Annotated in this window: 45 protein-coding genes (1 of these 45 running past the window's edge); 25 read left to right on the forward strand and 20 right to left on the reverse strand. The window is 71.3% G+C overall.

Going from position 1 to position 57,671, the window contains the following annotated elements; translation table 11 throughout:
• Nucleotides 1-920 (reverse strand): IS1595 family transposase (locus QZ749_RS04870; RefSeq protein ID WP_296943917.1); only part of this gene is annotated, 920 nt, incomplete at its 3' end.
• A 385-nt stretch (nucleotides 921-1,305) separates the two neighbouring features.
• On the opposite strand from QZ749_RS04870, the gene QZ749_RS04875 reads away from it, so the two are divergent.
• Nucleotides 1,306-3,411, forward strand: coding sequence for a TonB-dependent siderophore receptor (locus QZ749_RS04875; protein ID WP_296943920.1), 2,106 nt, complete (start codon nucleotides 1,306-1,308; stop codon nucleotides 3,409-3,411).
• A 413-nt stretch (nucleotides 3,412-3,824) separates the two neighbouring features.
• Nucleotides 3,825-4,925 carry a hypothetical protein gene (locus QZ749_RS04880; RefSeq protein WP_296943923.1) on the forward strand — a complete coding sequence of 367 codons (1,101 nt, stop codon included), beginning with the start codon at nucleotides 3,825-3,827 and terminating at the stop codon, nucleotides 4,923-4,925.
• Nucleotides 4,926-4,978: 53 nt separating this feature from the next.
• On the opposite strand, the gene QZ749_RS04885 is transcribed toward QZ749_RS04880, so the two are convergent.
• A complete protein-coding gene (locus tag QZ749_RS04885; RefSeq protein WP_296943925.1) occupies nucleotides 4,979-5,674 on the reverse strand; it encodes a trimeric intracellular cation channel family protein in 696 nt (231 codons plus the stop codon).
• A 105-nt stretch (nucleotides 5,675-5,779) separates the two neighbouring features.
• Between QZ749_RS04885 and QZ749_RS04890 the strand changes: the two genes are divergently transcribed.
• Nucleotides 5,780-7,111 (forward strand): VWA domain-containing protein, encoded by a 1,332-nt coding sequence (locus tag QZ749_RS04890; RefSeq protein WP_296943927.1) that lies wholly within the window; start codon nucleotides 5,780-5,782, stop codon nucleotides 7,109-7,111.
• Nucleotides 7,112-7,151: 40 nt separating this feature from the next.
• Here QZ749_RS04890 and QZ749_RS04895 read toward each other — a convergent pair whose 3' ends face one another.
• Nucleotides 7,152-8,714, reverse strand: a complete 1,563-nt coding sequence (locus tag QZ749_RS04895; protein ID WP_296943929.1) for a hypothetical protein — start codon at nucleotides 8,712-8,714, stop codon at nucleotides 7,152-7,154.
• 389 nt (nucleotides 8,715-9,103) lie between these two features.
• Complete coding sequence (locus QZ749_RS04900; RefSeq protein ID WP_296943931.1) at nucleotides 9,104-10,699, reverse strand: sensor domain-containing diguanylate cyclase; 1,596 nt, start codon at nucleotides 10,697-10,699, stop codon at nucleotides 9,104-9,106.
• A 198-nt stretch (nucleotides 10,700-10,897) separates the two neighbouring features.
• On the opposite strand from QZ749_RS04900, the gene QZ749_RS04905 reads away from it, so the two are divergent.
• From QZ749_RS04905 to QZ749_RS04935, 7 genes are all read left to right on the forward strand, one after another.
• Nucleotides 10,898-12,127, forward strand: coding sequence for a TerD family protein (locus tag QZ749_RS04905; RefSeq protein WP_296943934.1), 1,230 nt, complete (start codon nucleotides 10,898-10,900; stop codon nucleotides 12,125-12,127).
• 164 nt (nucleotides 12,128-12,291) lie between these two features.
• The gene (locus tag QZ749_RS04910) at nucleotides 12,292-13,869 is read left to right on the forward strand and encodes an AAA family ATPase (RefSeq protein ID WP_296943936.1); all 1,578 of its coding nucleotides are present in this window, start codon (nucleotides 12,292-12,294) and stop codon (nucleotides 13,867-13,869) included.
• A 2-nt stretch (nucleotides 13,870-13,871) separates the two neighbouring features.
• On the forward strand, nucleotides 13,872-14,873 hold the full coding sequence (locus tag QZ749_RS04915; RefSeq protein WP_296943938.1) for a hypothetical protein: 1,002 nt from the start codon (nucleotides 13,872-13,874) through the stop codon (nucleotides 14,871-14,873).
• Entirely contained in the window at nucleotides 14,866-16,683 is a 1,818-nt protein-coding gene (locus QZ749_RS04920) for a VWA domain-containing protein (protein ID WP_296943940.1), read from the forward strand. Before QZ749_RS04915 ends, QZ749_RS04920 begins: the two co-directional genes overlap by 8 nt.
• Nucleotides 16,680-17,264: a hypothetical protein gene (locus tag QZ749_RS04925; protein WP_296943942.1), complete on the forward strand. Its 585-nt coding sequence runs from the start codon at nucleotides 16,680-16,682 to the stop codon at nucleotides 17,262-17,264. Before QZ749_RS04920 ends, QZ749_RS04925 begins: the two co-directional genes overlap by 4 nt.
• Before the next feature lie 30 nt (nucleotides 17,265-17,294).
• Entirely contained in the window at nucleotides 17,295-18,683 is a 1,389-nt protein-coding gene (locus QZ749_RS04930) for a capsule biosynthesis protein CapK (RefSeq protein WP_296943944.1), read from the forward strand.
• Nucleotides 18,676-19,734, forward strand: coding sequence for an AAA family ATPase (locus QZ749_RS04935; protein WP_296943946.1), 1,059 nt, complete (start codon nucleotides 18,676-18,678; stop codon nucleotides 19,732-19,734). The genes QZ749_RS04930 and QZ749_RS04935 overlap by 8 nt, the downstream gene beginning before the upstream one ends.
• Before the next feature lie 195 nt (nucleotides 19,735-19,929).
• On the opposite strand, the gene QZ749_RS04940 is transcribed toward QZ749_RS04935, so the two are convergent.
• On the reverse strand, nucleotides 19,930-20,892 hold the full coding sequence (locus QZ749_RS04940) for a hypothetical protein (RefSeq protein ID WP_296943949.1): 963 nt from the start codon (nucleotides 20,890-20,892) through the stop codon (nucleotides 19,930-19,932).
• A gap of 444 nt (nucleotides 20,893-21,336) precedes the next feature.
• Between QZ749_RS04940 and QZ749_RS04945 the strand changes: the two genes are divergently transcribed.
• Entirely contained in the window at nucleotides 21,337-21,894 is a 558-nt protein-coding gene (locus QZ749_RS04945; protein WP_296943951.1) for a glutathione peroxidase, read from the forward strand.
• Nucleotides 21,895-21,912: 18 nt separating this feature from the next.
• On the opposite strand, the gene QZ749_RS04950 is transcribed toward QZ749_RS04945, so the two are convergent.
• From QZ749_RS04950 to tssK, 3 genes are all read right to left on the reverse strand, one after another.
• Nucleotides 21,913-23,172, reverse strand: a complete 1,260-nt coding sequence (locus QZ749_RS04950) for a nitrite reductase (protein WP_296943953.1) — start codon at nucleotides 23,170-23,172, stop codon at nucleotides 21,913-21,915.
• Between the two features lie 262 nt (nucleotides 23,173-23,434).
• The gene (icmH, locus tag QZ749_RS04955) at nucleotides 23,435-24,199 is read right to left on the reverse strand and encodes a type IVB secretion system protein IcmH/DotU (RefSeq protein ID WP_296943956.1); all 765 of its coding nucleotides are present in this window, start codon (nucleotides 24,197-24,199) and stop codon (nucleotides 23,435-23,437) included.
• 99 nt (nucleotides 24,200-24,298) lie between these two features.
• On the reverse strand, nucleotides 24,299-25,642 hold the full coding sequence (tssK, locus tag QZ749_RS04960; protein WP_296943959.1) for a type VI secretion system baseplate subunit TssK: 1,344 nt from the start codon (nucleotides 25,640-25,642) through the stop codon (nucleotides 24,299-24,301).
• A gap of 313 nt (nucleotides 25,643-25,955) precedes the next feature.
• On the opposite strand from tssK, the gene QZ749_RS04965 reads away from it, so the two are divergent.
• The 10 genes from QZ749_RS04965 to QZ749_RS05010 all read left to right on the forward strand — a co-directional run bounded on the left by QZ749_RS04965 (nucleotide 25,956) and on the right by QZ749_RS05010 (nucleotide 37,445).
• Complete coding sequence (locus QZ749_RS04965) at nucleotides 25,956-26,561, forward strand: hypothetical protein (RefSeq protein ID WP_296943961.1); 606 nt, start codon at nucleotides 25,956-25,958, stop codon at nucleotides 26,559-26,561.
• Between the two features lie 33 nt (nucleotides 26,562-26,594).
• Nucleotides 26,595-27,098 (forward strand): type VI secretion system contractile sheath small subunit, encoded by a 504-nt coding sequence (tssB, locus tag QZ749_RS04970; protein ID WP_296943963.1) that lies wholly within the window; start codon nucleotides 26,595-26,597, stop codon nucleotides 27,096-27,098.
• A 2-nt stretch (nucleotides 27,099-27,100) separates the two neighbouring features.
• Nucleotides 27,101-28,606: a type VI secretion system contractile sheath large subunit gene (gene tssC, locus QZ749_RS04975; RefSeq protein WP_296943965.1), complete on the forward strand. Its 1,506-nt coding sequence runs from the start codon at nucleotides 27,101-27,103 to the stop codon at nucleotides 28,604-28,606.
• A gap of 43 nt (nucleotides 28,607-28,649) precedes the next feature.
• Complete coding sequence (locus QZ749_RS04980) at nucleotides 28,650-29,144, forward strand: type VI secretion system tube protein Hcp (RefSeq protein WP_296943967.1); 495 nt, start codon at nucleotides 28,650-28,652, stop codon at nucleotides 29,142-29,144.
• A gap of 39 nt (nucleotides 29,145-29,183) precedes the next feature.
• Nucleotides 29,184-29,693 carry a type VI secretion system baseplate subunit TssE gene (gene tssE, locus QZ749_RS04985; RefSeq protein WP_373896781.1) on the forward strand — a complete coding sequence of 170 codons (510 nt, stop codon included), beginning with the start codon at nucleotides 29,184-29,186 and terminating at the stop codon, nucleotides 29,691-29,693.
• A gap of 1 nt (nucleotide 29,694) precedes the next feature.
• Nucleotides 29,695-31,539 (forward strand): type VI secretion system baseplate subunit TssF, encoded by a 1,845-nt coding sequence (gene tssF / locus QZ749_RS04990; RefSeq protein ID WP_296943970.1) that lies wholly within the window; start codon nucleotides 29,695-29,697, stop codon nucleotides 31,537-31,539.
• Complete coding sequence (gene tssG, locus QZ749_RS04995; protein ID WP_296943973.1) at nucleotides 31,503-32,585, forward strand: type VI secretion system baseplate subunit TssG; 1,083 nt, start codon at nucleotides 31,503-31,505, stop codon at nucleotides 32,583-32,585. Before tssF ends, tssG begins: the two co-directional genes overlap by 37 nt.
• A 33-nt stretch (nucleotides 32,586-32,618) precedes the next feature.
• Nucleotides 32,619-35,279 carry a type VI secretion system ATPase TssH gene (tssH, locus tag QZ749_RS05000; protein ID WP_296943976.1) on the forward strand — a complete coding sequence of 887 codons (2,661 nt, stop codon included), beginning with the start codon at nucleotides 32,619-32,621 and terminating at the stop codon, nucleotides 35,277-35,279.
• A 34-nt stretch (nucleotides 35,280-35,313) separates the two neighbouring features.
• Complete coding sequence (locus QZ749_RS05005; RefSeq protein WP_296943978.1) at nucleotides 35,314-36,270, forward strand: hypothetical protein; 957 nt, start codon at nucleotides 35,314-35,316, stop codon at nucleotides 36,268-36,270.
• Between the two features lie 104 nt (nucleotides 36,271-36,374).
• Nucleotides 36,375-37,445 carry a glycoside hydrolase family 43 protein gene (locus tag QZ749_RS05010; protein ID WP_296943981.1) on the forward strand — a complete coding sequence of 357 codons (1,071 nt, stop codon included), beginning with the start codon at nucleotides 36,375-36,377 and terminating at the stop codon, nucleotides 37,443-37,445.
• Nucleotides 37,446-37,455: 10 nt separating this feature from the next.
• Here the strand turns inward: QZ749_RS05010 and tssA are convergent, their stop codons facing one another.
• Genes tssA through QZ749_RS05040 form a run of 6 tightly spaced genes read right to left on the reverse strand, consistent with a single transcriptional unit; the run spans nucleotide 37,456 to nucleotide 45,426 of the window.
• Complete coding sequence (gene tssA / locus QZ749_RS05015; protein ID WP_296943983.1) at nucleotides 37,456-38,496, reverse strand: type VI secretion system protein TssA; 1,041 nt, start codon at nucleotides 38,494-38,496, stop codon at nucleotides 37,456-37,458.
• A gap of 15 nt (nucleotides 38,497-38,511) precedes the next feature.
• Nucleotides 38,512-39,333: an OmpA family protein gene (locus tag QZ749_RS05020; protein WP_296943985.1), complete on the reverse strand. Its 822-nt coding sequence runs from the start codon at nucleotides 39,331-39,333 to the stop codon at nucleotides 38,512-38,514.
• Nucleotides 39,334-39,337: 4 nt separating this feature from the next.
• A complete protein-coding gene (gene tagF / locus QZ749_RS05025) occupies nucleotides 39,338-40,324 on the reverse strand; it encodes a type VI secretion system-associated protein TagF (protein WP_296943987.1) in 987 nt (328 codons plus the stop codon).
• Nucleotides 40,321-44,217, reverse strand: a complete 3,897-nt coding sequence (tssM, locus tag QZ749_RS05030) for a type VI secretion system membrane subunit TssM (protein ID WP_296943990.1) — start codon at nucleotides 44,215-44,217, stop codon at nucleotides 40,321-40,323. Before tssM ends, tagF begins: the two co-directional genes overlap by 4 nt.
• Nucleotides 44,218-44,231: 14 nt before the next feature.
• The gene (locus tag QZ749_RS05035; RefSeq protein ID WP_296943993.1) at nucleotides 44,232-44,576 is read right to left on the reverse strand and encodes a hypothetical protein; all 345 of its coding nucleotides are present in this window, start codon (nucleotides 44,574-44,576) and stop codon (nucleotides 44,232-44,234) included.
• A 10-nt stretch (nucleotides 44,577-44,586) separates the two neighbouring features.
• On the reverse strand, nucleotides 44,587-45,426 hold the full coding sequence (locus QZ749_RS05040; RefSeq protein WP_296943996.1) for a M15 family metallopeptidase: 840 nt from the start codon (nucleotides 45,424-45,426) through the stop codon (nucleotides 44,587-44,589).
• Between the two features lie 203 nt (nucleotides 45,427-45,629).
• Between QZ749_RS05040 and QZ749_RS05045 the strand changes: the two genes are divergently transcribed.
• Nucleotides 45,630-46,490: a hypothetical protein gene (locus QZ749_RS05045; RefSeq protein ID WP_296943999.1), complete on the forward strand. Its 861-nt coding sequence runs from the start codon at nucleotides 45,630-45,632 to the stop codon at nucleotides 46,488-46,490.
• Between the two features lie 4 nt (nucleotides 46,491-46,494).
• Here the strand turns inward: QZ749_RS05045 and QZ749_RS05050 are convergent, their stop codons facing one another.
• From QZ749_RS05050 to QZ749_RS05065, 4 genes are read right to left on the reverse strand one after another with little or no spacing between them, the layout of a single operon-like run.
• Nucleotides 46,495-47,001 carry an alpha/beta fold hydrolase gene (locus QZ749_RS05050; protein ID WP_296944002.1) on the reverse strand — a complete coding sequence of 169 codons (507 nt, stop codon included), beginning with the start codon at nucleotides 46,999-47,001 and terminating at the stop codon, nucleotides 46,495-46,497.
• A gap of 28 nt (nucleotides 47,002-47,029) precedes the next feature.
• A complete protein-coding gene (locus QZ749_RS05055) occupies nucleotides 47,030-48,265 on the reverse strand; it encodes a hypothetical protein (protein WP_296944005.1) in 1,236 nt (411 codons plus the stop codon).
• Complete coding sequence (locus tag QZ749_RS05060; RefSeq protein WP_296944008.1) at nucleotides 48,262-49,119, reverse strand: Sir2 family NAD-dependent protein deacetylase; 858 nt, start codon at nucleotides 49,117-49,119, stop codon at nucleotides 48,262-48,264. Before QZ749_RS05060 ends, QZ749_RS05055 begins: the two co-directional genes overlap by 4 nt.
• A complete protein-coding gene (locus QZ749_RS05065) occupies nucleotides 49,116-49,499 on the reverse strand; it encodes a DNA translocase FtsK (RefSeq protein WP_296944011.1) in 384 nt (127 codons plus the stop codon). The genes QZ749_RS05060 and QZ749_RS05065 overlap by 4 nt, the downstream gene beginning before the upstream one ends.
• Before the next feature lie 238 nt (nucleotides 49,500-49,737).
• Here QZ749_RS05065 and QZ749_RS05070 point away from each other — a divergent pair, with 238 nt between their 5' ends.
• Nucleotides 49,738-50,736: a YafY family protein gene (locus QZ749_RS05070; protein WP_296944013.1), complete on the forward strand. Its 999-nt coding sequence runs from the start codon at nucleotides 49,738-49,740 to the stop codon at nucleotides 50,734-50,736.
• Between the two features lie 55 nt (nucleotides 50,737-50,791).
• Here the strand turns inward: QZ749_RS05070 and QZ749_RS05075 are convergent, their stop codons facing one another.
• Entirely contained in the window at nucleotides 50,792-52,432 is a 1,641-nt protein-coding gene (locus QZ749_RS05075; protein ID WP_296944016.1) for a nuclease-related domain-containing DEAD/DEAH box helicase, read from the reverse strand.
• A 160-nt stretch (nucleotides 52,433-52,592) separates the two neighbouring features.
• On the opposite strand from QZ749_RS05075, the gene QZ749_RS05080 reads away from it, so the two are divergent.
• Entirely contained in the window at nucleotides 52,593-55,205 is a 2,613-nt protein-coding gene (locus QZ749_RS05080; RefSeq protein WP_296944020.1) for a sulfite reductase flavoprotein subunit alpha, read from the forward strand.
• A gap of 13 nt (nucleotides 55,206-55,218) precedes the next feature.
• Here the strand turns inward: QZ749_RS05080 and QZ749_RS05085 are convergent, their stop codons facing one another.
• Nucleotides 55,219-55,434, reverse strand: coding sequence for a hypothetical protein (locus tag QZ749_RS05085; protein ID WP_296944022.1), 216 nt, complete (start codon nucleotides 55,432-55,434; stop codon nucleotides 55,219-55,221).
• Between the two features lie 197 nt (nucleotides 55,435-55,631).
• On the opposite strand from QZ749_RS05085, the gene QZ749_RS05090 reads away from it, so the two are divergent.
• On the forward strand, nucleotides 55,632-57,671 hold the 5' portion of the coding sequence (locus QZ749_RS05090; RefSeq protein WP_296944025.1) for an EAL domain-containing protein. Its footprint extends 444 nt past the window's final position; only the first 2,040 of its 2,484 coding nucleotides appear in the window; its start codon is at nucleotides 55,632-55,634; its stop codon lies beyond the right edge, outside the window.

Here is a 57,671-nt window from a genome sequence, read left to right on the forward strand (position 1 = left end):
GCCGGCGTCGTCAGCCGTTTGTCGTCCAGCACCCGCTGCCAGCCCGAGTAGTCGATCAGGTAGCGGCTGGCCACGCCGCGAAAGCGCAGCAGCCAGGTCTTGAAGCGGCTGTGCCAGCCGTTCACGTTCTGCAGGTGGATCCCGCCGCGTGTTTGGATGCCCGCCCGCAAGTTGACCGCTTCATGGGTGATGCCCGCCCTGGCGGCAAAGGTCTTGTAGGCTTGCGCCGCATCGCTGACCAGCAGGACGTCGGGCGCCAGCACGGGCCGCAGGCAACGTTCCAGCTGCGCCGCCGTCACCGGCCCGCGCCCGGTATGGAAATCGAGCGTCTGTCCGCTACGATCGCGCGCTACCAACAGGCAGTCGTGTTCACGATTGACGCCACGACGGCGCGCGACGCCGCCACGCTTGCGCGCCGGACGGTCCAGCGTGCGCGATCCCTTTTGCGATTCGAGCAGGTAGGTCTCGTCCGCCTCGACGATGGTCGACAGCGTCGGCACACGTTCGTGCATGGCCCCCGGGATGAAGCGGTGGCGCCAGCGAAAGCTGGTGGTGCGGTGCACGCCGGTGACGGCCGCGGCGTCGCGCACGGTACGCGATTCCAGCACGCACTGCAGGTACGCGAGCCATTTTTCCTTGAGACGCAGGCGTGCCAGCGGCGTGCCGGTGAGCGCGTTGTAGCTGCGCCCGCAGCGGCAGCAGCGATAGCGCTGCAAGCCGCTGGCGCTGCCGCAGCGGTGGACGCGCGTGGCGTGGCAACGGGGACAGGGTGGCCGGCCGGCGGCCTGTTCGATGAGGGCGATGCATTCGCCGGGATCCGCGATGGAGGCGATCCAGCTGCGCAGGCGTGCAAGATCCCGCGTGCACAGCGGTAACGCTTCGAGTGCGGCAAGCACGTCGTCGAACGCCAGAGCCTGCATTGCTGCCTCTCCATGAGTTACCTCGACAACGGGTAAGACAGCCGGGACCAGATCCGGTTCGCAGAATTAACGCGAACAGCGCCAAAAAAAACCGCCTCTTCCTGGCGGAGAGAGGCGGAGGGGAGAAGTATTCCTCGAAGGCTGGACCGCGTCCCGCACTGCCCCCACAGCGTGCGCGACACCGTCCAGCCCCGGGCGACGACGTCGCCTTGGAATGGAAACCACTGTAGCAGGATCTTTGGCGAATGTAAACGAGAATGATTATCATTCATCGATGATGGCGGCGCGGCGCGCCCCGGTACGCATTCCTACCTATTGCGAATGATTCTCATTTTCGATAGGATGCCGGGTTTGTTCATCCACATCGACCGAAGGCCCACCGCCCATGCATTCCGTTGCCGTCCTGCGCCCATCCCTGCTTGCCCTCGCGTTGTGCCAGGTCTTTGCCGCCACTGCCACCGCCCAGGAGGCCGACGAGCAGGCCATGCAGGCAGTGCGCATCACGGCGGCCAGGGCGCAGGGCTTCGTGCCGAACACCGTGGAGGCGGGCAGCTTCCGCGGCGCGGACGTCATGGACGTGCCGTCCACCGTCAACGTCGTGACCCGCGAGGTGCTCGACCTGCAGGCGGCGGGCGGGCTGTACGACGCGCTGCGCAACACGGCCGGCGTGACGCGCCAGCAGAACGGCGGCGACACCTGGGACCAGATCGTCATCCGCGGCATCGCCGTCGAGAACCGCACCAACTACCGGCTCAACGGTTCGCTGCCCATCATGAACTTTTCCCAGGTGCCGATGGAGGACAAGGAGCGCGTCGAGGTGCTCAAGGGCGCCACCGCCCTGTACTACGGCTTCACGTCGCCGGCCGGCGTGGTCAACTTCGTGACCAAGCGCGCCGGCAGCGCGCCGGTGACGACGCTGGGGCTGAGCGTGGACGACAACGGCTCGGCGGTGGCGATGGCCGACGTCGCGCGCCGCTTCGGCGCGCGCCGCGAGTTCGGCGTCCGGGTCAATGCGGCCGGCGGCACGCTGGGTTCGTTCATCGACCGGGTCGGCAACGGCAACCGCGGCTTCGCCTCTGCGGCGCTGGACTGGCGCCTCGGCCCGCGCCTGCGCCTGCGCGCCGACCTCGAATACGACCGGCGCCGCGTGACCGAGGAAGCCGGCATCGCGCTGCCGCCCGCCGTCGCCGGCACGATCGCGTTGCCGCGCGCGGTCGATCCGCGCCGCCTGGTGGGGCCCGACTGGGCCATCTTCGCGGCCCAGACGAGGAACGCCCAGGTGCGCGCCGACGTCGCCCTGGCCGACACCTGGGCATTGACGGTCGAGGCCGGGCACGCCGAGACCGCGCGCGACCGCCGCCTCCCGATCTTCCGCTTCGACAGCGCGGCCAGCGTGGCGACGGGGGCCGGCCGCATCGCCGGCAACCTCCAGCACAGTGTCGTCGACTCGAACATGGTGCGCGCCGAGCTGTCCGGCACGTTCGCGACCGGGGCGCTGGCGCACGACGTCACCATCGGCGCGACCGGCACCGACAAGGGCCAGGATCCGATCTACCAGTCCAACTACACGATCCCGGCGCAGAACCTGTACGACCCGGTGCCGATCGCCAGGGTCACCTTCGGCGCCGTCCCGACGACGCCGACCACCGCCGCGCTGGACAGCCGCGACAAGGGCCTGTACGTGCTCGACCGCATCGGCTGGGGCCGGTGGCAACTGATCGGTGGCGCGCGCCGCGTGCAGTACCGCAGCGACCAGGGCGATAACCACTACGATGCCGGCAAGACGGCGCCGATGGCGGCACTGGTCTGGCGCCCGCGCGCCGACGTGTCGCTGTACGCCTCGTCGGCGCAGGGCCTGGAGGAGGGCGAGACGGCGCCGACGGGCAGCGCCAACCAGGGCACCCGGATGGCGCCGGGCGTCAGCCGCCAGAAGGAACTGGGTGCCCGCTGGCGCATGCCGGATGGCCTGCTGCTGCAGGCGGCGCTGTTCGACATCGCGCGCCCCGGCTATTACACCAACGCCGCCAACGTGTTCACCGCCGACGGCCAGCAGCGCTACCGCGGCCTGGAGCTGGCGGCCCAGGGCCGGCTGGCGCGGCAATGGTCGTGGCAGGGATCGGCGCAGGTCATCGACCCGTCGTTCCGCCGCATCGGGCCGCAGTACGACGGCAAGCTGCCGGAAAACGCGTCGCGCCGCACCGCCAGCACCTTCCTGTCCTACGACGTCGACGCGCTGGCCGGGCTGTCGGTGAACGCCGGCGCCTATTTCACGGGCCGCCGTCCGGTGAACGACCTGAACCAGGCCTTCCTGGGCGGGAACACGCTGTTCAGCGCCGGCGCCCGCTACGTCGGCGACGTACTGGGCAAGCGCACGACGTGGCAGCTGAACGTCGACAACGCGGGCGACAAGCGCTACTGGGCCGGCGCCGGCACGCGGCTGGCGGCCGGGCTGCCGCGCGTCGTCAAGCTGACGATGAAGGTGGACCTGTAAGGGCGGGGCTGTCCGGCTGGATGGGACGGAGCGCGATGCCGTCGTTCCGGCATGACGACGGCCGGGCTGCGGCGCCACGGTTGGGCTGTTCGCGTTGGGGAATCAGGACGCGGTCCGGCCGCTTGCCGTACTGGACCGCTGCCCGCCGCAGCAGTGCCGGCGTCGCCAACCGCCTGTCGTCGACCGCCTGGTGTCGACCGCCTGTCGTCCGCCTCGACGCTGGCCGGCATCGTTGCCTGCCCATGCGTTGCCTCGGCAACGGGCAAGACCGCCAGGACCGGCGCCGGTTCGCCCAATGAACGCGAACAGCGCCATGCGGGTCGCGCCGGAGAGATCCTGGCGCTGGATCAAATTGCATCATGGCAACAGGCCTATCCTGAGCCGGTCACTACCGACCGATCAGGAGGCTTGAAATGCTGCACGAGAAACTTGTCCCGTCCCCGGCACGCGCACTGGCGCTGGCCGCCGCCATCGCGTTGCCGGCCGCCACGCAGGCCGCGCCGGGCTATCCCTACCGGGTCACGGAACTGCTGCCGTTCGCGCCCGGGCAGGGGTCGGGCGTGGCGTCGCTGATCAATAACCGCGGGCTGGTCTGCGGCAGCATGGCAGGGCCCGTCCAGAGCTTCTGCTGGTATCGCGGCACGCTGACACCGTTGCTGCCGCTGCCCGGCGACGAGACCGCCGTGGCGCTCGGCCTGAATGACCTGAACCAGGTGGTGGGGCGCTCCTACGGCCTCGACAAGCCCGACCACGCGGTCATCTTCGTCGGCGGGCAGGCGCGCCCGCTGGCCGTGGCGAGCCACCCGAATTCGGCGGCGGCGGACATCAACAACCTGGGCCAGGTCGTCGGCGCCCTGTCCGACGTCCCCGGCGACTGGTACGCGTTCGCGTCCAGCCACGGCACGGTGCGCCAGCTGGGCGAACTGGGCGGACCGCGCCACCTCGGCGGCGCCAGCGCCATCAACGACCTGGGCCAGATCGTCGGCGCCGTGTCCGCGCCGAACACGTCGCCCCTCGCCGCCGACACCGTTGCCTTCCTGTACCAGCACGGCGTGATGCGCGCGCTGCCGACGCCCGCCGGCTACCGCAGTTCCGCCGCGCGCATCAACCTGCTCGGCCAGGCCGTCGGCGTGATCCAGCAGATCGGCGGCGGCGACGTGTCGACGTGGCGCGCCGTGCTGTGGCAGAACGGCGCGAGGCGTACGCTGGTCGACGTGCCGTCCGAGGCGCGCGGCCTGAACAACCTGGGCCAGGTGGTCGGCGCCACCTACGAGCAGGAAGGCGGCTTCCTGTACACGCCGGGGCAGGGCGCGCGCAACCTCAATACGCTGATCGACCCGGCGTCGGGCTACCGCATCGTCTACCCGCAGGACATCAACGACCTGTCCCAGATCGTCGGCTATGCCTGCAAGGCGGCCCTGTGCGGGCCGGTCCTGCTCAGTCCCTGGTACCTGCCGGTGGCCACCGGCGGCGCGGCGGGCGATGCCGGCGTTATGCGCGAGGGCGAGCGCTAGGAAACGGCCGCCACGGGATCGCTGGCGACGGCGCCGCGGCCGCGGGGGACGCCTCAGTCGCGCCCGCGCCGCTCCGCCGCTTCCACGTCCGCGGCCGCCTGGGCCGAGGCGCGCGCGACCGGCAGGTGCCAGTCCCAGCGCACCGCCGCCATGCGCAGCCCGAAGCACAGGATGGCGCCGGCGACGGCGCAGGCGGTGCTGGGCAAGTGCAGCGCATCGCCCGCCACCACGACGGACGCGCCGGCCAGGGCGGCCACCGCGTACACGTCCGCGCGCAGCACGGCCGGGATCTCGGACAGCAGCACGTCGCGCGCGACGCCGCCGCCGATGCCCGTCAGCATGCCCAGCAGCGCCGCCATCACCGGTTCCAGCCCGAACACCAGCGCCTTCTGGGCGCCGGCCACGCAGAACAGCGCCAGGCCCGCCGCATCGAACAGCAGCACCGGGCTGCGCAGACGCTTGATCAGTGGATAGCGGAAGAACATCAGGGCGCCGGCCAGCAGCGAGACGGCCAGGTAGCGCCAGTCGCGGATGGCGGCCGGCGGCGTCGCCCCGATCAGCAGGTCGCGCACGATCCCGCCCGAGTTGGCGGCGACGAAGGACAACACCAGGATGCCGAACAGGTCGAGGCGGCGGCGCACGCCGGCGACCGCGCCGCTGAGCGCGAACACGAAGGTGCCGAGCAGGTCGAGCGTCAGCACGAGGGTCTTGAGGGCGGCCTGGACGTCGAGGGCGGGAACGGCGAACATCGGTGCGAAGCGTCATGGGATGGAATGGGCCGCGCAGTGTACCGCAAACGCGGCGCCGGGGCTGCTAGAATGCCCCGCACTGGCCATGACACGAGGAGACCCTGCATGAAGCGACTCGCGAGAGGGGAGCGCCTGGCGCTCGCGGCGGCGGTGCCGGATGGCCTGCTGCGCATCGACGTGGCGGCGGACGGCCTGCCGGTGGATGTCGCCTGCTTCGGGCTGGACGAACACGGCAGGCTCGTCGACGATGCCTACATGACCTTCTTCAACCAGGGCGCCACGCCGTGCGGCGGCGTGCGCCTGGAGGGCGACGGCACGTTCGCGTTCGCGCTGGACCGCCTGCCGGCGCGGGTGGCGCGCGTCGTCGTCACGGCCAGCGTCGACGCACACCGCGGCGGCACGATGGCGCAGCTGCGCGCCGGCGCCCTGCGACTGCGCGGACGGGACGGCGAGTTCGCCCGCTTCGACGTCACCGGCGCCGATTTCGCGCGCGAGCAGGCGGTGATGCTGGGCGAGGTCTACCGCAAGGACGGGCAGTGGCGCTTCATGGCCGTGGGCCAGGGGTTCGATGGCGGGCTGCCGGCGCTGGTGCGGCACTTCGGCGCCGAGGTGGCGTCCGCCGCGACGTCCGCATCCGCGTCTGCATCCGCTGCCCCCGCGGCGGCGCCCGCCGTCAACCTGGAAAAGCGCGTCGCGCGCGAGGCGCCGGCGCTGGTCAGCCTGGTGAAGTCGGCCGGCGTGTCGCTGGCCAAGGTGGGCCTGGACGGACACCGGGCCAGGGTCTGCCTGGTGCTGGACATTTCCGGCTCGATGCGCGCCCTGTACCGCGACGGGCTGGTGCAGCGCTTCGCCGAGCGCATCCTGGCGCTGGGCTGCCGTTTCGACGACGACGGCGAGATCGACGTGTTCCTGTTCGGGCGCGACGTCCACCGCGACGAGCCGATGGGACTGGGCAACTGGTCGGGCTACGTCGGCCAGGTGATCGACCGCCACCCGCTCGAGGGCGACACCCGCTACGGCGCGGCGATGCAGGCGGTGCGCCGCCACTACTTCCCCGACGCCGGCGGCGGCGAGCGCCGGCAGCCCCTGGCGGCCGCGCTGCCGGTCTACGTGATGTTCGTGACCGACGGCGGCACCTCGGACAAGCCGCTGACCGAGCGCCAGCTGCGTTGGTCCAGCCGCGAGCCGGTGTTCTGGCAGTTCATGGGCATCGGCAAGGGCAAGAAGTCGAAGAGCCGGCTGCTGGCGAACTTCGCCGACTCGGACTTCCCCTTCCTCGAAAAGCTCGACGAGCTCGATGGCCGCCTGGTCGACAATGCCGGCTTCTTTTCCGTGAGCAGCCCGGACGAGCACGGAGACGACGCGCTGTACGACCTGCTGATGGAAGAGTACCCGGGCTGGCTGCGCGAAGCGCGCCGGCACGGCTTGCTGCACTGAGGCGTGCCGGGGCGGCGCTCGCGGCCCCGACGGTCCCGCTTCAGCCGGGCAGGCCGCGGGCGGCCTGCATCTCCTGCACGAACGTCAGTTCGATGAACTCGTCCGGCCGCGCCACCGCGACGTCGACCGAGACTTTCATCACGCCGTCGAGGACGTCCATGCCCGTCATGGTCGCGCCGATACCCACGCGGACGCGCCAGGCGTCGGCCGCCCGCGCGCCGGCCAGCACGCCGGCCGCCCACTGCGCGGCCAGGAAGCGCCCGATCGTGTCCCGGACGTGCGCCCAGGTGTGCGCATCGTTGGCCCGTAAGGCACAGGTGCCCAGGAAGGCAGCGATGGAACGCTCCAGCATGATCGTGGTGCGCAGCACGCTGATGTAGCGCCAGTCCTGGCTATTGGCGTCCAGCGTGCGCGCGCCCCAGACCAGTACGCCGTGGCCGGGGAAGGTGCGGATCGCGTTGACGGCGAGGCCGTCCAGCGGCGCGTTCAGCGTGGCCTGGGCGGCGTCGTCGATGCGCACGGCCGGCGCCAGCGCGGAGATGATGGTCGTGTTCGCGGGCGCATGGTTGACGCCGAAGGTCGTGTCGTTGCGCACGAACACGCCGGCCATCGCGCCGGCGGGCGGCAGCAGGTTGACGCTGGCGGCGACGTCGGCCATCGCCTGCCGGTACAGCGGCGAATGCGCCAGCAGCGCCTGGTGGCTGGTACGCACGGCGTCGCCCCGGGCCGCCGCGAGGCCGTCGACGATGGCGGTGTAGGGCGCGTGCTTCGGGTCGGGCGTGCCGTCGCGGCGCGGCGGGAACAGCTGCGCCGCCTCGGCCCGCAGGCCGGCCTGCAGCGTGGGCAGCGTCGGTGCGGACAGCCAGGAAAAGTCGATGGCGCCCGGGCCGACGACCGTGGTGTTTAGCCACGGATAGTAGGCCATCCCGTACCTGCGCTCGGCGCCGGCCGCGCCGAGCAGGGCGCGCAGGCCGGCGCTGCCGGTCACCGGGTCGTCGGGGCCGCCGTCCGGCGCGCGCCAGCCTTCGCGCACGTCCAGCAGCGCGACGCGGTCGCGCCGCGCGCCGCACTGCCGCAGGGCCGCGCACGATACGGCCGCCCAGCCTTGCGCGTCCAGCATCACCGCGTCCGGCACGACGATCATGGTCGTCCCCTCGTCCTGGCCGATCGCCGCGAGGCCGGCGAGGAAGGCTTGCGCATCGGGCGGCCCGCCGTTCGCGAGGACGTCGGCGTAGGTGCCGATCGAGACGATGTTGCACGCGCCGCCGCCGTTGTCGAAGAACAGCTGCAGGCTGTAGTAGAGGTTGAAACGCGGCGCGTCGGCCGCGGCGCGCAGCGGCGGCACCGCGCTCGTGTCGGCGGCGTAGTCGAAGCGCGGCCGGGGCGCCCCGCGCGTCGCGCCGTCGGGGTCCGCGAAGGTGTCCTGGAACTGCGCCATCGACGTGATCCGGACCGGCGTGGCGACCAGCGTGCGCCCGCCCTGGCTGGCCGATTCGGTGAAACCGACGAAGGCCGGGATCGCGGTCGGCAGAGCCAGTATCGCATCGGGTTCGTCGCTCGTCGCCTGCACGTACACGCCGGGCGTCTTCAATTGCATGGACATCGCATCATTCTCCTGTGGTGGGCGGCGCCGCGCCCGACCAGGCATGGTAGTCCAGGTTTTTCTCGTTGGAAAGATCTATCGACCAGGAGATGGCACCGCAGGCGCGCAGCCTTGCATGCCGATGCCGGTCCACGAGCGGGTGGCCAAAAAAAAAAGCGCCTCTTCCCACGAAGGGAAGAGGCGGGGAGGACGCTCCTGCCCGGCCCGGAACCCATCACGCACTGCCCCCACAGCGTGCGCGGCGTCTTCCCGGCCGTGCCTGGCAGGATTGCCTTGGAACGGAGACGACTTTACCAAGGTTTATCCCGAATGTAAATGAGAATACGTCTCATTCGCGAAATTGGCGACGGGATCATGCCGTGCGCATGACGCGGGCGGCGCTGGCCCGCTCAGCCGGCGATGCCGTCCGCTTGCGGCGCGTCCGCGCCGTGGACGCAGACCCGGTCGCGGCCGCCGTGCTTGGCCGCGTACAGCGCCGCATCGGCAGCCACGACCAGCTCGTCCGGCGTGCCGGACCAGGCGCGCAGCGCGGCCGTGCTGGCGACGCCCAGGCTGACCGTCACGCAGCCGCCGGGGTTGTCGCGGTGGGGGATGGCCAGCGCGCGGATGGCGGTGCGGACCTCGTGCGCCACGGTCGCGGCGCCGTCCGCGTCCGTCTCCGGCAGCACCAGTGCGAATTCCTCGCCGCCGTACCGGGCGGCCAGGTCGCTCGGACGCTTCTGGTGGGCCAGCAGGATCTTGCCGATGCTGCGCAGGCAGGCGTCGCCGGCGGCGTGGCCGTAGCGGTCGTTGTAGGACTTGAAGTGGTCGACGTCGAGCATCACCAGCGTCAGCACCGCCCCGTGCCGCTGCGCGCGCGCGCATTCCTGGTGGATCGCCTGGTCGAACGCGCGGCGGTTGGCCAGGCCGGTCAGGCCGTCCCGCAGCGCCTGCTGCGACAGTTCCCGGTTGGCCTGCGCCAGCCCCGCCGTGACCAGCTGGAGCTGCTGTTCCAGCCCGTCGCGGATCGCGAGCTGGCGCAGCAGGCGCCGGCTCAGCCAGACCTGGAGCGCGACGACGGCGAGCAGGGCGGCCCCGGCCTGGATGGCCGAGCGCGTCCAGCCCGCGTAGATCTCGTCGTCGGACAGGCCGACCGCGATGATCAGCGGGTAGTCGCCCAGGTGGCGGTAGCTGTACAGGCGCGTCACGCCGTCGATCGGCGCGGTCAGGATGCCCGATCCGGACGGCCCGAGCGTGCGGTACAGCCGCATCAGGGGCGCGTCGGCGATGTCCTTGCCGACCAGCTTTTCCTGGAACGGCCGGCGGTACAGCAGCCGGCCGTCCGCCGTCGCGAACAGGACGGTGCCCGTGGCGCCGACGTTGAGCTGGTCGTACACGCGCTCGAACAGGTTCAGGTGCATGGTCGCGAGGGCGATGCCGGCGAAGCTGCCGTCCGCGTGCTGCAGCCGGCGCGAGATCGGCACCACCCACGTGCCGGTCGTGCGGCTCACGACCGGAATGCCGATATGGGTCTGGATCCCCGGATGGTCGCGGTGATGGACGAAGTAGTCGCGGTCGGCGACGTCGAACGCGACGTGGCGCACCGAGCTGGCGACGACCTCGCCGCGCGCATCGAACACGAAGAGGCCGTTCAGCTCCGTGGCCTTGGCCCCCAGCCCCGCCAGCCGGTTCGCCAGGCGCGCCCGGCGGTCGCGGTCGAGGCCGTCCGCTTCGGCGTCCTGCGCCACGCTTTCGAGGATCAGCTCGGCCGAGCGCATCGCGGTGCGCGTGTACGACGCCAGCACCTGCGCCATATTGCTGCTGTAGCGTTGCGCCGACTCGACGCGCTGGCGCCGCGACGACCACAGTTCCCAGACCGACGTCGCGACGGTCAGCAGCACGGCCAGCGTCACCAGGATCACGACCAGCACGCTCGCGGGACGCTTCTTGCTGCTCAACACCGCGATCTGCAATTCCGGAACGAGGACTGCGGAATCACTGGGCATGATGTGGTTTTTCGAGAGATTCAGGTGGCCTCATCTTAGGAGCATTCTCCACGGGCGTCCATCAATGTGTCGGTACGGCCGGCGGTGCGACACGTTCGGTCCGGCCCTCGGGACGGCGGCGGCGCCGTTTCGTTACAATGACGGGCTGTCGCCATTCCCACGCCGGAATGCCATCCGTCCCACTCGCCAAGGAGCACCATGCACACCTTCACTCGCGGCCAGAAAGGCAAGCTGTCCGACCTGGGACTGTCGTCCCGTTTCGAGGTCGCCATCGACCTGCAACTCCCCGGCGCCGGCGCCGACATCTCCTGCTTCGGCCTGGACGCCGGCGAGCGCCTGGGCGACGACCGCTACATGGTGTTCTACAACCAGCTCGCCAGCCCGGCGCGCGAGGTGACCCTGGCGCTGGCGCCGGGCCGCGCCGTGTTCCAGGTCGACCTGGACGCGCTGCCGGCGTCGATCGCCAAGCTGGTCTTCACCGCCGCGCTGGACGGCGGCGGCACGATGCGCGACCTCGCGCACGGGCGCCTGCAGCTGGGCGACGCCGTGGCGTTCACGCTGGCCGGCGCCGATTTCGCCGGCGAGAAGGCGGTGATCCTCGCCGAGCTGTACCGCCGCGACGGCCAGTGGCGCTTCGGCGCCGTGGGGCAGGGCTTCGACGGCGGCCTGGCGGCGCTGCTCCGGCACTTCGGCGGCGTCGAGGCGGGGCCGGCATCGTCGGCACCGGCGGCACCGGCGGCCCCATCGGCCCCCGCCGCCGCGCCCGCCAGCAAGGTGTCGCTGTCGAAGATCACCCTCGACAAGCGCGGCGACAAGGTTTCGCTGGACAAGCGCGCGGGGCGCGGCTACGGGCGCATCCACGTCAACCTGAACTGGAACCGCGGCACGGCGGCCGTGCCCGCCGCCGCGCCGGCGCAGGGCTTCTTCGGCAAGATGCTGGGCAAGGCGGCGCCGGCGCGGGGCAGCGGCGGCATCGACCTCGACCTGGGCTGCCTGTACGAACTAGCCGACGGCACGCCCGGCGTGATCCAGGCGCTCGGCAAGCGCTGGGGCAGCTTCGACCAGCGCCCGTTCATCGCCCTCGACGGCGACGACCGCACCGGGGCCGCCGAGGGCGGCGAGAACATGCTGGTCAACGGCGACCGCTTCGACGAGATCCGCCGTATCCTCGTGTTCGCGCTGATCTACGAGGGCGTCGCCAACTGGGCGCAGACCGACGGCGTCGTCACGATCGCCCTGCCGGACCAGCCGACCGTCGAGGTGCGCCTGGACAATGGCGGCGCGCAGCGCATCTGCGGCATCGCGATGATCGAGAACCGCGGCGGCCAGCTGCAGGTCACCAAGCTGACCGACTACGCCGGCGACCAGCGCGACCTCGACCTGAAGCATGGCTTCGGCCTGCGCTGGAAGGTCGGCTCGAAGGACTGATCCGCCGGAGCGCCCCGCGCCGCGCGTCGTCCGGGCGGCCGGGGTGGCGCCCGGGTGCGCGGCCACCCCGCACGCCACGGCGCGGCGTTGCCCCCGGCGCCGGATACGGGTACGATCTTGTTTCGTGAGCAACGAAGCACGCCTGACGGCGGCAGGGACAACCATTGGCCTTCGACTTCTTCCGCAAGATTTCCCGCGCGCCGACCAATCCGCGCGCCGTCGCCAGGCCGCGCGAGTTCGACGTGGCGGACCTGTACCGCGGCCCGGCCGGCGATGCCGGCGACGCCGCCGCGGCGCCCGCGCAGCTCGACGAGAAGCTGCGCCAGGCCTACTTCTGGATCGTCAACAAGGCGATCATCAGCCCGCACTACGACATCGAGTACAACGACGGCCCGGCCCAGTCCTGGACCGTGGGCGACAGCCGCCGGCCGTTCGTGCTGCCCTCGGGCCAGAGCTATTCCAGCTACGTGCTGCTGCCGCTGCTGGCCTTCGCCACGCGCCGCAAATGCCTGTTCGTGGGCGGGCCGGGGCGCGGCAAGACGGCCAGCGCGATCCTGATGGGCGTGCTGTCCGGCGCGCCGGTGCGCGAGGTGCGCCGCGCCATGCAGCACGGGCACCCGCAGATGACGGTGGCCGACCTGCTCGGCAATCCGCTGCCGGCCGACCTGGTGGGTGCCCAGGACATGGCCTCGATCCGCATCGCCTGGCGTTCCTGGCTGTCGATGCGCGTGAAGATCATCGACGAATACAACCGCATCCCCACGCGCACCCAGAGCGCGCTGCTGACGGTCATGGGCGACAACTACGCCGAGGTGCTGAACCACGTGTTCGAATGCCCGGAATCGGCCTGGTACCTGACCGCCAACGACGACCAGGGCGGCGGTACCTACCCGGTGATCGAGGCGCTGCGCGACCGCATCGACGTGGTGGTGCAGGCGCTGGCCTTCAATCCGCGCTTCCTCGAGGAGCTGCTGGTGCGCGTCGAGGAAGAGGTGCGGCCCGAGGAACTGGTGCCGCCCGAGCTGGTGTTCACGGAGGACGAGGTCGATGCGATGGGCCGGGCCATCCGCGCCGTCGAAGTGCCGGAAGGCGTGCGGCGCCGGGTCGAATTCTTCGCCAGCCAGTTCGAGTTCGCCGAGATGGCCGGCGCCCAGCTCGAGACCATGACCAAGGACACGGCGCGCCTGTCCGGCGTCGCCCCGCACGAGCTGGCCGCCGCCGACAACGGGCGCGACCGCATGAAGGACCTGGGCGCGCAGACGCAGAACGGCCTGTCGGTGCGCAACCTGATGACGCTGCTGCTGTTCGCCAAGGCGCTGGCCTGGTTCCGCGGCAACGGGCAGGTCGAACTGGACGACCTGCGCCAGGTGCTGCCCTTCGTCCTGCGCGACAAGCTGCAGCCGGACCCCGATGCGCCGTTCTTCGCGCTGCCCGAGAACGCGGCCTTCCGCGCCGACCGCATCGGCTGGCTGCGGCGCCTGTTCGACCTGTCCAACGACGAGTTCCTGCGCCTGGACCTGGAGCGCGACGACGCCGTGGGCGCGATGGCGCAGCAGTTCGCGCAGGGGCTGGACGGCGTGTCCGAACGCGAGACGCGCGCGCGCCTGGCGCGCATCGAGAAGCTGGTCGCCGAGCGGGTCAAGGCGCGCAAGCTGTACGGCCACCTGGCCGACGACCTGCTCAAGCTCAAGCACCTGCACCAGCGCTACACCAACTACCTGGCCTGGCTGCGGGCGCGCTAGCGATGGTGTCCCGCGCCTTCGCCGACGTGCTGGCGGCCGGCCGCGCCGGCTTCAACGAATGTGCCCGCGAGGCCGCGCGGCGCCATGCGCTGTTCCGGCCCGAGGCGTTCGCTCGCTTCCTGGAGGAGGGCGTCGGCGCGGTGGCCGATGCCGTCGCCGCCGTCCAGCCGGCGCGCCTGCCGGCCGTGGTGTCCGCGGCCTACGGCATCGCGCTGGAACTGGCGGGGCGGGGGCTGGTGGGGCCGCAGGCGCGTGCGAACGAATCTGCGCACGAACCTGCGCTGGACGCCGCCTGGCGCGCGCTGCTGCCGCGCTACGCCGCGCTGGTGGCGGCGCAGCCGGAGCGGGTGCTGGCCATGGTCAGCAACGCCGTGCTGCACCTGGACACCATTCCCGGCGCGCGCAGCGGCCAGTGGCGCGCCGAGCTGGCGGCGCTGGCGCCGCAGGTCGCGACCGTCGCGCAGCTGCGCGTCGTCGGCCAGGTGGCGGCCTGGCGCGCCGGCGCCGCCCACTTCCGTGCCGGCGCCATCGCGGCCGCCGCGGCGCTGCCCGAGCCGCTGGCATTGCGGGCGTTCGGCGCCGCGGCGCCGTCCTGGGCCGCGCTGCGCGCGCGCATCGAGCAGGACCCGTGGTGGAGTGCCGGCGACGCCTGCGCCGTGCGCGCGCGCGAGGTCGGCGCGTTTTCCGGCTTCGGCGGCCAGTTCGCCGCGCCGCCGCAACTGCGCGCCGGCGCCGGCGGCTTCCTGGTGCGCGCCGGCGAGCGCCATTTCCTGCTGGTGGCCGACGCCTACGGCGCGGTGCTGCACGCCGCCACCGCCGAGGAATTCGCCGCCGGCGCCGACGGGGCCGAGCCGGACGCCGTCGCGCAGGCGCGACGCGCGGCCGCCGATCTGCCGCAGGAAGGCCTGGCCGTGTGCGCCGACGCATCCACGGTGGCGCTGGCGTCGCCGTACACGCATGCGATCCGGCTGCTGGCGCGAGAACGGGGAGGCAAGCATGACTGACGCCGTCGCACCAGGGGAGGACGCGCTGCTGGACGCCTGGCGCGCCGCCTGGCCGCGCGCGCTGGCGGCATGGAGCCGCTACACGCGCCTGCACGACCCGCGCCTGTGCGCGACGACCGTCGAGGCGGCGCAGGAAGGCCTGCAGGGAAGCTTCGCGATGATCCGCCTGCTCGACCAGGGCGTGGTGATCGACCTCGAGGCCGTGCAGCGTCACGGGTTGCAGGACTACGCCGTCGAGATCCTGGCCCACGAGATCGGCCACCACGTGCTGGCGCCCGCCAGTGCCACCGACCACTACCGCCTGCTGGCGCGCATGCGCCGCGCGCTGCCGACCTTCGAATCGGCAACCGCCATGGTCGCCAACCTGTACACCGACCTCTTGATCAACGACCGCCTGCAGCGCCAGGACGGCCTGCGCATGGCCGACGTGTACCGGGCGCTGGCGCGCGGCACGGCCTCGTCCGACCCGCTGTGGACCTTCTACATGCGCAGCTACGAGCACCTGTGGAAGCGCGAGCGTGGCGAACTGGCGGGCGCCGGCGTCACCGAGGCCATCGACACCGATGCCTGGCTGTGCGCGCGCCTGGTGCGCGCCTATGCCGGCGACTGGCTGCGCGGCGGCGCGCGTTTCGCGGCGCTGGTGCTGCCCTACCTGGTGGAGCAGGGGGCCGGGCTGGCGTCGCTGCGCGCCCTGCACGACACCGCGGGCGCCGCCGCCGGCTGCCAGCCGGGCGCCGTGCACGAGATCGAGGAGGACGAGCGCGACGCCGACTGCCATCCGTCGCGCGACCCGCTGGTGATGGGAGCAGCGGCCGGGCCGGACGCGCCGGACGAGCCGGGCGAGTCGGACGGGGCCGACCGGCCGCGGCAGGGCGCAGGCCAGGCACGCGAACCGTTCGAGTACGGCGAGATCCTGAAGGCGGCCGGCGTCGCCCTGGACGACCACGAGATCGCGATGCGCTACTACCGCGAGCGCGCGCTGCCGCACCTGGTGCCGTTCCCCGCGCGCCGGCCGGCGCCATCCACCGAGCCGCGCATCGCCGCGCCCGAGCCGTGGGACATCGGCGACCCGCTGGAGGAAATCGACTGGCTGCACAGCCTCGGCATCAGCCCCCGTCCGGTGCCGGGCCTGACCATGGTGCGGCGCGCGCTCGAGGACGATCCGGGCGAAGCGTGCCGCCCCGAACCCGTGGACCTCGACGTCTACGTCGACAGTTCCGGCTCGATGCCCGATCCGCAGCGGCAGGTGTCGTATCCCGCGCTGGCCGGCGCCATCGTCGCGCTGTCGGCGCTGCGCGCGGGCGCATCGGTGCAGGCGACGCTGTGGAGCGGCAAGGAGCAGGTGCTCGGCACCGACGGCTTCGTGCGCGACGCCGATGCCGTGCTGCGCGTGCTGACCGGCTTCTTCGGCGGCGCCACCTGCTTCCCGATCCACCGCCTGCGCGCGACCTACGAAGCGCGCACGGGCCGCGGCCGCCGGCGCGGCGCCCACCTCCTGATGATCTCGGACGACGGCATCACGACCATGTTCGACCGCGACGAGCGTGGCGCCAGCGGCTGGGACGTCGCCGCCCGGGCGCTGGCGACGGCCGGCGCCGGCGGCACGATGGCGCTGGACGTGCCGCCGGAGTGGGACGCGCTGGCGCGCTCGTCGCGCATCGCGCCCTACCGCGACCTGCTGCGCGCCCGGGACGAACAGGGCTGGGAGATCCACGCGGTGGCCGACATGGCGCAGCTGGTCGCGTTTGCGCGGGCGTTCAGCCGGCGCCACTACGGTGCGCAGCCCGCGCAGGCGGGGGCGCGGCCATGACGCGCGCCGGACCCGCGCTGGAAACGTTGCTGCGGCGCCTGGCCGACACGCCGCCCGACTTCCTCGACGAGCCAAGGATCGGCGGCGCCGGACGCATCGTCGTCCCGGCCGTGGTCAACGACCTGCTGCGCCTGCACGGCGCGCGCGCCACGCTGGAGGCGCTGCGTCCGTTCGCCGCGAGCGCGGCACGCGCCGAGCGCAACCGGCTGGCGCTGGTCCTGGTCGTCGCCTGGCTGCTGGCCGACGACTGGTTCGTGGCGGCGCAGCCGGGCCAGGAGGCGCTGCTGCGCGTGCTGGCCGGGGTGCCGGCCGAGCTGGCGCCGGCCGCGGCGGCGCCGGCCTTCGTCGAGGATGGCGAGCGGCGCGAGGAGCTGGCGCGCGTCGTGCTGGCCGGCCTGGACGTCCTGCCCGGGGACGAGACGGCGGCGCAGGCGGCCGACCGGCTGGCCGCGATCAGTGCGACGGAACGCCGGCGCTTGCTCGACGCCAGCCGCGCCGCCGAGGAACGGGCGCGCGCGATCCGCGAGGCGCTGGCGAAGAAGGTCGCGGACGAATCGGCCGACAAGTGGACGCGCGAGTAGGCCGCACATGATGAGCAAACGATGGGACGGATGACGGGCAATACGGCGGGCAATACGGCGGGCAATACGGACACGCAGGACGTCGACCCGCTCGACCGCGAACGCTTCCCGACGCTCAGCGACCATGGCCGGCGCATGCTGGCGTTCATGCGCGGCCACCCGTGCGCGCCCATCTACCGCAACCGCAGCGGCAACCGCCTGCTGGCGCACGAGGTGGGGGCGCAACTGGCCTACGAGGACGAAGTCGGCGCCGCGGCGATCGACTGGACGCCGGGCGTGGCGCCGGACTGGGTCGGCCCGTTCGTGGCCGAGGCGTTCCGCACGGTCCCGCACTACCGCGCCCTCGGCGCGCCGCCGCGCCGCCTGGAAGACGTGGCGCCGGTGGGCCGCGCCGACCTGGCCGCCGACGTCGCCGCCTTCGTGCCGGACCACGTGCCGCTGGAGCGCATGATCAACTTCCGCACCACCGGCACGACCGGCCACCCGCTGGTGCTGCCGTCGCATCCGGTGGTGGCCGCGCGCTACGCGGCCTTCCACAAGCGCGCGCTGCGCCGCGTCGGCATCGTGCCGGCGCACGGGCGCGGCCAGGTCGGCGTGGTGCTGCTGGGCTGCCAGCGGCGCTGCTTCACCTATGTGTCCGTGTCGCCGGCGATGGGCGAGTCGGGCCTGGCCAAGATCAACCTGCACCCGGACGACTGGCGCGACCCTGCGCACCGCGCGCCCTACCTCGACGCGCTGGCGCCGGAGATCGTCGCCGGCGATCCGATTTCGTTCGCCGCCTACCTCGACCTGCCGCTCCGGCATGCGCCGCGCGCGCTGATCTCCGTGTCGATGCTGCTGCTGCCGGGCCTGCGCGAACGGCTGGAGCGCCGCTTCGGCTGTCCGGTGCTGGACATCTATTCGCTGGGCGAGGTGGGCCCGGTCGGCGTGTTCGACGCCACGCTCGTCGGCCACTTGCTGCTGCAGCCGCGCCTGTACGTGGAAATCCTGGACGGGGCGGGGCGGCCGCTGCCGCCCGGCGCGGTCGGGGAAGTGGCGGTGACGGGAGGTTTCAATTTCTGCCTGCCGCTGCTGCGCTACCGTACCGGGGACTTCGCCGCCTTGTCCGCCAGCCCCGAGGGGCCGGTGCTGGCCGGCCTGTCCGGACGGCGGCCGGTGCGCTACCTGGCGCGCGGCGCCTGGATCAACAATATCGACGTCACGCATGCGCTGCAGGACCTGCCGATCCCGCACTTCAACGTGCACCAGCGCGCCGACGCCAGCGTGCTGCTGAAGATCTCCCCGGGTGCGCTGGCCGCGGCGCCGGCGGCGCGCCGTGCGCTGGAGGCCTTGTTCGGCACGCCGGTGACGGTGGAACCGCTGGCGGCCGACGACAAGACGCTGCAATACACCTCGGCCCTGGACGGCGCCCATGGATAGGCCGGCGAAGCCATACCGGCGCGGCCTCGTCGTCGGCAAGTTCTGTCCGCTGCACCGCGGCCACGTGCACCTGATCCGGCGTGCCGTCGACGCCTGCGACGAGGTGCTGGTACTCAGCTGGACGAAACCGGAATTCGACGGCTGCGGCCCCGCCGCGCGCGCATCGTGGCTGGCGCGGCTGTTTCCGCACGTGCGCGCGCTGGTGGTGGACGATGCGTCCCTGGCCGGCCTGTGCGCCCGGGCCGGCCTGGCGCCCCGCGTCCTGCCGCACAACGACGCGCACGCGCAGGTGCAGCGCGAGTTCGCGGCCTGGCTGTGCCAGGCGATCTGCGGCGTGACGGTGGACGCCGTGTTCACCAGCGAGGACTACGGCGACGGCTTCGCGCGCGCGCTCACGCGCCATTTCGGGGCGCCGGTGCGGCACGTGTGCGTCGACCGGGCGCGCCTGGCGGTGCCGGTGTCGGGTACCCGCGTGCGCGCCGACGTGCACGGCGCGCGCGCCTTCCTGGACCCGGTCGTGTACGGCGATTTCGTGCGCCGCGCCTGCCTGCTGGGCGGCGAGTCCAGCGGCAAGACGACGCTGGCGCGCGCGCTCGCCGCGCGCCTGGGCACCGCCTGGGCGCCGGAACTGGGGCGCGAGCTGTGGGAAGCGCAGGACGGCGTGCTGGCCTACGCCGACATGCTGCGCATCGCCGAGGGCCAGGCGGCGCGCGAGGCGCGGCTGGCGCAGGACGCCGTGCGCTGGCTGCTGTGCGACAGCAGCGCGCTGACGACCGTGTTCTACAGCCTGGACGGCTTCGGGCGCGTCGACCCCGCCGTGCGCCGGCTGGCGCTGCGGCCCTACGACTACACCTTCGTGTGCGCGCCGGACTTCCCGTTCGTGCAGGACGGCACCCGCCGCGACGGTGCTTTCCGCGCGCGCCAGCACCGCTGGTATCTCGCCGTGCTGGAGGCGCGCGGCATCCCGTACACCCTGCTGGAAGGGCCGCTCGAACGACGGATCGAAATCGCGTGCCGGGTGCTGGAGGCGTCCGCACGGCGGCCCCGCTGACTTGTCGCCAAGTCTTCGCCGTGCGCGACGCCACCCATCGTTCATGCTGCAGTCGGAAACATCGTCAACCGCGCCCGCCTGGACGCGCGGGACCCGATCGTCGATGACGACCTCGAGAAGGGCGCGGGCGGACGGCCCGATCGCCGACGTTTGTCGGGCCTGCGCAGGGCAGACGGTATCGGCTTCGCCTGCGGCTCACAGCTTGTCGAACTTGCCGTTGTCCCGCAACTGGTAGCGCTTCTTGCCGTCGCGGTCGACGCAGGCATACGCGTCGTCGATGGTGCAGCCTTCGTTCAACTGGTCGGTCACCTTGCCGTTGCGGATGGCGAGGTAGGCACCCGACATGGCATCGCGCTCGTCGTTGCCGCCCTCGAGGTCGTCCACGCGCACCAGCAGCACGTCCTTCAGCGGCGGCAGCAGCATGAAGGTCGGATGCAGCTTGCTGGCGAACGGCGGCGCATAGTCGTCCGCATGGTTGCCACCGCCTTTGTTGTAGTCGTGCCTGCCGATGAGTTGCGCCAGCGGGTCGGCATCCTTCTCGTTCGCCACGTACGGGTAGAACACGGGCGCGCATTTGTCGGTCGCCTGCGGCACGCCCCCGGCGCGCGGGATGATGCCCGCGCACAGGTGCGAAAAGGTGGCGGTGCTGAACGGCAGCTGGCTCAGCTTGCGGCCGCCGAGCGGGATCGACGGGTCGACGGGGCGCGCGGTGCCGCCGTCGCTGCGCACGTAGCTGTAGAAGGACGATCCAGCGAATGGCAGCAGCAAGCGCTTGTCGGTGACCAGGTAGTCGCCCAATGGGGTGGCGCAGTCGGTGTCGATGTCGGCCTCGTAATAGTCCGGGCCGCCCTTGAGCGAAAAGGCAAAGTGCTTCGCAAGATAGCCGTCCAGTGTCGTTTCGTCGACGCCGTCTTTCAACAGGGCCTGGAATGGCGTCGAATAAAGATAGCGTGTCTTTCTCAGCTTGACGAAGCAGGTCGGCGAAACAGCGGCGCTGCCGTTCACCATCTGGAGCCAGGGCGACTTCGGCGCAGCCACCTTGGCGCCGCCGTCGTAGTCCATCCCTTTTTCGTAGCGCCAGGTGCCGGACAAATCGACCGCGCAGGCCTGGCCTGCCAGCATGGTTGCGAGGACGAGGGGGAGCGCGAATGGATGCATGGTCCTGTCGTCAGTGCGATGAGTCATCAATCTTGTTCCTGGAGATTTTCATGTCGGCTTGGCCGTTCCCTGCCCGTGACGACGTCGACACCGTCTTTCGATGGCGCGCGTGTCGACGCATCGACGCGATCGGTCTTTTCCCCCGCTTGAACGGGGGACGTCGTTGCCGGTGCTGGCGACACGGGAATGCCCGCGCAATGCATGCGCTCGAGGCGGTGTTCCTGCTTCGCCATGTCGCATAACGCTTGGCCGCCGGCCATGTCCTGCGAGGTGGCGTCATCGCGACCGGCCGTCGACGTCGGCGCGGATCGCCCCCCGTCATCCGATGTAACGATTACGGCTGTAAGTATTACAGATTCTCGTTCCTGCAGGCATACGATCGAATCGTGCGCGCACGCGACTATACTGGCTGTCCCGACGATGCAGGAAAGAGGAGTCAACCGTATGGACAAGGAAATCGGCGACATCCCGTTCCGCCTGATGGACGGCGGCGAATCGACGCTGTCCGCCTGGCGCGGCAAGGTGGTGCTGGTGGTGAACGTGGCGTCGCAGTGCGGCCTGACGCCGCAATACGAAGGGCTGGAGCGCCTGTTCGAGCACAAGCGGGACGCCGGCCTGGTGGTGCTGGGTTTCCCCGCCAACGACTTCGGCGCCCAGGAGCCGGGCAGCAACGAGGAGATCGCGGCGTTCTGCAGCGCGCGCTACCAGGTCGCCTTCCCGCTGGCGCAGAAGCTGTCGGTCAAGGGCCCGGATCGCCATCCGCTCTACGCGGCGCTGACAGCCAGCCAGCCGCGCGCCGCGGACCCGGCCGGCGGCGCATTGCGCGCCAAGCTGGAGGGCTACGGCTTCCGCCAGGACGACCCGACCGACGTGCTGTGGAATTTCGAAAAATTCCTCGTCGGCCGCGACGGCCGCGTGGTGGCGCGCTTCAATCCGGACGTGGCGCCGGACGATCCGCAACTGCTGGCGGCGATCGACCGCGCGCTGGCGAACGATGCCTGATCCCCACCGGGGGCAAGGTCAGGGCCTGGTCTCCGTACAGAGCTCGTCCGGATGCTCGCTCAGCACGATGCGGCGGATCCGGTCGCGCTCGAAGAACGGCACCTCGGGGCAATAGCGCTTGCCCGCGGCGGTCGCCACCTGTTTCCAGCGCACCGCTTCGGAGCGCACCAGCTTGAGGGCGCCGTCCGGCGCGCGCTTCCAGACGTCGATGCGCGGCATCGGGGTCAGCGTGTCTTCCGACGTGCAATCCTTGAAGTCGCCGAGCGTCAGCACCAGCCGCGCGCCGATCTGCTCGACCCGTTCGGGGTAGTCGATGCGGCCGTCGCGATAGGCCGGCATTACGTAGCAGTAGCGCCGGGCGCCGCCGACGAGGACCGGCACCACGGCGCTGGTCGCCATCGCGCTTTGCATCAGGTTGCCGGCCTGCCAGCGATACGTGGTCACGCCGTGCTCGCAGCAGCCGTTGCGCCACTGCGACACGACGGCGGCGTGCGGCGCGTCGAACTCGGGCGCGGTCACTTCCTGCAGCGAATCCGGCGCGTCGCGGAAGCGCCCGCCGGCCCGGTCGAACAGCCAGCTCTGGTGCGGCACGTCGGGGCTGTTGGGCAGGTCCAGCGCCAGCGTCAGGTCGGGCGCGCCGTCGAAGTCGGCGTCGACGACGTTCGGCACGAACACGCCGCAGGTATTCTGCGAATCGGTGGGCAGTTCCTGGAACAGCTTGCCGTCGCGGTACAGCCGCACCGCCGAGACGTGCGGCGCGCGCTCGCAGCTGTCGTCGCGGTCCGGCAGGTCGCTCGCGACGATGCGCACGTCGAACGGGAACGGCTGCGTTTCGCGCAGGCGCAGCGGCAGGCTGCGCGTGCCGTCCGGCGCGCGCCAGGTGCCGGACGGCGCGCCGTCGGTCCAGTCCAGTTCCCAGGTGCCGGTATGGGCCGCGTGGGCGGACGACTTCTGCATGTCGCGCTCCGTCAGTTCGGCCTTGTCGTCCTTGATGTCGCCCTCCAGCGCCAGGCGCTTGCCGGGATCGATGGAGCAGGGCGCGTAGCAGTAGGAGCCGGACAGGCGGTCGTCGATGCGGATCAGCGTCGCCTCGACCGCCTTGTCGCCGATCCGGCCCGTGTACGTACGCGTCCAGGCGGGAAATTCGACGGGGTCGTCGCCTTCCCCGTCCTGGGCGGCCCAGGCGGGCGCGGACAGCAGGGGCAGCAGCAGGCAGGTCAGCAGCAGGCAGGTCAGCAGGGCGGCGAGGACAGAGCGGACGGAGCGGATGGCAGGCATGGTTCGGGGCGCTTTCACCTTGTTGGCGGCGTGGGTCGATGGGACGCGGCGCCGGGCGATTCCGGCCGGCGCAACCGTGAGTGTACAAGCGTCTGCGTCGGGTTGCCACTTCGGCATTGTGCCGGGTGCCCGCCCCCTGTCGTCCATGCGCGTGCCCGGCGGTCCTGGCGCCAGCGGGCCGCCGGTCGGACTCAGGCGCGCATGCGGCGACCAGCCGTGCAGGACGGCGTCTCCGCCGAAGGCGGCGGCGCGGCCGGCGCCATCAGGGCAGCGTGATGGTCAGGTTGGCCGCCCGCGGCGCCATCTTGACGACGTCGCTGTAGGCGTTCATGCGTTGTTCGCTGGCGCGCCCGAGCGAGGTGCGCAGGCCGACGTAGCCGAGCACGCAGATCAGGCCGAACACCGAGTACAGCACCCACAGCGGCAGGTCGCTGCGCAGCTTGTGCACGATCTGGTCGGGGCGCTCCGCATGCGGCGCGAAGCCGCCACGCTTGCCCTTCATGTGGGCGATCTCGTCGCCCAGGCGCGAGGTCAGGTAGTTGAGCTTTTCGGTGCCTTCCAGGATGTAGCGGCCCTGGAAGCCCAGCAGCAGGCACATGTGGAACACCTCGAGCGCCTGCAGGTGCGCGCTGCCGCGGGCGCGCAACTGTTCCAGGCGGTCGAAGAAGTTCTCGCCGGCGAGCTGGTCGCCGAACAGCTGCAGCTGCAAGGGCTTGCGTTCCCAGGCGTCGCGGATCGGGAAGGTGGAGCGCAGGATGATCTCGTCGACGGCCGCGCAGAACGCGTACTTGGCGGCCTCGATGTCGTCCGGCGACGCATTCTGCTTGCGCGCGTTGCGCCCGAAGTCGTCGAGGAACTGCGTCATCTTGCGTGCGAACGCGGCGTCGTCCTGGGGGCGGTTGCCGTTCTTGAGCATGAACAGCGCGTAGAAGCCGTCGTACATCAGGTCCAGCAGCGTCTGCGGCGCGCTGCCGGCCGGCGCGGGCGCGGCGGCGCCCATCAGGGAAGGTGCGGTGGCGGTGCTCATCGTGTCGTCCTCGTGGTGTTTCTCGTCCCGGTCGTATTCCTCGTGGTCCTGGTCGTGCTGATCGTCCTGCTCATCGTCCTGTGCATGGTCTTGCCCACGTCAGGACGTCACGGCCACCAGGTCCAGCGTCGCATCCGACATGCTGCCCGGGACGTAGATCGAAATCGACTGCGCCTGCAGCATGCGCTCGTACATCTGGCCCTTGGCCTCGACGGCGAAGTACACCGCGTCGGGCCGCACCGGCACGGCGGCCGGCACCTGCGGCGCATGCACCAGGCGCACGCCCGGCATCGCCGACAGCACGAATTTCTCGACGTCGTCCGGGGCGCCGACCTTGAAGCGCAGCGGCACGGCGTCGAGCAGCTCGCCGGCCGGCATGCCGCTCGAGACGGCGAGGTAGAACGCGGTCTTGTCGTCGATCTTCTGCGAGTCCAGCATGCCGTGCCAGTACGACGGTTTCACTTCGCGCAGCGCGATGGCGAAGTACTTCGCCGAGATCACGGTGTCGAGCAGTTCGCGGATGACCTGGTGCAGCGTGGCGAAGGCGGGACCGGGGTCGGCATGCTGGTAGGGCGGCAGGTCGGCCAGCGTCCAGCTCTTCGAGAACGTCATCAGGCTGCCGGCCAGCGCCAGCAGCTGCTCGTACAGCCGCTCGGGGTGCAGCGCCGGGTGGTGGAAGTAGTGCGACAGCGTGGCGCAGGCGGTGCTGGCGGTGTGCAGCAGCCAGAACGTCGACATGTCGCCCGAGCGGAACTCGATCACGTGCCGGCTCGGCTCGCGGTGGTGGCCGTACAGGGCGCTGACCTTGGCCTGCAGCGCGTCGAGCAGGCGGCGCAGCTGCAGGAACAGCTGCGGGGCGCTGCGGATCGTCAGGCTGGGGGGGACGAAGCCGGCATCGAGCTCGAAGCCGCCGGTGGCCGCGCGGCGCAGGCGCACGAGCGGGAAGTGGACATAGGAGTCGAGCGGTTCGGCGTCCGACACCAGGCGCACGGTCTTGCGCAGGTAGGACAGCTGGGCGCTGGCGGCCTGGGTGTACAGGTCGGGCGTGTCGCGGTTGGCCTGCTGGAAGCGCACGGCATTGGCCGCCTCGCCGGCGGCGCCGCTGAAATTGCCGCCGAAGGGCTTGAAGCCGGGCAGGGCGGCGTGGTAGGTCACCACCTGCACCGCTTGCGGCAACTGGCTCAGGTCCACCGCCTCCGGCAGCTCGTCGGCGCCCGGCGCGGACACCAGCTCGCCGTCCTGGAAGCGCAGCGACAGTTCGAGCAGGCGCAGCGTGTCGTTGGCGAGCGCGTCGCGGTCCACCTGCAGCGTGCCGACGCCCCACGCATACGGATGCAGCAGCCCCGCCGTGCGATGCAGGCGCTCCTCGTGATACTGGTCCTGTTGCTGGAAATGCTGGGGCCGCAGGAACAGCCCCTCGCCCCACAAGATCTTGCCGCTCATGCCATGCGACTCCCGCTGCCGATGTTGAAAATGGCTGAACAGTAACATTTCTTTTGAATACGCTGCGCGCGATTCATGACACAAATTTACCGCGTGATAATTCGTGAGTTTCTGGCGGGTGCGATATCCGTCATGCCGTTTCACTCGCGCGGCGCCCGATAAACGTGGGAATTGGTGAGATTTATGCAGGATGGGACACCCGCGCACGATTCGGGTTTTATTGTGCCTCGTCAATAAAACAATTTTGATAATATAAATTGGGTTTCACAAAATTATCACGTTGTTATTACTATTTAACAGTTGCGAGGAAAGCATGACCGCTGCAATTCCGTTCCCCCGCCTGGGCCGTTTCATTGGCGCCGTCGCCTGCGCCGTCACCCTGAGCGCATGCAGCACGCCGCAACCGAAGGTCTCCGAGGCGCCGGCCAAGCCGTCGATGGAAGAGATGCTCGCCAGGGCCGGCCAGGCCAGCACGGCGGGCCAGAAGGAGCAGGCGGTCACGCTGTGGAAGGAAGCGGCGGCCGCCTACCCGGCCGACAAGACGCCGTGGACGAACATCGCCCAGACCCGCTACGACGCCGGCCAGTACGGAGAGGCGATCGTCAGCGCCCAGGAAGTGCTGGTGCGCGACCCCAACGACCGCCTGGCCAACAGCATCATCGCCATCAGCGGCCTGCGCCTGTCGACGCGCGCCCTGGCCGACCTGAGCCGCCAGAACAACCTGTCCGGTTCGATCCGCACCGAGTCCCAGGACCTGGCCAAGCTGCTGCGCGAGAGCCTGGGCGAGCAGGTGCTGGTGCCGCCGCCGCCCGCGCCCGCGCCGGCCCCCGCCAAGGGCGTGGTCGCCAAGGGCAAGAAGGGCAAGGCGAAGGCGGCCGACGGCGGCTCCGGCGCCGATCCGTTCGGCGCCCTGAAGTGACAGACCAGTTCATCCAGAGATAAAGGGAGTCCCATGTCCAGAAATTCCAGTGTGCAGAAGAAGCTGCAGAAGATCCGCCCGCCGCGCGTGCAGATGACCTACGACGTCGAGATCGGCGACGCCATCGAGAACAAGGAACTGCCGATGGTGGTCGGCGTCGTCGGCGACTTCGGCGGCAATTCCGAGGTGCCGCAGAAGCGCCTGAAGGAGCGCAGCTTCGTCGGCATCGACCGCGACAACTTCGACGAGGTCATGAAGGGCGTCGAGCCGCGCGCGGCCTTCCGCGTCAAGAACGAATTGTCGGACGAAGGCGGCCAGTTCGCCGTCGACCTGAAATTCCGCTCGATGGACGACTTCCGTCCTGAAGCCGTCGTGCAGCAGGTCGAACCCCTGAAGAAGCTGCTGGAGGCGCGCACCAAGCTGGCCGACCTGCGCAACAAGCTGGCCGGCAACGACAAGCTGGAAGACCTGCTCAACGACGTGTTGAACAGCACCGAGAAAATGGCCGCGCTCGGCCAGAACACCACGAAAGAATGACCATGTCCGCGCCATCGAATGCCGCCTTCGCGGCCGACACCGCAGCAGCGGTGCCCACGTCCGCCCCCGAGTCCGACCTGCTCGACCGCATCGTCGACGAAAGCCGCGTCGCCAAGTCCGGCGCCGAGCATGCCCGCGCCAAGGACCTGATCGCCGAACTGGTCAACCAGGTCATGGAAGGCACCGTCGTCGTGTCCGACAACCTGTCCGCCACCATCGACGCGCGCGTCGCGGAACTGGACCGCCTGATCTCGGAGCAGCTGTCGGCGGTGATGCACGCGCCCGAGTTCCAGAAGCTGGAGAGCAGCTGGACGGGCCTGAACTACTTGGTGCGCAACACGGCCACCAGCCCGAACCTGAAGATCAAGATGCTCAACGCGACCAAGCGCGAGCTGGTCAAGGACTTCCAGAGCGCCATCGAGTTCGACCAGAGCACGATGTTCCGCAAGGTCTACGAGGAGGAGTTCGGCACCTTCGGCGGCGCGCCGTTCGGGGCGCTGCTGGGCGACTTCGAGATCACGCGCCAACCGGAAGACATGTACTTCATCGAGCAGATGTCGCACGTGGCGGCGGCCGCGCACGCGCCGTTCATCAGTTCCGCCTCGCCGGAGCTGTTCGGCCTGGAGACCTACGCCGACCTGGGCAAGCCGCGCGACCTGTCGAAGGTGTTCGACACCGTCGAATACGCCAAGTGGAAGTCGTTCCGCGAATCCGAGGACGCGCGCTACGTCGGCCTGACGCTGCCGCGCTTCCTGGGCCGCCTGCCGTACAACCCGCTGGACGGCGCCACTACCGAGGGCTTCAACTTCGTCGAGGACGTGGACGGCACCGACCACCATAAATACCTGTGGTGCAACGCGGCCTACGCCTTCGGCACCAAGCTGACCGGCGCGTTCGAGGATTACGGCTGGTGCGCGGCGATCCGCGGCGTCGAGGGCGGCGGCCTGGTGGAAGGCCTGCCCACGCACACCTTCAAGACCGACGAGGGCGAGGTCGCGCTGAAGTGCCCGACCGAGATCGCCATCACCGACCGCCGCGAGAAGGAGCTGTCGGACCTGGGCTTCATCTCGCTGGTCCACTGCAAGAATACCGACTACGCCGCCTTCTTCGGCGCCCAGTCGGCGCAGAAGGCGCGCAAGTACAACACCGACGCCGCCAACGCGAACGCGGTGCTGTCGGCGCAGCTGCAGTACATCTTCGCCGTCTCGCGCATCGCCCACTACATGAAGGCCATGATGCGCGACAAGATCGGCAGCTTCGCCGCCGCGTCCAACGTCGAGGACTTCCTGAACCGCTGGCTGACGCAGTACGTGCTGCTGGACGACAACGCGACGCAGGAACAGAAGGCGCAGTTCCCGCTGCGCGAAGCCAGCGTGCAGGTGTCGGAAGTGCCGGGCCGGCCGGGCGTGTACCGGGCCGTGTCGTTCCTGCGTCCGCACTTCCAGCTGGACGAGCTGTCCGTTTCGCTCCGACTGGTCGCGGAGCTTCCCGCATCGACCAAGGCTTAATGTGTCCCCCGTAGTAAAACCATACTGAAAGGAAGAAACCAACATGGCAATCGACGTCTACCTGCAAATCGACGGCATCAAAGGCGAATCGGCCGATGCCGCCCACAAGGACTGGATCGAGGTCAAGGGCGTCCAGTGGGAAGTCCTGCAGCCGAAGTCGGCCACCGCGTCGACCGGCGGCGGCCACACCGCGGAGCGCACCGAGCACAAGGACATCGTCGTGTCCAAGCTGGCCGACCTGGCCACCCCGATCCTGCTGCAGACCTGCTCGTCCGGCAAGACCATTCCGAAGGCGAAGTTCGAATTCCTGCGCGCCGACGGCCAGGGCGACCGCGTCAAGTACTTCGAGATCGAACTGGAGAACGTCCTGATCAGCAGCGTCTCGCCGTCCGTCGAGCCGGGCAACATCCTGACCGAGGACGTGGCGCTGAAGTACTCCAAGGTCAAGTGGAAGTACACCCAGCAGAAGGTCGGCGGCGGCTCGGGCGGCAATACCTCGGGCGGCTGGGACCTGGCCTCCAACAAGATCGCGGCCTGATCCGCGGCCCGATTCGCAGCCACGGGACGGGAGCGCACGATGCCGAACATGGCTTTCACGCCGGGCCTGCTGGACCGGCTGATGGACCGGCCCGGCCAGGCACAGGGACAGGGCCCGGCCGGCGGCACCGTGCCGCGCGTCTCGCTGGAGGAAATGAAGGATTCGGTGGCGCGCGACCTGGAAGCGCTGCTGAACACGCGCGCGGTACTGCCGGAGGAGAGCTTGAAGCGCTATCCGGAGTGCGCGCGCTCCATCGCCGCCTACGGCCTGCGCGATTTCGCCGGGCTGTCGCTGTCCAGCACCGACGACCGCGCCTTCATCTGCCGCAGCCTGGAACAGGCCATCGCGCGCCACGAGCCGCGGCTGCGCAACGTCCAGGCCAGGCTGGAATTGCGTGACGACGCCGTCAACCGGCTCAATTTCGCGATCACCGCGCTGATGGTCGTCAGCGCCGCCCACGAACCGGTCAACTTCGACGCGGTCCTGCAGCCGTCCAGCCTGCACTACACGATCAGCAAGGCGCGCCGTCCGGCGTCGCCGGGAGCATGAGTTGGACCAGTTACTACCGTACTACGAGCAGGAGCTCGGATTCCTGCGGCGCTACTCGCGCGAATTCTCCGAACGCTATCCCAAGATCGCCGGCAAGCTGCTGATCGGCGGGGAGGTCTGCGAAGACCCCCACATCGAACGCATGATCGAGTCGTTCGCGCTGCTCAATGCGCGCGTCGCCAAGCGCCTGGACGACGATTATCCGCAGTTCACCGAAGCGCTGTTCGAGGTGCTGTACCCGCACTACCTGCGCCCGTTCCCCTCGTGCTCCATCGCGCGCATGGACTTCGCCGCCGCCGCCGCCCAGATGACGGCCGCGGCCGAGATCCCGCGCGGCACCCAGCTCGCCACGCGCCCGGTGCGCGGCGCGCCGTGCACCTTCCGCACCGCCTATCCGGTGACGGTGGCGCCGCTGGCGCTGGCGCAGGCGCGCTTCGACGCGATCCTGGACGCGCCCGACGCCGTGCGCGCGCCGCCGCAGGCGACGTCGTCGATCTCGATCACGCTGTCGGCCACCTCGCCGCAGGGCGGCATCGCCCAGCTCAAGCTGGCGCGCCTGCGCGTGTTCCTCGACGGCGAACCGTCGTTCTGCGCCGCGCTGCGCGATGCGCTGTTCCTGCGCGCCGTGGCCGCCTACGCCGAAGCCGACGGCAGCGGGCGCTGGGTGCCGCTGGCGCAGGTGCCGCTGCAGCCGGCCGGCTACGCCGAGGACGAGGCGCTGATCGACTTCCCGGCGCGCTCGCACGCGGCCTACCGCCTGCTGACCGAATACTTCTGCTTCCCGGAGAAATTCAACTTCGTCGACATCGACCTGGCCGCGTTGACCGCGGCGCTGCCGGCCGGCGCGCGCACCATCACGCTGCACCTGGCGCTGTCGGGCCTGCGCAGCGACTCGAACACGGCGCGCATGCTGGGCACGCTGTCGGCGACCAACATGCTGCTCGGCTGCACGCCGGTGGTGAACCTGTTCCGCCAGCGCGGCGAACCGATCCGCCTGACGCACGCCACGGCCAGCTACCCGGTGCTGGCCGACGCGCGCCGCGCGTATGCGTTCGAGGTGCAGTCGATCGACGCGGTGCGCTTGGTGCGCCAGACCCCGCAGGGCGAGTCGATCGTCGCGTTCCGCCCGTTCTACGCGCTGCGCCACGGCCAGGCGCCGGAAAAGAACGGCCACTACTGGATCGCCCGGCGCGACCCGGCGCTGGCCGAGAAGAGCCCGGGACACGAGACCCAGATTTCTCTGGTCGACATCGACTTCGACCCGGCCGAGATCGAGACCGACACGCTCAGCATCGAGCTGACCTGTACCAACCGCGACCTGCCCGCGCTGCTGTCCTACGGCGTGCGCGGCGGCGACCTGTTCATGGAAGGCGGCGCGAGCGTGCGCGCCATCACCTTCCTGCGCAAGCCCACGCCCTCGTACCGCTTCGAGCGCGGCGGTGGGGCGCACTGGCGCCTGATCTCGCACCTGGCGCTGAACCACCTGTCGCTGTCGGGTGCCGGGGTCGATGCCTTCCGCGAGATGCTGGCGCTGTACGACCTGCCGCGCTCGCCGGCCTCGCAGCGCCAGATCGGCGGCATCGTCGCGGTCGAGCACCGGCCCGCCACCGCCTGGCTGGCCGGGAACCCGTTCGCCTGCATGGTGCGCGGCATCGAGGTGCGCCTGGAGATCGACGAGGAGGCGTTCGTGGGCAGCGGCGTGGACGCCTTCGCCCACATCGTCGAGCGCTTCCTCGGCCTGTACGTGCACGCCAACAGTTTCACGCAGCTCGTGATCGTTTCGAACAAGACCGGAGGGGAGCTGCTGCGATGCATGCCACGAAGCGGCGATTTGAGCCTGCTGTAATCGAGCGGCTGTTCGCGCAGCCCTACCGCTTCCAGTACTTCCAGGCCGTGCGCATGATCGAGCTGTGGCTGCGCCGCCGCGGCATGCCGGAAGAGGGCGCGCTGGCGAATTTCGTGCGCTTCCAGAACTCGACGTCGATGGCCTTCCCGGCCAGCGAGATCGAGGCGCTGGCGCCGGAGCCGCGCGAGCTGGCCACCGATCCCGGCGCGCTGGCGCGCGCGCTGCACGCGGGCGAGCTGCGCTACGTGCGCCTGACCCCGGCCTTCATGGGCCTGCTGGGCAGCAGCGGCGCGCTGCCGGCGCACTACACCGAACGGATCGGCGCGCACGTGCTGTACGAGCGCGACGAGGGGCCGCGCGCCTTCCTGGACGCGTTCTCGAACCGCACGCTGGCGCTGTTCTACCGCGCCTGGGGCAAATACCGGCTGGAGCTGACCTACGACCGCGGCAAGGACGGCTTCCTGCCGCTGCTGCTGTCGCTGGCGGGCATGGGCCACGCGTCGCTGCGGCGGCGCCTGTCCGACCACGGCGAGGGCGTGCTGGACGAGTCGGTGGCGTACTTCGCCACGGCGATGCGCCAGCGGCCGGCATCGGCCGTGCAGATCGCGCGCGTGCTGGCCGAGTACTTCGGCCAGCCGGTGCGCGCCGAGCAGTTCGTCGGCCGCTGGTACGACGTGCCGGCGCGGCAGCAGACCACGCTGGGCATCGGCAACGCCACGCTGGGCGGCGGCGCGCTGGCCGGCACGCGGGTGTGGCAGCGCGACCTGCGCGTGCGCCTCGTGATCGGCCCGCTCGACCTGCGCGCCTACGAGACCTTCCTGCCCGGCGGCCGCGCGGCGCGGGCGCTGGCCAGCATGCTGACGATGTTCACCGGCCTGGCCCTCGAGTACGAGGTGCAGCTGGTGCTGCGCGCGGCCGACGTGCGCGGCGTCGCGCTGGACGGGGAGCGCGACGCCGGCGGCCGGCTGGGCTGGGACGGCTTCCTGGTCGACGGCCCGCAGGCGGCCGACCGCGCCGACCTGCACTACGAGATCCATGCCTCGTGAGGGGCCCAACAAGATGAATGACAAGGAGCAGGCATGAGCATCAACCTGAAGACGCTGATCGGCAAACTGAACGACACCAGCCGCGCCGCCGCCACCCGCGCGGCCGGGCTGTGCGTCTCGCTGGGGCAGTACGAAGTCGACATCGAGCACCTGCTGCTGGCGCTGCTCGAGCAGCCGTCCAGCGACCTCGCCGTCGTCGCGCGCCGCTGCGGCGTCGCGCTCGACCGGCTCGAAGCCGACCTGAGGGCCGAGGTGGCGACGTTCAGGAGCGGCAATACCCGTACGCCGGTGTTTTCCGAACGCCTGCCCAAGCTGTTCGAGCATGCCTGGCTGATCGCGTCGCTGGACCTGCGCGCCGGCGGCGCGGCGCAGATCCGCAGCGGCCACCTGCTGCAGGCGCTGCTGGTCGACCCCGAACTGTCGCAGCTGGCGCACCGCGACTCGGCGCTGTTCGCCGCGTTCGACCTCGACCAGCTCAAGCACCGCTTCGACGAGGTCACGGCCGGCTCGCAGGAGGCGCCGCAGGCGGTGGCCGCGGCGCCAGCCGCGCCGGAGGGCGCCGACCCGGTGGGCGAGCTGGAACGCCAGGCGGCGACCAGGACCCCGGCGTTGGACCAGTTCACCACCAACCTGACGCAGCGCGCGCGCGACGGCAAGGTCGACCCGGTGATCGGGCGCGACCCGGAAATCCGCCAGGCCATCGACATCCTGATGCGGCGGCGCCAGAACAATCCCATCCTCACCGGCGAGGCCGGCGTCGGCAAGACCGCCGTCGTCGAAGGCCTGGCGCTGCGCATCGCCGCGGACGACGTGCCGGCCGTGCTCAAGGGCGTCGAGATCCACGTGCTCGACATGGGACTGCTGCAGGCCGGCGCCAGCGTCAAGGGCGAATTCGAGAACCGCCTGAAGAACGTCATCGACGAGGTGAAGAAAAGCCCGACGCCGATCGTGCTGTTCATCGACGAGGCGCACACGATGATCGGCGCCGGCGGCACGGCCGGCCAGAACGACGCGGCCAACCTGCTCAAGCCGGCGCTGGCGCGCGGCGAACTGCGCACCATCGCCGCCACCACCTGGGGCGAATACAAGAAGTATTTCGAGAAGGACGCGGCGCTGGCGCGGCGCTTCCAGGTCGTGAAGGTCGAGGAACCCAGCGAGGAACTGGCCTGCGCGATGCTGCGCGGGATGGCGCCGCTGATGGAACGGCACTTCGGCGTGCGCGTGCACGACGAGGCGATCACCGAGGCCGTCCGCCTGTCGCACCGCTACATCAGCGGGCGCCAGCTGCCGGACAAGGCCGTCAGCGTGCTCGACACCGCCTGCGCCAAGGTGGCGCTGGGCCGCGACGCCGCGCCGGCGCGCATCGAGGAACTGGCGCGCGCGCTGGAGCGCATGGCGCTGGAGCGCGCCGCGCTGGAACGCGAGACGGCCGGCGGCAACCCGGCGCACGGCGCGCGCCTGCAGGAACTCGGCGACCGGCGCGCCGCCATGGAAGCGGAACTGGCGCAGCTGCGCGCGCGCTGGGAGCGGGAACAGGACCTGGCTGGCCGGATCGGGGCGGCGCGCGCGCTCCTGGAGGAAGGCGGCGACGCCAGCGACGCCAGCGCGGGCGCCGACCTGCAGGCGCTGCAGGCCGAGCTGAAGGCGCTGCAGGGCGAGTCGCCGCTGGTGCCGCTGCAGGTGGACGGCCACGTGGTGGCCGGCATCGTCGCCGGCTGGACCGGCATCCCGCTCGGCAAGATGGTCAAGGACGAGATCCGTACCGTGCTGACGCTGAAGGACCTGCTGGAGCAGCGCGTGCTGGGCCAGCCGCACGCGATCGAGGCCGTCGCGCAGCGGGTGCGCACGGCGCGCGCCCACATGGACGATCCGGACAAGCCGCAGGGCGTGTTCCTGTTCGTCGGCCCGTCCGGCGTCGGCAAGACCGAGACGGCGCTGGCGCTGGCCGACGTGCTGTACGGCGGCGAGCGCAAGCTGGTCACCATCAACATGAGCGAGTACCAGGAGGCGCACAGCGTGTCCGGCCTGAAGGGCTCGCCCCCGGGCTACGTCGGCTACGGCGAGGGCGGCGTGCTGACCGAGGCGGTGCGCCGCAACCCGTACAGCGTGGTGCTGCTGGACGAAGTGGAGAAGGCCCACCCGGACGTGCTGGAGCTGTTCTTCCAGGTGTTCGACAAGGGCGTGATGGACGACGCCGAGGGGCGCGAGGTCGACTTCCGCAACACCATCATCATCCTGACCTCGAACGTGGCGTCCGGCGCCATGATGCAGGCGTGCCTGAACAAGCCGCAGGATGCGCTGCCGGCGCCCGAGGCGCTGGAAGACCTGATCCGCCCGGCCCTGGTCAAGCAGTTCAAGCCGGCCTTCCTGGGGCGCCTGAAGGTGGTGCCGTACTACCCGATCCCGGACGACGTGCTGGCCGAGATCATCGCGCTCAAGCTGGAGCGCATCGGCCGCCGCGTGGCCGCCAACCACAAGGCGCAGTTCACCTGGGACGACGCGCTGGTCGATGCCGTGCTGGCGCGCTGCACCGAGGTGGACTCGGGCGCGCGCAACGTCGACACCATCCTGAACGGCACGCTGCTGCCGGAGATCGCCGGCACCGTACTGGCGAAGATGGCGGAAGGAACGCCGATCGCGCGCATCGCGGCCGGTGCCGACGAACAGGGGCGCTTCACCTACGCCATCGAATGATCAAGGACGTCGCTTTGCCGATCACGAGGACACCATGGAAGACCTGAAGGACCCATCCACCACCGTGCATGCCGCGCCCGGCGCGCCGGCCCGCCCGCGCCGGCGCTGGCTGCGCGCGCTGCTGTACCTGCTGGCCGCGGTCGGCGTGCTGGCGCTGGCGCTGATCGGCTACGCCGTGTACCGCCACGGCAAGGACGCCGGCCCGCCGCGCGTGGCGATCGACGAGACGGCCGTCATCGACGACGTGATGGCGCAAACCTACGGGAAGTATTCGGCGGCCAGGAAAGGCTGGCTGTACGTCGGCGACGACAACATCACCTACCTGATGCGGGTGGTCCAGCAGGCCAGGATCCCGGACGGCGCCGACGGCGACGAGCTGTACTTCATCGCCAGCGGCACGGCCGTGGACGGCAGCGAGAACGCGATGTACGGCGCCTTCCACGTCCATCCGAACCATCCCAACGACGGCAACCTGGCGCAGGTGAACACGCAGATCCGGTATCCGTCGACGCAGGCGGTGCGGCCGGAGCAGGTGCATTTCGAGGCGCTCAGCGAGAACCTGTGGGGCTGGGTGGTGAAGGCGCAGACCGGCACCGATCCCGAGCTGTACCCAGTGACGGTCACCAACACGGTGCTGGCGCCGCACGGCGACGAGATCGCCGTGCTGGGCGAGTTCCTGGCCTCGCGCGAATCGAATCCGGGCCGGCCCTGCGACGAGGCCAAGGCGGCGTGGGAAGCCTACAACCGCCCGGCGCCGGCCGGCAGCGGGGACGAGGACGAGGGCATCGACGAAACCGAGGAGCCGCTGCGCTGCGAGAAGCGGCGCTGGACCTATCGGACCGCGACCGTCAACGGCAACGTCCCGGTGCCGATCACCGTGACGGTCGGCGGCACGCTGGACGGGCAGGCGGTGGAGGCGCGCACGTGGAAGATGATGTTCGATCCGAAGAGCTTTGCCTACGATGTGCCGGCCGAGCTGAAGAACCAGTAGCCGGCCGTGCGACGTGGCTGCCGGCCGCCGGGCCGGCAGCGGCGCGTGCAAGATGGCGCACGCCGGTGCGCCGCCACCACTGTCCGCAGAAAGGATGCCATCCGATGAAGACGCCCCCGGGACGCGTGCAACGCACCCTGTCGTTCCTGTCCTGCGCGCTCGCCTGCGCGTGCGCGCACGCCGCCAACCCGATCGTCCCCGGCTGGTATGCCGATCCGGAGATCCGCATCTTCGGCCACAAGTACTGGATTTATCCGACCTACTCGGACGACCTCGACGCGCCGGCCCGCGCGTCCTCGTTCACGCCTGCCCAGCGGCGCATGCGCGCCCGCGCGGACCTGATCTGGGAGCCCTACCTGAAGCAGACCTTCCTGGACGCGTTCTCGTCGCCCGACCTCGTGCACTGGACCAGGCACGAGCGCGTGCTCGACGTGGAAAACGTGTCCTGGGCCGCCTACGCCGTGTGGGCGCCGTCGGCGCTGCGGCGCAACGGCAGGTACTACCTGTTCTTCGGCGCCAACGACATCAAGGGCGACGGGCAGCTGGGCGGCATCGGCGTGGCGGTCAGCGACCGTCCCGAGGGACCGTTCAGGGACGCCCTCGGCAAGCCGCTGGTCGGCGCCATCCACAACGGCGCCCAGCCGATCGACCAGATGGTGTTCCAGGACGACGACGGCCAGGTGTACATGTACTACGGCGGCTGGAAGCATGCGAACGTCGTCCGGCTGGCGCCCGACCTGCTGAGCGTGGTCCCGTTCGCCGACGGCACGACCTACAAGGAGATCACGCCCGACCCGGCCTACGTGGAGGGTTCGTTCATGGTCAAGCGCAAGGGCGTGTACTACCTGATGTGGTCGGAAGGGGAGTGGACGGGGCCGGACTACAGCGTCGCCTACGCGATGGGCGCGTCGCCCACCGGGCCGTTCAAGCGCATCGGCAAGATCCTCCAGCAGGACGGCCGCATCGCCAGGGGCGCCGGCCACCATTCCGTCGTCAACGTCCCGGGCACCGACGACTGGTACATCGTCTACCACCGCCGTCCGCTGGCGGACAAGAACGGCAACCACCGCGAGATGGCCATCGACCGCCTGGAATTCGACGCCGACGGCACCATCCGCCCGGTGGTCATGACCAACGAGGGCGTGGCGCCGCGGCCGCTGGCCGCGGCCCGGTGAGCGCGCAGGCTCACGCCTGCGGCGGCACGCCCAGCAATTCCTCGATGTGGGCCAGCGAGCCCTGGTCCTTGATCACCGAGCGCAGCCAGGTGTGCAGGTCCTGCTCGCCGGCGCTGGCCGCCTTCTCGGCGAAATAGGACACGGGGCTGTGCGGCTCCGTCTCGCGGAAGAACTGCGCCAGCGCGCGCAGCTGCGCGATGGCGTCGGCGCGGTTGCGGACCTGGCCGGGAGCGGACCGGGCGACAGGGGCGAAGGCCGGAGCGGGATCGGCGCCGGCGGCGGCCTCGGTGGCCGCGCCGGGCGCCGGCGCGGGCGTCGGATCGGCCGGGGCCTCGACCGGCGCGGGCATGACGTGCAGCATGCCCTGCAGGGCGTCGCGCGCGGCCGAGAAGCCGGGGCTGTCCTGGCCCAGGCGCGCGTCCGCCGCGCGTTCCAGCGCGCCCAGCGCATCCAGGCAGTACTGGGCGTCGGCGCGGAAGGTGGCGACGAAGGCGAGCGAGTTGGCGCGCTTGGCCGCTTCCATGTCGGCCAGGCGCGGATGGGCGTCCGCCTCGCCGCCGGCGGCGCGCTTGCGCGCGGCCTCGAAGTCGACGGTCGACCAGGCGCTGGCGCGGCCCTCGGTCAGCGGCACCTCGCGCACCAGCGCGCGCAGGCGCGACAGGATCCACGCGACGTTGCCGATGCGCTGTTCCTGGTCGCCGCCGTCGGCTTCCGGGTACAGGCCGCGGTCCCAGTACTGCTCGCACAGGCCGGCCAGCACGCGCAGGCCTTCGCCCAGGCCGCGCAACTGGTGGCGCTTGGCGGCGGCCTCCGCCAGCCAGACCGCGATGCGCAGGTCCTTGGTGCGCTCGGCCAGCAATTGCGCGCAATGCTTGACGACGTAGTCCCAGTCGGCTTCCTTCAGGTCCGTCACCCATTCGCCCTGGGCGAGCGAGGGGTCGTCGAAGCGGCGCGCCTGGGCGATGGCGTCCATGTCGGCGGAAAACGCCATGTCGGCGCCGGACGGGTTGGGACCGGGGATGGGGGCGAGTAGCTGTTCTGCGGTAAACATGATGTCCTTTGCTGCCTACTGGGCGAGGCGGAATTCGATGCGGCGGTTGCGCGCGCGGCCTTCGGGCGTGTCGTTGCCGGCGATCGGGCGGTCCGGCCCCTGGCCGCTGGCGCTCAGGAGCTCTTCCGGGATGCCGTGGCCCGCCAGGTAGGCCTTGACGGTGGCCGCGCGCGCCTGGCTCAGGCTGACGTTGCTGGCGCGCAGGCCGGCGCTGTCGGTGTGGCCGATGATCTCGATGCGGCGGCCCTTCAGCTTGAGCATCGCGGCCACCATCTCGTCCAGGATCGCGCGGCCGGCCGGCGTCAGCGTCGCCTGGCCGCTCTCGAATTCGACGGTGCGGTTGGCCAGCGTGTTGTCCAGGATCGACTGGTCGGCGGCGGACACGCGCAGGCCGTTGTTGACGGTATAGGTCGGGTTCAGGCTGGTGGCCACGCTGCTGGCGATGCGCTGGCGCAGCGCCTCGTTGGCCACCTCGCCGCGCAGGCTGACGGTGCTGCCGTCGATCTTCAGCTGGCCGCGGCTGATCTGGCGCAGGTCGGCGTTGATGAGCTTTTGCACGTAGCCGTTCCAGTTGGCCGGGGTGGCGACCGGGCCGATGGCGATCTGGTCGACCACGCGGTCGGCGCCGTAGACCTCGCGCAGTTTCGCCAGGACGGCGGCCTTGGTGGCTTCGTCGGGCACGGTGCCGCTGGCCAGCACCTGGCCGGGCTGCGGCGCGGCGGGCGCCGGCGCGGCGTTCTGCGCCAGGGCGGAAGGCGCGGACAGGGCGGAGAAGGTGGACAGCGCGAGCAACTGGGCGGCCAGGGCGGCGCGGGTGCAAAGGGTGGTAAGTCGCATGATCTCAGGTTCCGATGAATGCCGTGCCGACCGATTCCAGCGCGGACTTGAGTGACAGGCTGCCCTGGGCCAGGTAGGTCGACAGCTTCTTGACGGCGTAGTCGCTGTCGACCTGGTCCTCGACCCAGTCGAGTTCCTCGAACGCGATGTGGTGGTCCAGCCCCGCCTGCGGATCGAGGATCGTGCGCAGCGTCTGGGCCGAGGCGCCGGAAAAGCCGATCACCAGGGCCGGCCGCCCGTCCAGGCGCGTCAGGAACAGCGCCAGCTCGAAGTCGGCGCGCGCCAGGAACGGCGTCACCAGGTGCATCCAGAAGGCCGCCACCAGGTTGCGGTAGACCGGATCGCGCGGCAGCGGCAGCACCAGGCTCTTTTCCAGCCGGCTCGAGCTGCTGGCCAGCACCGGCTGCAGCAGCATGCCCAGCGCCAGCAGGATCTGGCGCACCGCGCCGCGGTGGCCGGCCTGGGCCAGCATGTCGTCCAGCGCGCCCACGGTCTGCAGTTCGAGGAAATCCTCGAACGCGGCGTCGTAGGCGGCGGTGCGCAGGTCCAGTTCGATCGGCTGGCTGCTGGCGGCCTGCAGCGGCACGGCCGGGTCGCCGGCGTCGCGCACGCCGGCCGTCAGCGTCTCCAGCCGGGTCCACAGGCGCGTGAACACCAGCGGGGCATTGGGCACGAACGCGCCCGGCTCGGCCACTTCCATCGCCCCGACCATCAGGAACGGGTAGCGCCGGCTCGACTCGTCGCTGCTGGGGACGATGTGGCCGCCGATCGCGTGGCGGCGGCGCGGGCCGACGAAGGCGAAGTGCAGCGGCGCGGCGGCGTCGTAGGCGAGCTTCCAGCGCGCGTTGGCGCTCATCAGGTCCATCGCCTCGGACAGCCAGTCGTCCAGCACCTTCAGCAGGGCCGGGCTGGTGCTGCCCTTGACGAAGTCGCCGCGGCTGGGCAGCTTGCCGAAGTAGCCGACGCTGACGGGGGTGACGGCGCGGCTCATGGCTGCGCTCCTGCGGCGCCCAGCATGGCCGTGCGCACCGGCGCCGCCGGCGTCGCGGGCGCGGCCGGCGCGGCGGGAGCGGCGGGAGCGGCGGGAGCGGTCGGCGCGGCGGGGGGAGCCGGCACCGTGATGGTCTCCGGCAGGCGCAGGCGCTTGAAGCCCTGGGCCGGCTGCTGCGCGGCCTGGGCCGGCGCCGGGGCGCTCGCCAGCACCTTCAGGTTGGCGGTCACCGCGACGCCGCCGTTCTGCCAGGTCAGCTCGAACACGCCGCCGTCCTTGCGCTTGCGCTGGGCCGCGTCGATCATCTTCTTGAGGCCGAAGTGGCCCGGCTCGTCCAGCAGCACGACGTTGCGTCCCTCCGGCGTGAGCGCGGTGATCTTGGCGCCCGGGACGCCCGCCGGGTTCGGCCAGGCCATGTGCACCCAGGGCTGCGGCTGGCCGCGCCAGCGCAGCTGCTGGCCGTCGATCTCGATGGTGAACTCGGTCGCGCCGGTGGTGCCGAGCGCCTGCACGTCGAACTTCGTCTGCGCCTCGCCGCCGCTGGACGCGGCCGCGTTGGCGACGCCGCCGGCCGCCAGCGGCGCGACCCAGTTCGGGAAGCCGGCGATCACGCTCGGGGCCAACGTCACGCCCATGTTGGCCCAGGTGCGGCTGCTGAGCGAGTCGCCGCGGCGCACCACGAGCGGACCCATGGTCGTGTCGAAGAACTTGGCGATGGCGCCTTGCGGACCGAACACCTCGGCGATCTCGGCGTTGCTGGCTTCCGCGCGCGACTCGGTCGCGAACGGGTACTTGACGGCCAGGTTCTTGTTGAACGGCTGGACCACCTGCGCCGCCCACACCTTGTTGATCTCGGCCTCGGCCGGCTGCACGATGACGGCGAAGGTCTGCATCAGCGGCCGCACCAGCACCGGGCGCAGCGCCTGGCGCTGGGCGTCGGTCATCCCGACCAGCATCTGCTCGTCGACGTACTTGAAGGCGTCCGCCAGTTCCGAGCCGCTGCCTTCGAGCGTCTGCTGCATCAGCTGCTTGGCGCCGGGGCCGGGGTCGCCCTGGTTGCGGATCTGGTTGAAGCGCGCGCGCAGCTTCGACAGCTGGTCGATGTAGCCGCGCATCAGCGAGGCGTCGCGGTCCTTGGCCACCACCAGCCGCGCCACGCCGGCGAACTCGCGGCCCACGGGGCCGAGCGGCAGCGTGCCGCCCTGGGCCGGCGCGGCCTGCAGGCTGACGTTGACGGCGGCCGGCTTCTGGCGCAGCACGGTCTCGCGGAACCAGCCGGCCAGGCCGCTCTGGGCGCGCTGCAGCCCGGCGCCGACCAGCGACGGGTTGTCCCACGAGGTCTGTTCGTAGACGGTGGCCACCAGCTTGTCCAGCGGCGAATTCTGCGGGTCGCCCAGGCGGTTCATGGCGCCGGCGGCGGCGTCGAAGCCGTTCAGGTCGCGTACCGTCACGCCCTGCATGAACTTCTGCCATTCGCGCGCGTACTCGGTCTTGTACAGGTCGACCAGCGACTTCTGGATCTGTTCCGGGCTGCCTTCCAGCGTCAGGTCGTCCTTCGACGAGGTCTTGAGCACCCAGTCGGCGCTCTGCAGTTCGCGGTTGGCGGCGTCGCGGAACGCGTCCTGGACGAAGCCTTCCCACGCCTGGCGCGTGAAGCTGCCCGAGATCGCGTAGCTGCCCAGCACCAGGTCCTTGTCCTGGTCGCCGACGATGCGCGCCACCGTCACCGAGGGATAGCGGGTGGCGGCGCGCGCCTTGACGTCGGCATACACGCGTTCGCGCGCCGGCATGCCGCGCACCACGCGGCGCAGGTTGTCGCGGGTCTGGTCGACCAGGGCCAGGCGCGCGTCGATGGTCGGCCACGAGGGGTCGTTGACCTGGGCTAGCGTGAACGCGATCATGCGCTCGGCGCTGCGGATCATCTGCTCGCGCGGCATGGCGCCGCGGTTGCCTTCCAGCCAGCCGCGCCAGAAGCGGGTGATCTGGTCGTTCAGGTGGGCGCTCTCGGCGCGCGATTTATCGGCCAGCATCAGGTAGGTCTTGAGCGCGTTGTAGGCGTCCTCGGCGTCGGCCGGCGAGGCGTCCTTGAACTGCTGGGCGCCGTTTTCCACCGCGGCCGCGTCGGCGGCCGGCGCGGCGGCCAGCGCAGTGGCCGGTGAGGTGGCCGCAGAAGCGGCCTGCGCCGGCGCGGCGCCGACCGGCTTCGTCATCGGCTGCAGGCGGCCGGCGTTGCCGTTGACCTCGGCCAGGAACGATTCCAGCGACTGCGCGACGGGCTTGAGCATGACTTCGCGCACGCCGTTGAAATACTCTTCCTTCAGCTTGCGGTTCAGCAGGTCGCCCTGGTACATGCCCAGGCCCAGCGACAGCGGCCGGTGCTCGGCGTAGCGGTCCAGCTGCTCGATGCGGTCCTGCAGGATTTCCAGCGCCTGGAAGCGCGACTGCAGGTCCAGGCTGCGCGCCTGCACCTTGACCGCCTGGTCGAGGTCGGCCTGCACGTTGGCCACGAGCTGGCGGTTGTTCATGTACGACCAGCTCCAGCCGGCCAGCGCCAGCCCGACCAGGGCGGTGGCGCCGAAGAAGGCGGCGTAGCGCAGGCGCATCTTGGCCGGGCTGGCGTACTGGGCGACCAGGTCCTTGTCGGCGAAGATCACCTTGCGGAACAGGTTGAGCAGGAAGTAGCCCTGCTGCTGGTGCTGTTCCTCGTGCGCGGGCGGCTGCAACTGCAGGTCGAAGCGCTGCGCCACGCGTGCCGACGACGCCGACACGGTCTCGCCTTCCTGCAGCGCGCTGGTGAAGTAGAAACCGCGGAACACTGGCTTGAACTGGAACGGGTTGTCCTCGAACAGGGTGGCGACGAACGCGCGCAGCGCCGGCTTGATCGACGAGAATTCGAGCGGGAAGGTGAACACGCCGGGCGGCATGCGCTCGCGCCACTGCAGCGCCATGTTGGCCAGGCTCAGGTCCTTGAGGCCGTCGTACAGCTCGTCGAAGCGGGCGTCGAACTGGTTCAGCAACTGCTCGCTGCTGGCGTTGCGGTCGTAGGGCAGGGTGGCGCCCCAGACCTTCTCGCGCTCGCCGCGCTCGGCGTCCTGGAAGAACTCGTTGAAGCCGTTGATCAGGTCGGCCTTGGTGAACACGACGTAGACCGGCGCATGCACTTCCAGCCGCTCGGTCAGCTCCTGCACGCGCTGGCGCAGGTTCTTGGCCAGGTTGATGGCGAACTCGGGGCGGTTGCGGGTCAGCTCGGCGATGCTGACGGCGATGACGACGCCGTTGATCGGCGCCTTGCGGCGGTGCTTCTTGAGCAGGTCGAGGAAGCCGAACCATTCGGCGCGGTCGTCGTCCACCACCGAGTAGCGCCCGGCCGTGTCGAGCAGGATGCCTTCGGTGGTGAAGAACCAGTCGCAGTTGCGGGTGCCGCCCACGCCCTGCACGATCTTGGTGTCGGCGAACGGGAACTGCAGGCCGGAACTGGCCACCGCCGTGCTCTTGCCGGCCGCCGGGTTCCCGATGATCATGTACCAGGGCAGTTCGTACAGTGCCGCGTTGCCCGACAGCTGGCCCAGCTTCGAACCCTTGATGGTGGAAATCGCTTCCAGCAAGCGCTTGCGGATGACTTCCGTCTCCTGGCGCTGGGTGGCGTCGGCCACGGGCTTGTCGGCCTGCTGCTCGAGCATGTCGCCGATCCGGTCGGCCTTGCGCCGGTGGCGCCAGCGGCGCAGCAGCAGCACGGCGGCGCCCAGCGCCAGCGCGATGCCCAGCACGATCCAGGGAAGCAGCGGCGGCCATTGCAGCAGCCGCGCGGCCAGCAGCAGCAGGGCCGCGAACGCGAGCCAGCCGATGACGGTCAGGCTGGTGCGGGTGGTCAGGAATTGCCGGATTGTTTGCATGATGACGAGTGTGGTCAGGATGGGAGGCGGGACAGCGAAGGGGCCGGCGCGACGACCAGGGCGTCGCGGCGTACGGGATCGGGGTTGGCAAGGAACAGGGCGGCGCCGCGTTCGCGCACGGCGTCGGCGGCCAGCGGCAGGCCAGCCAGCCAGGCGCAGGTGCCGCAGGCGCCGCGGGCTTGGCCGGTGCGCAGCAGGTGGGTGGCCGGATCGCGCGCGGGCAGGCGCGCGCCGGCGGCGTCGAGGGCGTCGCCGCGCGGCGTGCGCAGCGCGCCGGCCACCGGGGCGAGCGGCGCCGCCGCCGCGGGCCTGTGGCGATGCCGGACGCGCGCGTCCGGCCGGATCGAGGGTACTGCCATCGTTGCGCTCCTATCGCTTCATCACGCCGGGCATGCGCAGCTCCGTATGCCCGAAATCCATCATCTTCCAGCGCCCGCCCCAGGTCAGGCCGAGCGACTCGGCGACCTCGCCGTACAACTGGTAGCCGCGCATCGCCCACGGATCCTTTTCCGAGATCACCAGCCTGCCGTCGCGCACGAACGCGCAGTCGGCCGCCAGGCCGTACTGGTGCCAGCTCTGGTAGGCCTTGGCATTGGTCACGCCCGGTCCCAGCGCCGCCAGCGCTTCCTGGCGCGCCGGGCTGCGGTAGCCTTCCAGGATCGCCATCTCGTAGCCGTGGCGCTCCTTCATGATCTGGAACACCTTCAACAGGCGCTGCGTGTAGGCGTCGTTCATCAGCGCCCAATCGCGGCTCGCCGAGGCCAGCATCGGCCGCTCGCGCGCCGCCTCGGCCTGCACGAACACCAGCGGCGGCAGCGCCGGCGGCGGCACCAGCTGCTCCCCCTGCAGCAGGCTGGCCACCTGGTCGTTCACCTCGCGCGTCGACGATTCGTAGCCGCCCAGCGTGGTCCGCTGCGCGAACAGCAGGGCCAGCAGGGGCGGCAGTCCGATCAGCACGGCGCCGGCCACGCAGGCCAGCAGGTGGCGGCGCACGAAACCGGTCAATGCGCCGGCCGCCGCCGCTCCCTGGCCGGTGATGGCGACCGCTTCGCCGAGACGGCGGCGCGCCAGGGCGCCGGCGCGGCGACCCAGGCGCTGGCCGGCGCCGGCAAGGACGTTCATCACGAATTCACGGCCGGAAGGGAACAGGATCATCCAGCTGATGCCGCATGCCAGTACAAAATATGCGCTTACTGCCAGCAACCACACAGGATTTTCCTCCGGAACTTTCGGGACACATTCATGTCACAAAAACATTTCCTCGGAGTATAACTTGGTCATCTAACAACCCTGCGCACGATTGGCGCGCGGGGGCGCGCGGCAAATGTGGTAGCGCGCACGATTAAAACGCAACATCGCGCCACAGTTTTCTTGATTCTTGTAAAGTAATGCAAACTTACCAAGGAGGTCATTTGCAAGATCAAGGCGATCGCCCGGTCCGCGCTGGCCGGCCCAGTCTGCTCTCGTCCGGAGAACAAGCCGGGGGAGAGCGCCAGCGCATCCTCAGCGCACTGGACGGCGGCGCCACGCCGGCGACGGCGGCCGCGCCCGTCCGCGGCAGGGACGCCGCGCGGCCCAAGGGGCGCGGCTGGGCGTGGGGCGCCGGCGCGGCGGGCGCGCTGGCGCTGGCCGCGGGCGCCGTCCTGTTCATGACGGCGGACGACGACGGGCGTGGCGCGGCGCCGGTGCAGGCCCGCGCGGGCGCCCCCGTCCTTGCCTCGGCCTCCGTACCTGCACCTGTACCTGCCCCCGCGCCTGCCGCCGCCCTTGCGGCCGCGGCCGCGAGCGCGCCTTCCGCATCCTCCGCGCCTCCCGCCACTCCCGTCCAGATGGCGGCGGCGGCGCCGGCCGTCCTGCACGACCTGCCCGAGGCGCAGCCGGCCAATCCCCTGGCCGACCTGGCGCCCGCGGCGCCCCGGCCCAAGGCGGTGCCGAAGGACCAGCTGACGCGCGCGCTCGAAAAGCCGTCCAAGGACCGGGCGGCGCGCGAACGCAAGGCCGAGCACGCGAAAGCGGCGGAGAAAACGGCGCAGAAGGCGGCGAAAGGGAAGGCGGGCAAGGTGGCCGAGCCGGACAGCGACGTCGTGCTGCTGGCCGCCCTGATGACGCACATGCAGCCGGTCAACCGCAAGGCGACGCCGGCCGAGCAGTTGAAGGTCTGCCGCCAGTACAACGCGGCCGGCGAGGCGCAGTGCCGGGCGCGCGTGTGCGAGGCGGCCGGCCCGAAGGAGCCGGCCTGCCGCGGCGCCGGGGCGGCGGCGCCCGGTTCCTGAGCCGTCAGGACGCGCAGCGCGCCAGGAAGGCGTCGAACAGGTCGCGCAGCAGGGGAATGCGGGTGTTCAGGCGATGGTCGCCCTGGACCAGGTGCAGCGTGCACCCACGCAGGCGCGCGAAGCGGATCGCGTGCTCGCAGGGGATGACGTCGTCGTCCCAGCCGTGCACGATTTCCGTGTGCGCGGCCGGCACCTGCGGCGCCTCGCTCGGATAGCCCGGCATGTACAGCGCCGGCGCCAGCAGGAAGACGCCGCGCGCGGCGGTGCGTGCGGCCGCCTCGGCCGCGACCCAGCCGCCCATGCTCGATCCGGCCAGCACCAGCGGCGCCCCGACGTTCGCGCAGGCCCGCAGCAGTTGCGCCAGGCGCGCCGCCGGGTCGGTCGTGTGCGCATAGTCGAGCGCCGCGGTGTCCCAGCCGCGCGCGCGCGCCACTTCGGCCAGCGCCGCGATCTTCGCGCCCGCCGGGCCGCTTTCCTTGCCGTGCATGAAGTGCACCAGTCCCCGTGTCATCGATCGTCTCCCATGGTTGCCCGTGCCGCTACGTTGCGGATGCGTCATCATAGCCGGCGCCGAAGGCCTGGCGCGCCAGCGCGGCGACGACGGCCATGCAGCCGGCGCCGAGGTCGCGCCGGCGCGCCAGGGCGTCCACCACGCGCCGGCCGTCGCGCGCCGCGCGCAGGAGCGCGGCGGCTTCCTGTCCCGCCGGGCGCGCGCCATGGCGCAGCAGCTGGGCGACGATGGCGGCGCGCCAGCCGGTGAAGTCGGTCTCGGCGCCATACAGGTCCCAGGGCTGCGTCTGCAGCGCGGCGCGCCATGCCGCCAGGGCGCCGTCGACGGGATCGGCGCCGGCCGCCAGCGCCATGTCGAGCATGGTCTCGTCCAGCGAGGCCGCCGCCGCCGCGAGCACGCTGCCGTCGGCCGTGCGCGCGTCGGCGCCGTGCGCATGCAACCAGTCGAACGCGTCCCAGGCCAGGTGCCGCGCCGCCTGCGCCAGCGCGCGGGCGCCGCCGGCGCGCAGGTCGGCGCCCCGTTCCAGCAGGAAGCCGAGGATGGCCGTGTTGCCGGCCGCCGCGGCCGCGTCTAGCGCCGCCGCCAGCATGGCGCCGCGGCGCGCGCCCGCGTCCAGCAGCAACGCCAGCACCTGCAGGTAGTCGGCGTCGCCGCGGCCGGGCGCGCAGTCCTCGTGCCGGCGCGCCCCGCCGGCCGCGGCGCCGACGGCGCGCCAGTCGTCGGCGCACGGGTCGGCGCCGTGGCGCAGCGCCAGCCGGACCGCGTCCGCATGGCCATGGCGGCAGGCCATTTCCAGGAACGCCTGCCAGAACCGGCGCCGCCAGGCGGGCAGGTCGTCGCCGTCGTGCACCAGGGTCTCGCGCAGGCCGGCCAGGCGGCCGGCGGCGAATGCCGCCAGCCAGCCGTCGCTGCCGGCCGCGCCGGGCGCCAGCGCCAGCGGCGGGCCGGTGGGCGCGACCGCGTCGGCCACCGCATCGGGCCAGGGGTGGGCGTCGTCCAGGGCCTGCGCGCCGAGCGCGCCCAGGGCGAGACGCAGGTCGACGTCGAAGGCGCTGCCGAGGGCCAGCACGGCGGCCAGCCTGAGGGGCGCCGGCAGCGCGCAGCGGCCCAGGAAGGACAGCATGGCGTCGCGGTAGCCCGGCTCGGGCTGGTGCGGCGCCATCTGGTGCCGTTCGAGCAGCGGCTGCCAGCGCGCGCGGATGGCGTCCAGGTCCGGGCAGTCCTCCAGCGCCAGGAACCAGTCGATGTCGGGTCCGCGCGTCATCGGGATGCGTCCGGATGCAGCAGCGCGTCGATCGCCGCCAGTACCGGCAGCGCCTGGCCCGCGATGCCGACGCCCGGCAGGCCGCCCGGGTCGGCGTCGCGCGGATTGATGCGCACCAGCGCGCCGCCGTGCTGCTGCACGACCCGCCGGGCGAAGCGGCGCACGGCGGGAACGGCGGTGCCGGCGCCGATCTCGACGACCACGGGCCGGCGTACCGTTTCCAGCCAGCGCTGGCGGCGCAGGGCCTGCGCGGCGCTGCGGCCGTCGAGCCAGGCCGTGTCGTCGAACATCAGGATGCCGGGACGGGCCAGTCCGCCGCAGTGCGGGCAGGCGGGCAGGGGGCCGAGCCAGCGGCAGGCCGCGGCGTCGACGGCCGGCGCCAGCGCGGCGGCGCTCCAGCGCATGTCCGAACAGGGCAGCATGCACTGCAGGTGGTGGATCGAGCCGTGGCATTCCTCGATGCGCAGCGGATCGAAGCCGGCGCGCTGGAAGTGCCCGTCGACGTTGCTGGTGTGGACGAACGCGCCGTGCGCCAGCGCCTGGCCCCAGCGCCACAGCATGCCGAAGCCGGCGTGCGGCGCGGTCGCGCGGTACAGCGCCAGCCGGTGGCCATAGAAGCCCCAGGCGCGGCGCGGGTCCGCGTGGAACGCGGCGGGCGAAGCGATGTCGGCGAAGGCGGTGCCGCCGGCCGCCAGCGCGGGATAGGCCTGCCAGAAGCCGGCGTCGCCGCGAAAATCGGGCAGGCCGGAATCGACGCCCATGCCGGCGCCCGCGGCGACCACCAGCGCGTCGGCGCCGGCGACCAGCGCGGCGGCGCGCTCGATGGCGGCACGATCGATGGGCAGCCCGCTCATGCGCGCGCCTTCGGCAGGATGCTGGCGTACGGTGCGCCGCCGGCATCGAGGGCGATGGCCCAGACGCCGCGCCGCGCCAGGGCGTCCATGAGCGCGCAGGTGCGGCGGTAGCCGATGCGGAACCGGCGCTGCAGGCGCGAGATCGGATAGAGCAGGACGTCCTGCCCTTGGTCGCGCATCCCGGCGACCCACTCGGCGGCCGGGTGCAGCAGCGGGTCGTCGGCGCCGGCGCCGCGCTCGGGTTCGGCCGGATCCGCCGGCGGCCACGCCGGGCGGATGGTGCCGGCGCGCGCCCGGCGGCCGGCGAGCGGCGCGGCGAGGGCGACGACGTGGGCGGCGGCGAGGATGGCGAGCAGTTTCCTGCGCAAGATCGAATGCATGGGGTCTCCTGTCGAGAATGCCCGCCGGTCGGACCGTGCCGACGGAGCGGGACCATGCTAGCGGCGGCTGCGACAGCCGCTGTCGCGCTTCCGGATACGCTGGCCGGCATGGCGAGCACGATGTGTTAGCATTTCCTTATAGAAACAGATACGACCTGTCACCCGCATGAAAGACCCGCGATTTTATGGCGCTACCTGCCGCACACCGGCGACACGACGACCGTCCGGAGCATGACCGATGACGACCAACCAGAAATCCCTGCTGCGCCAGTGGCAGATGCTGCGCATGGTACCGCGCGCGCCGGCCAGCATCTCGGCGACGGAACTGCACGACAAGCTGGCGGCCGACTTCCCGGTGGCCAAGCGCACCGTCGAGCGCGACCTGAAGGAACTGTCGGCAGTGTTCCCGATCGTCGCCGACGAGGACTGCAAGCCGTTCCGCTGGAGCTGGATGCAGCATGCCGGCTTCAACCTGCCCGGCCTGACGGTGCCGGAGGCGCTGACGCTGGCCATGGTCGAGCAGCACCTGCGCCACCACCTGCCGCCCGGCGCCGTCGACGCGCTGCGCCCGCACTTCGCCTCGGCCGCGCGCACGCTCGGACCGGCCGGCGACGCGGGGTCGCGCACGTGGCTGGACAAGGTGCGCAGCGTGCCGCCGCAGCAGCCGCTGCTGCCGCCGCGCCTGGACGAGGCATGCCAGCGCACCGTCTACCTCGCCCTGGCCCATGACCGCCAGCTGCGCCTGCACTACCGCAAGCGCGACGCCGCCGCGCCGACCGTGTACGAGCACGTGCATCCGCTGGCGGTCGTCCAGCGCGGCGGCCTGGTCTACCTGGTCTGCATGTTCTCCGACTTCGAAGACGTGCGCACGATCGCGCTGCATCGCGTGGTGCAGGCGGAGGCGCTGTACGAGCCGGCGCGCAGGAAGGCCGGCTTCGACATCGACGCCTACATCGCGTCCGGCCAGTTCGGCGTGATCGCCGGTGCGCCGATCCTGCTGCGCGCGCGTTTTTCGCGCACGGCCGGCGAACACCTGTACGAAACGCCGCTCAGCGCCGACCAGGTGCTGTCCGCGGGACCCGACGGCGACCTGCGCCTGGCCGCCACGGTCCCGAACACGCGCGCGCTGGTGTGGTGGCTGCTCGGCTTCGGCGACGGCGTGGTGATCGAGGAGCCGGCCGCGCTGCGCGACGAAGTGGCGGGCATCGTGCGCAGGATGGCGGCGGCGTACGCTTGACGCCGCACGCCGCACGCCGCACGCCGGGGTGGCCGGACGACCGGGATGCGGCGAGTCAGTGCGCCGCGGCGCGCGCGAACGCTTGCGCCAGCCCCTGCTCGGCAGCTTCCGACAGCACCAGCTCGACCGCCATGCGCGCCCGCGTGAGCGCGACGAACAGGTTGCGGCGCGCCGTCTCGTCCAGTTCGGGGAAGTCGAATTCGGCGACCACGACGGCCGGCGCACTCTGTCCCTTGTAGCGGTACACCGATTCCACCAGCAGCTGGCCGTCGCTCCAGCGCGGTTCGCCGTCGCGGTCGTATTCGCCGGTGAAGCGGCGCGTCGGGTGCGGTCCGAGCGTCGCGCGGTGCAGCAGCAGCGAGCGCCCGCGCCCGCGGCAGCACACCACCGCGATGTCCTCGACGGCGAAGCCGCGCGCGAGCAGGTCGGCCACGGCCGCCTCAAGGGCGGCCAGCAGACCGGCGTCGTCGCGGTAGGTGCGCACGCCCGGCACGTCGCCGGCGTAGGGATTGTGGGCGCGGATCGGCGGCTGCACCAGGCCCAGCGCGTTGATCGTGTCGCACACGCGCTGCGGGCTGCGGAAATTGTCGCTGCAGCGGATGGCGACCGCGCCCGGCAGGTCGAACGGCGCCTGCCGGTACAGGCGCTGGGCGTCGTCCTCGAGCAGGTACAGGCGGCCGTCGGGCTGCAGGCGGCTGCACAGGCTCTGCACCCAGTCGGCGTCGAAGTCCTGGCCCTCGTCGACGACCAGCAGGTCGAGCGATGCGGCGAATCCGGCGCTGGCCGCGACGTAGGCCGCTTCCATGCGCCGGAAGCCGTCCGGCGAGAATGCCGGCTCGGCGCCGCTGCGCAGGCAGTGCTCGACGCACAGCGCGTGGTAGTTCACGACCTCGGCGCGGGCCGGCGCCAGCCGCCGCACGTGGTCGGCCAGCGCGCGGTTGTAGCACACGTAGCCGGCCTTCAGGCCGGCGGCCGCGGCGTCTTCCAGCAGGCGCAGCGCCAGCTGGGTCTTGCCGGAACCCGCGGTGCCCTGGATCCGGAAGATGCCGGACGGCGCCTCGATGCGCGGCACCCAGGTCGCCAGGCCGTCCGCCAGCCGGCGCACGGCGCCGTCGACGTGGCCGCGCATCGCATCCAGGTCGGGCGTGACCTCGAACTGGTTCAGCAGCAGGCGCCGCAGCGCCGCGCGGTCGACCTGCGCCGGCGCGGCCTGCACCAGCCAGTCGCGCACGATCGCCGCCATCTGGCCGTAGCGCGCGGCATCGATGATGCGCTCGCGCGGGATCGACGCCACCGCGGCGTCGCCGAGCGCGTAGTCCGGCAGGACCAGGCAGCTCGCCAGCGCCGGCCGGATGCGCGCTTCCTGCAGGCGGCGCTGCATGGCGACGCGCTGCATCTCGACCTGGTGCGCCACGTCGCATTCGCGCTCGCCGTACAGCTTGACCACCTGGCCGGCGCGCAGCACCACGTCGCCGGCCTTCACTTCCATCAGCAGCAGGGCCCCGTTCGGCGCCAGCACGGCGATGTCGATCTCGCCGTAGCGGTCGCGTCCGCCCTGCAGCGTGTGCAGCGCGATGTTGTGGAAGATCTCGAAACCCGCCGGCAGGCCGTCGCGCAGGCGTTCGAGCACGTCGCGTTCACGGTAGTGGCCGGCGCGCATGCGCAAGGGGACGAGGGCGGGGGAGATGGCGGCCATGGCGTGGAAGCGTGAATGGGGTTTCTTATTATCAACAGTTTGGGTCGTTCCGCACAAGGGCGGACGGCGGCGGGCGGCATGGGTGTGGCTTCTTGTTGAAAATGATTCTCATTAGCGATATGATGCCCAGTTGCATCCACCCCCACGAGGTCCGCTTCCCATGCATCGCGCCGCTCCACCGTCCGCTTCCCCGCGCCGCCTGCGCCTGCCGTCGCTGCGCCAGGCCTGGTTCCAGCTGCACTGGCTGGTCGGGATCACGGCCGGCACGCTGCTGCTCGCGATCGGCCTGACGGGGGCCATCCTGGCCTTCCGCGACGAAGTGCTCGACCTGTTCAACCCGGGCGTGCGCAGCGTGGCCGTGCGCCAGGCGCCGGCGCTGGCGCCGGATGCGCTGCTGCAGGCGGTCCAGCGCGCCCATCCGCACGAGCGCATCACCAACCTGATGGTGTACGCGGAGCCGGGACGGTCGGCCCGCGTGATCTTCGCGCCGGCGCCGGGCCAGCGGCGCGGCGAGGCGATCCACGTCGACCCGTACGACGGCGCGCTGCTGCCGCCCCTGGCGGGCGAGGCGGCGTTCGAGTGGGTCGAGTCGCTGCACCGCTGGCTGCTGCTGCCGCGCGAACCCGGCCGCGCCGTGCTGGGGACGCTGGCGCTGTGCCTGATCGGCCTCGCGCTGAGCGGCCTGTACCTGCGCTGGCCGCGCCGCCCGGGCGACTGGCGCGCCTGGTTCACCGTCAATCCGCGCCTGAAGGGACGTTCCTTCCTGTGGAGCCTGCACGCCGTGGCCGGCACGATCGCGCTGCCGTGCTACCTGGTGTTCGCCGGCACCGGCGCCTACTGGGCGTTCGACGTCGTGCGCGACACGCTGGACGGCTGGGCCGACGTGCGCCGCGCCCCGCGCGCGGCGCCGAACGCCGCCAAGGGCAAGGCGCCGGCGCGCCAGCAACTGCCGCTGGTGGGGCCGGCCTGGCACACCTTCACGACGCAGGCGCCGGACTGGGCGATGTCCAGCCTGCGCATTCCCGACAAGGCCGGCCAGCCGCTGCAATTCAGCTGGCTGTCCAGGGAGGCGCCGCACGAGCGCGCGCGCGGCACCATGTCGGTCGGCGCCGACGGCGCGCTGCTGAAGGACGCGCCCTACGCCAGCCTGGGCGCCGGCCGGCGCGCGCTGGCCGCCATCTACCCGCTGCACATGGGCACCTTCTGGGGCCTGCCCGGCCGCATCGTCATGATGCTGGCGAGCCTGGCGCTGCCCGGCTTCGCGATCACCGGCTGGATGCTGTACCTGAGCCGGCGCCGCCAGGCGCGCGCCGTGGAGCGCGAGCGCGCCGCGCTGGCCGCCCTGGCCGCGGCGCCGGCCGCGCCCGGCGCGGGCACGGCGCCGACGCTGCTGGCCTTCGCCACCCAGAGCGGCCAGGCGGAACGCATCGCGCTGCACACGGCGGCGGCGCTGCGCCGCGCCGGCATGGACGTGCACGTGCAACCGCTGGCCGCGCTGGCGCTGCGCGACCTGGGCCGCTACCGCAAGGCGCTGTTCGTGGCCAGCAGCTTCGGCGAGGGCGAGCCGCCCGATTCGGCGCGGCGCTTCAGCCGCGAGCTGGAAACGGCCGACGCGGCGTCCGGCACGGCCTTGCCCGACCTGCGCTATGCCGTGCTGGGCCTGGGCGACCGCAATTACGCGCAGTTCTGCGGCTTCGGCCATGCGCTCGACCGGCGCCTGCACGCGCTCGGCGCGCGGCCGCTATTCCCGATCATCGAGGTCGACCAGGGCGATGCCGCCGCGCTGGGCCGCTGGGCCGACGCGCTGGACGTGGGTGATGCGGCCGCCGGCGACGGGGCCGGCTGGCAGGCCGACGCCGCGCCGTTCGCCGACTGGACGCTGGCCGCGCGCGCCGTGCTCAATGCCGGCAGCCTGGGTGCGCCGCTGTGCGAGATCACGCTGGCGCCCGGTCCGGATGCGCGCTGGCGCGCCGGCGACCTGGTGGAGGTGGCGCCGCGCCATGCGCCCGACGCCGTCGCCGCCTGGCTGGCCGCGAGCGCGCTGCACGGCAATGCGCTGGTCGTGCGCGGCGACGCGCGCGCCACGCTGGCCGAGGTGCTGGCCACGAGCGACCTGCCGAACGCGGCGCACGGCTTCGCCTCGGAACAGGAATGCGCCGATGCGCTCAAGCCGGCCGCGCCGCGGCGCTATTCGATCGCCAGCATCGGCGCCGATGGCGCGGTGCAGCTGCTGGTGCGCCAGGCGCGCCACGAACAGGGGCTGGGACTGGCCTCGGGATGGCTGACCGCGCATGCGAGCGTGGGCATGGCGATTCGTGCACGAATCGTGTCGAATCCATCGTTCCATGGCCCCATTGATGACGTACCGTGCATTTATATCGGCAACGGATCCGGCATGGCGGGGCTGCGCGCGCACCTGCGCGAGCGCGTCGCCGCGGGACGCGGCCGCAACTGGCTGCTGTTCGGCGAGCGCCAGCGCGCGTTCGACAGCCTGTGCGCGCGCGAGATCGCGCAGTGGCGCGCCGACGGCGTGCTGGCGGAACTTGACCTCGTGTTTTCGCGCGACGGCGACGGCGCGGGGTACGTGCAGGACCGCCTGCGCGCACGCGCCGACGTGTTGCGCGCATGGATCGGGCAGGGCGCCGTCATCCACGTGTGCGGCAGCCTGCGCGGCATGGCCGGCGGCGTGGACGACGCGCTGGCGGACGTGCTCGGGGCTGCGGCGCGCGACCGCCTGATGCAGGAAGGGCGCTACCGCCGCGACGTCTATTGACGGCGGCGTCCCTTCAGTGCTCCAGCGGGCGCAGCAGGCCGGCCAGGCCGACCGGCGGAGAGGGCGCCGCCTGCGCGGCGGCGACGTCGGTCGGATCCGCGCCGGCGGTGTAGACCGCGAACATACCGAGGCCGGCGAGCGCTGCCGCCAGCAATCCCTTGACGATGACCATTTCCGCCTCCGTGCCGTTGTCCGGACGACGCCGCCCATGGTCCAGTGTAGGCGCCATGGCAGCATTGTCAACCGGAGGCGATGGCGCGGCGCACCATGGCGCACGCGCGATTGCTCCCTCCGATTGCTCCATCCGATCGCGTCGATAGAGAAACATTATTTCCCCTGTGTAACAAATTTCGTTACAATCGCAGCGAACCGCATCCTGCCGCCTTCCCGCCGCCCTTCCGCCCCGGACCTGCCGTCGCCGCCGCCATGACACCGAATGCCGAGAACTCCGACCTGATGTATCGCCTGCTGGTGCAGGGCGTCGTCGACTACGCGATCTACATGCTGACGCCGGACGGCATCGTCGCGAGCTGGAACGCCGGCGCCGAACGCGCCAAGGGCTATGCGGCCGACGAGATCGTGGGGCGGCACTATTCGACGTTCTACGCGCCGCAGGACGTCGCGGCCGGCATCCCCGACGTCAACCTCGAGACCGCGCGCCGCAGCGGACGCTTCGAGGACCATGGCTGGCGCCTGCGCAAGGACGGCAGCGCGTTCTGGGCCCACGTCGTGATCGATGCGATCCGCAAGGAGGACGGCACGCTGCTGGGCTTCGCCAAGATCACGCGCGACTGCAGTGCCGAGCGCGCGGCCGAGCAGGCGCGGCGCGAGCAGGAGCAGCGCTTCCGCCACCTGGTGCAGGGCGTGACCGACTACGCGATCTACATGCTCGACACCGACGGCCACGTGGTGAACTGGAACGCCGGCGCGCAGCGCGCCAAGGGCTACACGGCGGACGAGATCGTCGGGCGGCACTTCTCCGTGTTCTACCGCGACGAGGAGCGCGCCGCCGGGATGCCGCAGGCGGCGCTGGAGACGGCGCGGCGCGAACACCGTTTCGAGGCCGAGGGCTGGCGCGTGCGCAAGGACGGCAGCACGTTCTGGACCAGCGTCGTGATCGACGCGGTGCACGACGACGACGGACGCCTGATCGGCTTCGCCAAGATCACGCGCGACATCACCGAGCGCCGCCAGCAGGAACTCAGGCTGCTCGATGCCAAGGAACTGGCCGAGAAGTACGGCCAGCAGGCCGCGGCGCTGTCGCGCTTCCTCGACTCCGTGATCGCCAACATTCCCGCCGGCGTGCTGGCGCTGGACGGCGCGCAGCGCATCCTGCTGGCGAACCAGCACGCGCAGCGCCTGTTCGGCGGCGGCCGCGCCATCGCGCCCGGCGCGCCGCTGTCCTGCCTCGGCGCGGCGGCGGCGGCCTACGTCGGGCGCCAGGTGGCGGGCGTGGGACCCGGCTCCGAGATGCGCCTCGACGAGAGCGAGGTCGAGACGGCGCTGGGCACGCGCACGCTGCGCTGCCGCGCCGTGTACGGCAGCCGGCCGGACGGCGAGGGCGACTACACGCTCGTGATCGCGGAGGACGTGACGGAGGAACTGGCCGCCTACGCCCGCATCCACCACATGGCGCAGCACGACGGCCTCACCGACTTGCCCAACCGGGCCTTCTTCCACGATCGCCTGGAAGCGGCGATCGCGGCGGACCAGGCGCAGCGCGCGATCACGGCGATCCTGTGCCTGGACCTGGACAACTTCAAGAACATCAACGACGCGCTGGGCCATGCCTACGGCGACAAGCTGCTGCTGGCGCTGGCCAAGCGGCTGAAGAAATACCTGCGCGAACAGGACACGCTGGCGCGCCTGGGCGGCGACGAGTTCGCCGTCGTGCTGCCCGGCCTGAAGCGCCTGGACGAAGCCCGGGCGGCGGCCCAGCGCCTGATCGACGCGGTCGGCCAGGCCTTCCAGATCGACGACCACAGCTTCAGCGTCGGCCTGTCGGTCGGCATCGCCTCGACCAATTCCGGCGCCACCGCCGAGCACCTGCTGCGCTTCGGCGACATGGCGCTGTACGAGGCCAAGCGCAACGGCCGCAACCGCTACGAAGTGTTCCGCCCGGAGCTGGAGGAAGCCTCGCGCATCCGCCGCCAGATGGAGACGGACATGCGCCGCGCGCTGCACCTGGGCCAGATCGAGATGGTGTACCAGCCGATCATCGAGAAGGATTGCCGCATCGCCGGCTACGAGGCGCTGATGCGCTGGAACCATCCGGAGCGCGGCCAGATCGTGCCGCTCGACTTCATCCCGCTGGCCGAGGAAACGGGCCTGATCAACGACCTCGGCGCGCGCGCCCTGAACCTGGCCTGCCAGGAAGCGGCCGGCTGGACAAACGGCGAGACCGTCGCCGTCAACCTGTCGCCGGTCCAGTTCAAGAACCGCGAGCTGGTGGCGACCGTCGCGCTG

The organism is uncultured Massilia sp. (assembly GCF_913773735.1).
GTDB lineage: Bacteria > Pseudomonadota > Gammaproteobacteria > Burkholderiales > Burkholderiaceae_D > Telluria.

Bases quoted from the DNA above. Each gene is read 5' to 3' on its own strand.
- QZ749_RS04875 (WP_296943920.1), top strand. From the start codon at position 1,306: ATGCATTCCGTTGCCGTCCTGCGCCCATCCCTGCTTGCCCTCGCGTTG.
- QZ749_RS04880 (WP_296943923.1), top strand. From the start codon at position 3,825: ATGCTGCACGAGAAACTTGTCCCGTCCCCGGCACGCGCACTGGCGCTG.
- QZ749_RS04885 (WP_296943925.1), bottom strand. From the start codon at position 5,674: ATGTTCGCCGTTCCCGCCCTCGACGTCCAGGCCGCCCTCAAGACCCTC.
- QZ749_RS04890 (WP_296943927.1), top strand. From the start codon at position 5,780: ATGAAGCGACTCGCGAGAGGGGAGCGCCTGGCGCTCGCGGCGGCGGTG.
- QZ749_RS04895 (WP_296943929.1), bottom strand. From the start codon at position 8,714: ATGTCCATGCAATTGAAGACGCCCGGCGTGTACGTGCAGGCGACGAGC.
- QZ749_RS04900 (WP_296943931.1), bottom strand. From the start codon at position 10,699: ATGCCCAGTGATTCCGCAGTCCTCGTTCCGGAATTGCAGATCGCGGTG.
- QZ749_RS04905 (WP_296943934.1), top strand. From the start codon at position 10,898: ATGCACACCTTCACTCGCGGCCAGAAAGGCAAGCTGTCCGACCTGGGA.
- QZ749_RS04915 (WP_296943938.1), top strand. From the start codon at position 13,872: ATGGTGTCCCGCGCCTTCGCCGACGTGCTGGCGGCCGGCCGCGCCGGC.
- QZ749_RS04920 (WP_296943940.1), top strand. From the start codon at position 14,866: ATGACTGACGCCGTCGCACCAGGGGAGGACGCGCTGCTGGACGCCTGG.
- QZ749_RS04925 (WP_296943942.1), top strand. From the start codon at position 16,680: ATGACGCGCGCCGGACCCGCGCTGGAAACGTTGCTGCGGCGCCTGGCC.
- QZ749_RS04930 (WP_296943944.1), top strand. From the start codon at position 17,295: ATGACGGGCAATACGGCGGGCAATACGGCGGGCAATACGGACACGCAG.
- QZ749_RS04935 (WP_296943946.1), top strand. From the start codon at position 18,676: ATGGATAGGCCGGCGAAGCCATACCGGCGCGGCCTCGTCGTCGGCAAG.
- QZ749_RS04940 (WP_296943949.1), bottom strand. From the start codon at position 20,892: ATGCATCCATTCGCGCTCCCCCTCGTCCTCGCAACCATGCTGGCAGGC.
- QZ749_RS04945 (WP_296943951.1), top strand. From the start codon at position 21,337: ATGGACAAGGAAATCGGCGACATCCCGTTCCGCCTGATGGACGGCGGC.
- QZ749_RS04950 (WP_296943953.1), bottom strand. From the start codon at position 23,172: ATGCCTGCCATCCGCTCCGTCCGCTCTGTCCTCGCCGCCCTGCTGACC.
- icmH (WP_296943956.1), bottom strand. From the start codon at position 24,199: ATGAGCACCGCCACCGCACCTTCCCTGATGGGCGCCGCCGCGCCCGCG.
- tssK (WP_296943959.1), bottom strand. From the start codon at position 25,642: ATGAGCGGCAAGATCTTGTGGGGCGAGGGGCTGTTCCTGCGGCCCCAG.
- QZ749_RS04965 (WP_296943961.1), top strand. From the start codon at position 25,956: ATGACCGCTGCAATTCCGTTCCCCCGCCTGGGCCGTTTCATTGGCGCC.
- tssB (WP_296943963.1), top strand. From the start codon at position 26,595: ATGTCCAGAAATTCCAGTGTGCAGAAGAAGCTGCAGAAGATCCGCCCG.
- tssC (WP_296943965.1), top strand. From the start codon at position 27,101: ATGTCCGCGCCATCGAATGCCGCCTTCGCGGCCGACACCGCAGCAGCG.
- QZ749_RS04980 (WP_296943967.1), top strand. From the start codon at position 28,650: ATGGCAATCGACGTCTACCTGCAAATCGACGGCATCAAAGGCGAATCG.
- tssE (WP_373896781.1), top strand. From the start codon at position 29,184: ATGCCGAACATGGCTTTCACGCCGGGCCTGCTGGACCGGCTGATGGAC.
- tssG (WP_296943973.1), top strand. From the start codon at position 31,503: ATGCATGCCACGAAGCGGCGATTTGAGCCTGCTGTAATCGAGCGGCTG.
- tssH (WP_296943976.1), top strand. From the start codon at position 32,619: ATGAGCATCAACCTGAAGACGCTGATCGGCAAACTGAACGACACCAGC.
- QZ749_RS05005 (WP_296943978.1), top strand. From the start codon at position 35,314: ATGGAAGACCTGAAGGACCCATCCACCACCGTGCATGCCGCGCCCGGC.
- QZ749_RS05010 (WP_296943981.1), top strand. From the start codon at position 36,375: ATGAAGACGCCCCCGGGACGCGTGCAACGCACCCTGTCGTTCCTGTCC.
- tssA (WP_296943983.1), bottom strand. From the start codon at position 38,496: ATGTTTACCGCAGAACAGCTACTCGCCCCCATCCCCGGTCCCAACCCG.
- QZ749_RS05020 (WP_296943985.1), bottom strand. From the start codon at position 39,333: ATGCGACTTACCACCCTTTGCACCCGCGCCGCCCTGGCCGCCCAGTTG.
- tagF (WP_296943987.1), bottom strand. From the start codon at position 40,324: ATGAGCCGCGCCGTCACCCCCGTCAGCGTCGGCTACTTCGGCAAGCTG.
- tssM (WP_296943990.1), bottom strand. From the start codon at position 44,217: ATGCAAACAATCCGGCAATTCCTGACCACCCGCACCAGCCTGACCGTC.
- QZ749_RS05035 (WP_296943993.1), bottom strand. From the start codon at position 44,576: ATGGCAGTACCCTCGATCCGGCCGGACGCGCGCGTCCGGCATCGCCAC.
- QZ749_RS05050 (WP_296944002.1), bottom strand. From the start codon at position 47,001: ATGACACGGGGACTGGTGCACTTCATGCACGGCAAGGAAAGCGGCCCG.
- QZ749_RS05055 (WP_296944005.1), bottom strand. From the start codon at position 48,265: ATGACGCGCGGACCCGACATCGACTGGTTCCTGGCGCTGGAGGACTGC.
- QZ749_RS05060 (WP_296944008.1), bottom strand. From the start codon at position 49,119: ATGAGCGGGCTGCCCATCGATCGTGCCGCCATCGAGCGCGCCGCCGCG.
- QZ749_RS05065 (WP_296944011.1), bottom strand. From the start codon at position 49,499: ATGCATTCGATCTTGCGCAGGAAACTGCTCGCCATCCTCGCCGCCGCC.
- QZ749_RS05070 (WP_296944013.1), top strand. From the start codon at position 49,738: ATGACGACCAACCAGAAATCCCTGCTGCGCCAGTGGCAGATGCTGCGC.
- QZ749_RS05075 (WP_296944016.1), bottom strand. From the start codon at position 52,432: ATGGCCGCCATCTCCCCCGCCCTCGTCCCCTTGCGCATGCGCGCCGGC.
- QZ749_RS05080 (WP_296944020.1), top strand. From the start codon at position 52,593: ATGCATCGCGCCGCTCCACCGTCCGCTTCCCCGCGCCGCCTGCGCCTG.
- QZ749_RS05085 (WP_296944022.1), bottom strand. From the start codon at position 55,434: ATGGCGCCTACACTGGACCATGGGCGGCGTCGTCCGGACAACGGCACG.